Source organism: Kitasatospora sp. NPDC059827 (assembly GCF_042731675.1).
GTDB lineage: Bacteria > Actinomycetota > Actinomycetes > Streptomycetales > Streptomycetaceae > Kitasatospora.
This window is the reverse complement of the sequence record NZ_JBHWIV010000012.1, coordinates 68,629-123,240: the sequence shown is the minus strand read 5'-3', so window position 1 is coordinate 123,240 and position 54,612 is coordinate 68,629. Positions and strand designations below refer to the sequence as shown.

At 73.1% G+C, this 54,612-nt stretch carries 58 protein-coding genes (1 of these 58 only partly in view); 28 read left to right on the top strand and 30 right to left on the bottom strand.

Annotated elements, in window-relative coordinates; translation table 11 throughout:
• Both ACFV8H_RS10780 and ACFV8H_RS10775 read right to left on the bottom strand, forming a co-directional pair.
• Window positions 1-43, bottom strand: partial view of a DUF4287 domain-containing protein gene (locus ACFV8H_RS10780; protein WP_380398368.1) — the 5' portion only. It extends 170 nt beyond the left edge of the window; the window shows 43 of its 213 coding nt (coding positions 1-43); it begins with the start codon at window positions 41-43; its stop codon lies beyond the left edge, outside the window.
• 68 nt (window positions 44-111) lie between these two features.
• Window positions 112-777 (bottom strand): DUF998 domain-containing protein, encoded by a 666-nt coding sequence (locus ACFV8H_RS10775; RefSeq protein WP_380398366.1) that lies wholly within the window; start codon window positions 775-777, stop codon window positions 112-114.
• Window positions 778-923: 146 nt separating this feature from the next.
• Between ACFV8H_RS10775 and ACFV8H_RS10770 the strand changes: the two genes are divergently transcribed.
• Together ACFV8H_RS10770 and ACFV8H_RS10765 are read left to right on the top strand one after the other, a co-directional pair.
• Entirely contained in the window at window positions 924-1,547 is a 624-nt protein-coding gene (locus ACFV8H_RS10770) for a TetR/AcrR family transcriptional regulator (RefSeq protein ID WP_380398364.1), read from the top strand.
• Between the two features lie 125 nt (window positions 1,548-1,672).
• Window positions 1,673-2,122 (top strand): RNA polymerase sigma factor, encoded by a 450-nt coding sequence (locus ACFV8H_RS10765; RefSeq protein WP_380398362.1) that lies wholly within the window; start codon window positions 1,673-1,675, stop codon window positions 2,120-2,122.
• A gap of 71 nt (window positions 2,123-2,193) precedes the next feature.
• Here ACFV8H_RS10765 and ACFV8H_RS10760 read toward each other — a convergent pair whose 3' ends face one another.
• From ACFV8H_RS10760 to ACFV8H_RS10750, 3 genes are all read right to left on the bottom strand, one after another.
• On the bottom strand, window positions 2,194-2,604 hold the full coding sequence (locus ACFV8H_RS10760) for a hypothetical protein (protein ID WP_380398360.1): 411 nt from the start codon (window positions 2,602-2,604) through the stop codon (window positions 2,194-2,196).
• A 352-nt stretch (window positions 2,605-2,956) separates the two neighbouring features.
• Window positions 2,957-3,229, bottom strand: a complete 273-nt coding sequence (locus ACFV8H_RS10755; protein WP_380398358.1) for a hypothetical protein — start codon at window positions 3,227-3,229, stop codon at window positions 2,957-2,959.
• Window positions 3,226-3,597, bottom strand: a complete 372-nt coding sequence (locus ACFV8H_RS10750; protein WP_380398356.1) for an ATP-binding protein — start codon at window positions 3,595-3,597, stop codon at window positions 3,226-3,228. Before ACFV8H_RS10750 ends, ACFV8H_RS10755 begins: the two co-directional genes overlap by 4 nt.
• A 266-nt stretch (window positions 3,598-3,863) precedes the next feature.
• Between ACFV8H_RS10750 and ACFV8H_RS10745 the strand changes: the two genes are divergently transcribed.
• The 5 genes from ACFV8H_RS10745 to ACFV8H_RS10725 all read left to right on the top strand — a co-directional run bounded on the left by ACFV8H_RS10745 (window position 3,864) and on the right by ACFV8H_RS10725 (window position 7,283).
• Window positions 3,864-4,676 carry a DUF5753 domain-containing protein gene (locus ACFV8H_RS10745; RefSeq protein WP_380398354.1) on the top strand — a complete coding sequence of 271 codons (813 nt, stop codon included), beginning with the start codon at window positions 3,864-3,866 and terminating at the stop codon, window positions 4,674-4,676.
• Window positions 4,677-4,679: 3 nt separating this feature from the next.
• A complete protein-coding gene (locus ACFV8H_RS10740; RefSeq protein WP_380398352.1) occupies window positions 4,680-4,865 on the top strand; it encodes a DUF397 domain-containing protein in 186 nt (61 codons plus the stop codon).
• A gap of 489 nt (window positions 4,866-5,354) precedes the next feature.
• Window positions 5,355-5,780, top strand: a complete 426-nt coding sequence (locus ACFV8H_RS10735) for a DUF6210 family protein (protein ID WP_380398350.1) — start codon at window positions 5,355-5,357, stop codon at window positions 5,778-5,780.
• Between the two features lie 119 nt (window positions 5,781-5,899).
• Window positions 5,900-6,310, top strand: coding sequence for a VOC family protein (locus ACFV8H_RS10730; protein WP_380398348.1), 411 nt, complete (start codon window positions 5,900-5,902; stop codon window positions 6,308-6,310).
• A 97-nt stretch (window positions 6,311-6,407) separates the two neighbouring features.
• Entirely contained in the window at window positions 6,408-7,283 is an 876-nt protein-coding gene (locus ACFV8H_RS10725; RefSeq protein ID WP_380398347.1) for a hypothetical protein, read from the top strand.
• Between the two features lie 13 nt (window positions 7,284-7,296).
• On the opposite strand, the gene ACFV8H_RS10720 is transcribed toward ACFV8H_RS10725, so the two are convergent.
• Window positions 7,297-8,040, bottom strand: a complete 744-nt coding sequence (locus tag ACFV8H_RS10720; RefSeq protein WP_380398345.1) for a DUF6193 family natural product biosynthesis protein — start codon at window positions 8,038-8,040, stop codon at window positions 7,297-7,299.
• Window positions 8,041-8,247: 207 nt separating this feature from the next.
• Between ACFV8H_RS10720 and ACFV8H_RS10715 the strand changes: the two genes are divergently transcribed.
• Window positions 8,248-8,646, top strand: coding sequence for a hypothetical protein (locus ACFV8H_RS10715; RefSeq protein ID WP_380398343.1), 399 nt, complete (start codon window positions 8,248-8,250; stop codon window positions 8,644-8,646).
• A gap of 71 nt (window positions 8,647-8,717) precedes the next feature.
• Here the strand turns inward: ACFV8H_RS10715 and ACFV8H_RS10710 are convergent, their stop codons facing one another.
• From ACFV8H_RS10710 to ACFV8H_RS10650, 13 genes are all read right to left on the bottom strand, one after another.
• Window positions 8,718-9,158: a hypothetical protein gene (locus ACFV8H_RS10710; RefSeq protein ID WP_380398341.1), complete on the bottom strand. Its 441-nt coding sequence runs from the start codon at window positions 9,156-9,158 to the stop codon at window positions 8,718-8,720.
• A gap of 37 nt (window positions 9,159-9,195) precedes the next feature.
• A complete protein-coding gene (locus ACFV8H_RS10705; protein WP_380398339.1) occupies window positions 9,196-9,810 on the bottom strand; it encodes a hypothetical protein in 615 nt (204 codons plus the stop codon).
• Between the two features lie 105 nt (window positions 9,811-9,915).
• Window positions 9,916-10,527, bottom strand: coding sequence for a hypothetical protein (locus tag ACFV8H_RS10700; RefSeq protein WP_380398337.1), 612 nt, complete (start codon window positions 10,525-10,527; stop codon window positions 9,916-9,918).
• Window positions 10,528-10,677: 150 nt separating this feature from the next.
• Window positions 10,678-11,445 (bottom strand): ABC transporter permease, encoded by a 768-nt coding sequence (locus ACFV8H_RS10695; RefSeq protein WP_375883164.1) that lies wholly within the window; start codon window positions 11,443-11,445, stop codon window positions 10,678-10,680.
• Window positions 11,442-12,413 (bottom strand): ABC transporter ATP-binding protein, encoded by a 972-nt coding sequence (locus ACFV8H_RS10690; protein ID WP_380398335.1) that lies wholly within the window; start codon window positions 12,411-12,413, stop codon window positions 11,442-11,444. The genes ACFV8H_RS10695 and ACFV8H_RS10690 overlap by 4 nt, the downstream gene beginning before the upstream one ends.
• Window positions 12,413-13,252 carry a DUF4097 domain-containing protein gene (locus ACFV8H_RS10685; protein WP_380398333.1) on the bottom strand — a complete coding sequence of 280 codons (840 nt, stop codon included), beginning with the start codon at window positions 13,250-13,252 and terminating at the stop codon, window positions 12,413-12,415. The genes ACFV8H_RS10690 and ACFV8H_RS10685 overlap by 1 nt, the downstream gene beginning before the upstream one ends.
• A gap of 122 nt (window positions 13,253-13,374) precedes the next feature.
• On the bottom strand, window positions 13,375-14,007 hold the full coding sequence (locus ACFV8H_RS10680; protein WP_380398331.1) for a toxin-antitoxin system HicB family antitoxin: 633 nt from the start codon (window positions 14,005-14,007) through the stop codon (window positions 13,375-13,377).
• 199 nt (window positions 14,008-14,206) lie between these two features.
• A complete protein-coding gene (locus tag ACFV8H_RS10675) occupies window positions 14,207-15,271 on the bottom strand; it encodes an adenosine deaminase (RefSeq protein WP_380398427.1) in 1,065 nt (354 codons plus the stop codon).
• A gap of 94 nt (window positions 15,272-15,365) precedes the next feature.
• Window positions 15,366-16,661: a DUF445 domain-containing protein gene (locus ACFV8H_RS10670; RefSeq protein ID WP_380398329.1), complete on the bottom strand. Its 1,296-nt coding sequence runs from the start codon at window positions 16,659-16,661 to the stop codon at window positions 15,366-15,368.
• Window positions 16,662-16,918: 257 nt separating this feature from the next.
• Window positions 16,919-17,968: a glycosyltransferase family 2 protein gene (locus ACFV8H_RS10665; protein ID WP_380398327.1), complete on the bottom strand. Its 1,050-nt coding sequence runs from the start codon at window positions 17,966-17,968 to the stop codon at window positions 16,919-16,921.
• A 219-nt stretch (window positions 17,969-18,187) separates the two neighbouring features.
• Window positions 18,188-19,147, bottom strand: a complete 960-nt coding sequence (locus tag ACFV8H_RS10660; RefSeq protein ID WP_380398325.1) for an ATP-binding cassette domain-containing protein — start codon at window positions 19,145-19,147, stop codon at window positions 18,188-18,190.
• A 24-nt stretch (window positions 19,148-19,171) separates the two neighbouring features.
• Window positions 19,172-19,999 (bottom strand): ABC transporter permease, encoded by an 828-nt coding sequence (locus ACFV8H_RS10655; RefSeq protein WP_380398323.1) that lies wholly within the window; start codon window positions 19,997-19,999, stop codon window positions 19,172-19,174.
• The gene (locus ACFV8H_RS10650) at window positions 19,992-20,843 is read right to left on the bottom strand and encodes an ABC transporter permease (RefSeq protein ID WP_380398321.1); all 852 of its coding nucleotides are present in this window, start codon (window positions 20,841-20,843) and stop codon (window positions 19,992-19,994) included. The genes ACFV8H_RS10655 and ACFV8H_RS10650 overlap by 8 nt, the downstream gene beginning before the upstream one ends.
• Window positions 20,844-21,124: 281 nt before the next feature.
• Here ACFV8H_RS10650 and ACFV8H_RS10645 point away from each other — a divergent pair, with 281 nt between their 5' ends.
• Window positions 21,125-23,437 (top strand): transglycosylase domain-containing protein, encoded by a 2,313-nt coding sequence (locus tag ACFV8H_RS10645; RefSeq protein ID WP_380398319.1) that lies wholly within the window; start codon window positions 21,125-21,127, stop codon window positions 23,435-23,437.
• Between the two features lie 54 nt (window positions 23,438-23,491).
• On the opposite strand, the gene ACFV8H_RS10640 is transcribed toward ACFV8H_RS10645, so the two are convergent.
• On the bottom strand, window positions 23,492-24,661 hold the full coding sequence (locus ACFV8H_RS10640; RefSeq protein ID WP_380398318.1) for a winged helix DNA-binding domain-containing protein: 1,170 nt from the start codon (window positions 24,659-24,661) through the stop codon (window positions 23,492-23,494).
• Between the two features lie 9 nt (window positions 24,662-24,670).
• On the bottom strand, window positions 24,671-25,573 hold the full coding sequence (locus ACFV8H_RS10635) for a LysR family transcriptional regulator (protein ID WP_380398425.1): 903 nt from the start codon (window positions 25,571-25,573) through the stop codon (window positions 24,671-24,673).
• Between the two features lie 137 nt (window positions 25,574-25,710).
• On the opposite strand from ACFV8H_RS10635, the gene ACFV8H_RS10630 reads away from it, so the two are divergent.
• Window positions 25,711-26,430: an SDR family oxidoreductase gene (locus tag ACFV8H_RS10630; RefSeq protein ID WP_380398316.1), complete on the top strand. Its 720-nt coding sequence runs from the start codon at window positions 25,711-25,713 to the stop codon at window positions 26,428-26,430.
• Between the two features lie 60 nt (window positions 26,431-26,490).
• Here the strand turns inward: ACFV8H_RS10630 and ACFV8H_RS10625 are convergent, their stop codons facing one another.
• Window positions 26,491-26,793: a GroES family chaperonin gene (locus ACFV8H_RS10625; protein ID WP_375883460.1), complete on the bottom strand. Its 303-nt coding sequence runs from the start codon at window positions 26,791-26,793 to the stop codon at window positions 26,491-26,493.
• A 919-nt stretch (window positions 26,794-27,712) separates the two neighbouring features.
• A complete protein-coding gene (locus tag ACFV8H_RS10620; RefSeq protein WP_380398314.1) occupies window positions 27,713-29,227 on the bottom strand; it encodes a hypothetical protein in 1,515 nt (504 codons plus the stop codon).
• 327 nt (window positions 29,228-29,554) lie between these two features.
• On the opposite strand from ACFV8H_RS10620, the gene ACFV8H_RS10615 reads away from it, so the two are divergent.
• From ACFV8H_RS10615 to pth, 4 genes are all read left to right on the top strand, one after another.
• Complete coding sequence (locus ACFV8H_RS10615) at window positions 29,555-30,094, top strand: hypothetical protein (protein ID WP_380398312.1); 540 nt, start codon at window positions 29,555-29,557, stop codon at window positions 30,092-30,094.
• A gap of 100 nt (window positions 30,095-30,194) precedes the next feature.
• Window positions 30,195-30,857 carry a DUF3105 domain-containing protein gene (locus ACFV8H_RS10610; RefSeq protein WP_375890169.1) on the top strand — a complete coding sequence of 221 codons (663 nt, stop codon included), beginning with the start codon at window positions 30,195-30,197 and terminating at the stop codon, window positions 30,855-30,857.
• Window positions 30,858-30,979: 122 nt separating this feature from the next.
• The gene (locus ACFV8H_RS10605) at window positions 30,980-31,612 is read left to right on the top strand and encodes a DUF305 domain-containing protein (RefSeq protein WP_380398423.1); all 633 of its coding nucleotides are present in this window, start codon (window positions 30,980-30,982) and stop codon (window positions 31,610-31,612) included.
• A 174-nt stretch (window positions 31,613-31,786) separates the two neighbouring features.
• Window positions 31,787-32,371 carry an aminoacyl-tRNA hydrolase gene (gene pth / locus ACFV8H_RS10600; protein WP_380398310.1) on the top strand — a complete coding sequence of 195 codons (585 nt, stop codon included), beginning with the start codon at window positions 31,787-31,789 and terminating at the stop codon, window positions 32,369-32,371.
• Here the strand turns inward: pth and ACFV8H_RS10595 are convergent.
• Window positions 32,358-33,956, bottom strand: coding sequence for an MFS transporter (locus ACFV8H_RS10595; RefSeq protein WP_380398308.1), 1,599 nt, complete (start codon window positions 33,954-33,956; stop codon window positions 32,358-32,360). The two genes, pth and ACFV8H_RS10595, sit on opposite strands and share 14 nt — an antisense overlap.
• A gap of 144 nt (window positions 33,957-34,100) precedes the next feature.
• On the opposite strand from ACFV8H_RS10595, the gene ACFV8H_RS10590 reads away from it, so the two are divergent.
• Entirely contained in the window at window positions 34,101-34,619 is a 519-nt protein-coding gene (locus ACFV8H_RS10590; RefSeq protein ID WP_380398306.1) for a MarR family winged helix-turn-helix transcriptional regulator, read from the top strand.
• 44 nt (window positions 34,620-34,663) lie between these two features.
• Window positions 34,664-35,173: a GNAT family N-acetyltransferase gene (locus ACFV8H_RS10585; RefSeq protein ID WP_380398304.1), complete on the top strand. Its 510-nt coding sequence runs from the start codon at window positions 34,664-34,666 to the stop codon at window positions 35,171-35,173.
• A 66-nt stretch (window positions 35,174-35,239) separates the two neighbouring features.
• On the opposite strand, the gene ACFV8H_RS10580 is transcribed toward ACFV8H_RS10585, so the two are convergent.
• The 4 genes from ACFV8H_RS10580 to ACFV8H_RS10565 all read right to left on the bottom strand — a co-directional run bounded on the left by ACFV8H_RS10580 (window position 35,240) and on the right by ACFV8H_RS10565 (window position 40,158).
• A complete protein-coding gene (locus ACFV8H_RS10580; protein WP_380398302.1) occupies window positions 35,240-35,749 on the bottom strand; it encodes a methylated-DNA--[protein]-cysteine S-methyltransferase in 510 nt (169 codons plus the stop codon).
• A complete protein-coding gene (locus ACFV8H_RS10575; protein WP_380398300.1) occupies window positions 35,746-37,377 on the bottom strand; it encodes a DNA-3-methyladenine glycosylase 2 family protein in 1,632 nt (543 codons plus the stop codon). The genes ACFV8H_RS10580 and ACFV8H_RS10575 overlap by 4 nt, the downstream gene beginning before the upstream one ends.
• Window positions 37,378-37,649: 272 nt before the next feature.
• Window positions 37,650-38,771, bottom strand: a complete 1,122-nt coding sequence (rsgA, locus tag ACFV8H_RS10570; protein WP_380398298.1) for a ribosome small subunit-dependent GTPase A — start codon at window positions 38,769-38,771, stop codon at window positions 37,650-37,652.
• 355 nt (window positions 38,772-39,126) lie between these two features.
• Window positions 39,127-40,158: a cytochrome c oxidase assembly protein gene (locus ACFV8H_RS10565; protein WP_380398296.1), complete on the bottom strand. Its 1,032-nt coding sequence runs from the start codon at window positions 40,156-40,158 to the stop codon at window positions 39,127-39,129.
• Between the two features lie 263 nt (window positions 40,159-40,421).
• On the opposite strand from ACFV8H_RS10565, the gene ACFV8H_RS10560 reads away from it, so the two are divergent.
• Window positions 40,422-42,269 (top strand): FtsW/RodA/SpoVE family cell cycle protein, encoded by a 1,848-nt coding sequence (locus tag ACFV8H_RS10560; RefSeq protein WP_380398294.1) that lies wholly within the window; start codon window positions 40,422-40,424, stop codon window positions 42,267-42,269.
• Between the two features lie 276 nt (window positions 42,270-42,545).
• On the opposite strand, the gene ACFV8H_RS10555 is transcribed toward ACFV8H_RS10560, so the two are convergent.
• A complete protein-coding gene (locus tag ACFV8H_RS10555; RefSeq protein ID WP_380398292.1) occupies window positions 42,546-43,904 on the bottom strand; it encodes a YihY/virulence factor BrkB family protein in 1,359 nt (452 codons plus the stop codon).
• A 259-nt stretch (window positions 43,905-44,163) separates the two neighbouring features.
• Here ACFV8H_RS10555 and ACFV8H_RS10550 point away from each other — a divergent pair, with 259 nt between their 5' ends.
• The 11 genes from ACFV8H_RS10550 to ACFV8H_RS10500 all read left to right on the top strand — a co-directional run bounded on the left by ACFV8H_RS10550 (window position 44,164) and on the right by ACFV8H_RS10500 (window position 54,011).
• A complete protein-coding gene (locus ACFV8H_RS10550; protein ID WP_310593185.1) occupies window positions 44,164-44,247 on the top strand; it encodes a putative leader peptide in 84 nt (27 codons plus the stop codon).
• Window positions 44,248-44,446: 199 nt separating this feature from the next.
• A complete protein-coding gene (locus ACFV8H_RS10545; RefSeq protein ID WP_380398290.1) occupies window positions 44,447-46,171 on the top strand; it encodes a nitrite/sulfite reductase in 1,725 nt (574 codons plus the stop codon).
• Window positions 46,168-46,350 (top strand): hypothetical protein, encoded by a 183-nt coding sequence (locus ACFV8H_RS10540; protein WP_380398288.1) that lies wholly within the window; start codon window positions 46,168-46,170, stop codon window positions 46,348-46,350. The genes ACFV8H_RS10545 and ACFV8H_RS10540 overlap by 4 nt, the downstream gene beginning before the upstream one ends.
• Window positions 46,328-47,032, top strand: coding sequence for a phosphoadenylyl-sulfate reductase (locus ACFV8H_RS10535; RefSeq protein WP_380398286.1), 705 nt, complete (start codon window positions 46,328-46,330; stop codon window positions 47,030-47,032). Before ACFV8H_RS10540 ends, ACFV8H_RS10535 begins: the two co-directional genes overlap by 23 nt.
• Window positions 47,033-47,083: 51 nt before the next feature.
• The gene (cysC, locus tag ACFV8H_RS10530) at window positions 47,084-47,680 is read left to right on the top strand and encodes an adenylyl-sulfate kinase (RefSeq protein ID WP_380398284.1); all 597 of its coding nucleotides are present in this window, start codon (window positions 47,084-47,086) and stop codon (window positions 47,678-47,680) included.
• Complete coding sequence (gene cysD / locus ACFV8H_RS10525; RefSeq protein WP_380398282.1) at window positions 47,677-48,633, top strand: sulfate adenylyltransferase subunit CysD; 957 nt, start codon at window positions 47,677-47,679, stop codon at window positions 48,631-48,633. The genes cysC and cysD overlap by 4 nt, the downstream gene beginning before the upstream one ends.
• Window positions 48,633-49,970 (top strand): sulfate adenylyltransferase subunit 1, encoded by a 1,338-nt coding sequence (locus tag ACFV8H_RS10520; RefSeq protein ID WP_380398280.1) that lies wholly within the window; start codon window positions 48,633-48,635, stop codon window positions 49,968-49,970. The genes cysD and ACFV8H_RS10520 overlap by 1 nt, the downstream gene beginning before the upstream one ends.
• Window positions 49,971-50,210: 240 nt before the next feature.
• Window positions 50,211-51,380, top strand: coding sequence for an aliphatic sulfonate ABC transporter substrate-binding protein (locus tag ACFV8H_RS10515; protein ID WP_380398278.1), 1,170 nt, complete (start codon window positions 50,211-50,213; stop codon window positions 51,378-51,380).
• Between the two features lie 165 nt (window positions 51,381-51,545).
• Window positions 51,546-52,349 (top strand): ABC transporter ATP-binding protein, encoded by an 804-nt coding sequence (locus tag ACFV8H_RS10510; RefSeq protein WP_380398276.1) that lies wholly within the window; start codon window positions 51,546-51,548, stop codon window positions 52,347-52,349.
• Entirely contained in the window at window positions 52,336-53,253 is a 918-nt protein-coding gene (locus ACFV8H_RS10505; RefSeq protein WP_375890136.1) for an ABC transporter permease, read from the top strand. The genes ACFV8H_RS10510 and ACFV8H_RS10505 overlap by 14 nt, the downstream gene beginning before the upstream one ends.
• An 11-nt stretch (window positions 53,254-53,264) precedes the next feature.
• Window positions 53,265-54,011 carry a sirohydrochlorin chelatase gene (locus ACFV8H_RS10500; protein ID WP_380398274.1) on the top strand — a complete coding sequence of 249 codons (747 nt, stop codon included), beginning with the start codon at window positions 53,265-53,267 and terminating at the stop codon, window positions 54,009-54,011.
• Window positions 54,012-54,024: 13 nt separating this feature from the next.
• Here the strand turns inward: ACFV8H_RS10500 and ACFV8H_RS10495 are convergent, their stop codons facing one another.
• Window positions 54,025-54,411: a hypothetical protein gene (locus ACFV8H_RS10495; RefSeq protein ID WP_380398272.1), complete on the bottom strand. Its 387-nt coding sequence runs from the start codon at window positions 54,409-54,411 to the stop codon at window positions 54,025-54,027.
• Window positions 54,412-54,612 lie beyond the last annotated feature (201 nt).

Below are 54,612 nucleotides of genomic sequence, written 5' to 3'. Positions count from 1 at the left end.
TCGCGGGGAAGTAGCTGGCGGGGCCTTTGACGGGGGTGGTCATCGCGGGGGTGTCCTGTTCTCTACTCGACTGGCAGGTAGCTCTTCTGAGGTGACGTCACTGCTCACACGCTAGCGGTCGGCACCGACAAGGGCGCCGGCCCGCAGGATCGCCGCGGTGAGGGCGAGGAGGCCGAGACCGGCGCCGAGGGTGAAGGCGATGACGGTGGCGCCGGAGCCCGCGAAACCGGCCAGGACACCGACCGGGACGATGCGGAGGGCGAGGGCCCAGCCGCGCTCGCCGCGCGCGGCGAAGTGCCGGGCCAGGGCGAGGAAGGCGAGGCAGAGCGCCAGGTAGCCGAGGGTACCGCTGAGCAGGTGGACGGTGCCGTGGCCGCTCAGCTCACCGGGGCCGTCCGGCGTTCCGGCCGGGAAGCCCGCGCCGGGGTCGGCCTTGAAGACCCCGGCGAGGAGGAAGGAGGCCCCGAAGGCGGCGATCAGCCTCGGGGCCCAAGTGCCGCCGGGGGTACCGCCGATGGTGCGGCGGAGGCCGACCGCACCGGCGGCCAGCAGCAGGCCGGTGAGCAGGAAGCTCGCGACCTGGATCCAGCCGAGGTCGCCGAGGCCGAGCTGGCTGATGGCGTTGCGGGAGAAGTCGAAGCCCTGGCGGGTGAGGCCCTGGGCCACTCCGAGGCCGAGGAACAGCGGCCCGGCCAGGGCACCGCCGACCAGCAGGGCACGTTGGCCGGTGAACGTGGTGGCAGAGGTGGAAGCAGTGTCGATCGCCTGCTGAGCCATGGAAATCCCCCCAAGGACGTAAGGCTGCCAGAACTGGACTGTCCAGTACTGCGGAACTGGACGGTACGGTACTGGAGCAGGAACTGGACTGTCCAGTACTGTTCCGCCCAGAACGAGAAGCCCACGAGAAAGAAGGGAGACAGGAGTTGGAAGCGAACGAGCCCGGCAACCGGTCGGCCCGCAAGCACCAGGCGATCATGGAAGCCGCGACCACGGTCTTCATGGCCAAGGGCTACGCAGGCACGAGCATGGACGACATCGCCAAGCTCGCGGCCGTGTCGAAGCAGACGGTGTACAAGCACTTCGCCGACAAGGAGAAGCTGTTCGCCGAGATCGTGCTCGCCACGACCGACCGGATCGAGGCGATGATCGACCTGGTGTCCGACATCCCGGCCGACCCGGCCGACCTGGAGGAGAACCTGGGCACCCTCGCCCGGCAGTTCCTCACCACCCTGACCCGGCCGCAGGTGCTCCAGCTGCGCCGGCTGATCATCGCCAACGCCGACAACTTCCCGGAACTGGGCGCCACCTGGTACGAGCAGGGCTTCGAGCGGGTGCTCGCCACCCTCGCCGACACCTTCCGGCGACTCGCCGACCAAGGCGCGCTCAAGGTGGACGACGCACTGCTCGCGGCGAACCACTTCTCGGGACTGCTGCTCTGGATCCCGGTGAACAAGGCGATGTTCCACGGCAGTCCGCAGCACACGGACGCCGAGCTTGAGCGCTACGCCGAAGCCGGCGTCCGGGCGTTCCTCGCCGCCTACCGCTGAACCGCGCCGGACCGGGCCGGACCGGGAGCGCAGTGATCCAGTTCACAGGGAGGGGATGCATAGCGGGCGGGGGCCAGTGCCTTTCCCCAGGTACAGGCGTTCGGAGATCGGAAGGGCGGTGCTGGATGAGGCATTCGCGAGCGGATGGTTTCGATGAGTTCGTCGCGGCCCGCTGGTCCGCGCTGTTCCACCTCGCGCGCCTGCTCACCGGCGGAGACCGACACCGGGCCGAGGACCTGCTCCAGGAGGGACTGATCAAGCTGTGGTCCGCCTGGCCGAAGGTCGCCGCCCAGGCCCCCGAGGCGTACCTGCGTCAGGTCCCGCCGTCGCACCCGGGGGCCCTCATGGCCGGCGGCTCCCTGCTGCTGATCGCGGGGTCGGCGTGGGACTGCCCGCCGCCTTCGCCCAGGACCACGGCCCCGGCGTCCACCCCGACCGCAACCCCCACGCCCGCCCCGACGGGGACCCCGACGTACTCCCCGACCGCCACCCCGACGGCCATCCCGACGGCCATCCCGACGGCCATCCCGACGGCCATCCCGACGGCCACCCCAACCTACCTCCAGGGCCGCTAGGGAAGGGTCGGCCCGGAGCCACGGGTGCCCCGCCCTCCGCAGTGGAGGGCGGGGCACCTCGGGCCCAGGCCCTAGAAGTTCGGCTTGAGGAAGCTACCGAAGGTGTAGGAACCGACGTTCAGCCAGCGCGTCGCGTCCAGCACGGCGGGGGCCGCAGAGCTGTTCTTGAGCTGGATCTTCGAGTCCAGGAAGTAGTAGTCCATGCCCTGGGTCAGGCAGTCGGTCCAGACGTAGGTTCCGGCGGCGAGCTTGACGGTGCTGCTCACCATCGGGGCCATGTCGACGAAACCCCAACCGTAGGAGCCCGCCGCCAGGTTGAGGGTCCGGGACGTACAGATCGAACCCAGGTGGCCGGTGTCGTTGACGACCACGGTCTTCGTGTCGTACAGCGTGGCGCCGGTCGCGGAAGCGGACGTCGCGGTGCCGAGGACGCCCGCGGCGGCCACGGCCACGGCCGCGGCGGCAATCTTCTTGGTGAACATGAGAAGTCTCCCCGTGTCGATGAAGGTGCTGTCGAACTCGCATTGTTCGCACTGGAGTTCGCGCGGTCGCAGACTCTTTCAACGACATGATGGAACGTCAAGTCCCATGTGCAGCAAGGATGTCGATGCGCCACTTTGGTCGCAGGAGTGTTTACGGATCTTGCGCGCGAGGGCGGTACGGGTGGGGGTGTGCGTAGGAAGTCGACCGGGCCGACTTCCTACGTACGGGCCGGAATCGGCTACTGAGAGCGGGCACCACCGGACGGGGGTCGAACGTCGGTCGGTTTGCGCCAAAAGCGGGTGGAGCGGGTTTCGCAGAGCGCGCCGACGAGAGCGGCCAGGAGGTTGATGATCAGGAGCCCGAGCATCGGTGGGGGCCGCCGTCACGGCTGCGCTTGTACTCGCGGAGGAGCGCGAGGAGGTTGATCAGGGTGCTCGCCGGAACGTTGCCGAAGTTCACGAGCCGGCGACCGGCCAGGTTGGTCTCGCCCGGGTGGACGGAGGGCCAGAGGATGCCGAACTCGCGGCCCTCGGTGCGGAGTTCGATGAGGAGTTCGGTGAGTTGGGGGCCGGTGAGGTGGAGCAGGGCCGGGTCGGCGGGGTGGATCGGGTGGTGGGCGCTCACGCGACACCGTCCAGCTCGAACCAGGTCGTCTTGCCGAGCTTCCGGGGGTCGACACCCCAGCGGTGGGTGAGGCCCTCGACCAACCGGAGGCCCCGGCCGGACTCGGAGTAGGGGTCGAAGGGGCGCTGCTCGGGGAGGGCGGAGGAGCGGTCGGAGACCCCGACCCGGAGGGTGTTGCCGCGAAGGAGGATGACGACCACCGGGGCGGGGGTGTTCGCGTGGCGCCAGGAGTTGACGATCAGTTCGACCATGGCGAGCTGGGCGTCGGAGATGAGGGCCGGGGGCCAGTCCAGGCTGGTCAGGGCCTCGTGGAGGGCGTCGCGGGAGACCGCGAGGGAGGGGAAGGGGGAGTTGAGGAGGTTGCGCACAGGGATCTCCCAGAGGGGAACGGGTGAGATCGACGGATGCGTCGCCGTGAACGAGCCCACTGGACATGGGTGTTCTTCGGAGCCCGAGCGGCGTTACTGACGATCCGTTCGGTAATCGGTGCATCACAGACTGTAGGGCATCAGCACTCACATGTGCCACCAGATCCGGAAACATGGCCCACCTGTAGTCGCTGGACTGATCACGAGTCGGCGTAGATGCTTGGGCCATGCCACCACGGACCACCCCAACAGCCCGGCAGGAACGGTTGGGCATCGAGCTGCGGAAGATGCGCGACAGCGCCAGCCAAACAACCGCTCAGGCCGCCGCCGTCTTCGGCCTGGACCGGACGAAGATCACTCAGGTCGAGAAGGGGCACTACCCCATCACGGCTGAGCGAGTTCGGACGCTCGCCGACGCGTTCGGCGAGACCGACACCGCATACATCGATGCCCTTGCAGCCATGGCCGAGGACCGACGCAAGGGCTGGTGGGACGAATACCGGGGCTTCGTGCCGCAGGGCTTTCTCGACATCTGCGAATTCGAGCACCACGCAGAGGGCATGTACTCCTACCAGATCTGCCATCCGCCAGGGCCCATGCAATCGGAGCAGTACAGTCGCGCGATCTTCCAGGACAACCAGGTCCGGCTGACTCCGCGGGTAGTGGAAACGCGCGTCGAGCAGCGTATGCGGCGTTCCGAGATGCTGATGGCGAAAGGCACCCATCCCTACACGGCGATCGTCCACGAGGCGGCTCTCCGCATGCAGTTCGGCGGTCGCGATGTGGCACGGGAACAGCTGGACTGGATGCTGGAGTTGTCTCAGCTGCCACATGTCACGCTTCGAGTGATCAGCTTTGCCGCTGGAGGCTTCAAAGGGCCCGGTCAGGCCATCAACTACGCGAACGGGCCCGTTCCCCGGCTCGACACCGTGAGCTACGACTCCATGGAGGGTCCGATCTTCCTCCACCTGACCGAGCACTTGGAGGAGTACCGCTCGGTCGTCGAGCAGATGACTGACAGGTCTCTCTCGGTCGAAGGCTCCCGCGATCTGATCGCGAAGATCAAGAAGGAGATATAACCGATGGAGAACCGCTCCTGGATTCGGCCCAGTGCATGCTCCAACGCGAGCAACTGCCCAGAAGTAGCCGTCACCCCCGACGCCGTCTACGTCCGCAGCAGCCTGCTCCCCGACGCCATCGCCCAGCTCACTCCGACCGAGTGGCGCGACCTCGTCGCCGCCATCCGCGACGGGGAGTTCGACGCCTGACCCCCGACCCAACCGGACCGCCCGGGCCCGTTTTGGATCATGCACTCTGAGCTGCTAACGTTCTTCTCGTCGCAAGGAACACAGTTCCTCGCCAGGCGTCAGTGGTACTACCAGAGTACGTCCTACTTTCAGTAGGAAGAGTCCGTGCAATCCGGGCCTGGCGCTCCACAGTCGGACGGCCCGGCACCTCTCACAGGTGCCGGGCCGTTCGCGTTCCCCGCCAACAATCACCAGCCGCTGCCCGATTCGGATCATGGGCGTTGAGCTGCTAATGTTCATCTCGTCGCGAGGGACATGAAACCTCGTCAGGCGTCAGTGGTACTACCAGAGTACGTCCTACTTTCAGTAGGAAGAGTCCGTGCAATCCGGGCCTGGCGCTCCACAGTCGAACGGCCCGGCACCTCTCACAGGTGCCGGGCCGTTCGCGTTCCGGCAAGAACCACCTCCTGCCCTGGACCATCCCCCGACCCGTCCAGCAGACTGCCCACCATGGCCGCACACCGATTCGTGTTCCTCGACCCGGACGGCACAGCAGGCCGCTGGCTGTACGTGGTCGTCACCGCCCCCACCGGCGTCCACTACCAACAGCAGTACGGCGGCACCTCCTGCCACCAAGGCGAACTACAGGGCTTCCTCGTCCCGGTGACCGGCCCCGACGGCCTCGCCGCACTCCGCGAACTGTTCGAGCGGGACTTCCGCGGCGCCGGAACCCAGCACCACACCTGGTCCGACGGCGAACTCGACCGACTCCGGGACGCCCTGCGCGGCATCACCTACTGGGCCTGCGACGGGGACACCGAGGAACCGCACGAACTGCGGCTCGACGAGGACCGGTTGGCCGAGACCGACGAGGCCTGGGTGCCCGTGCTCACCCCGGACGGCCCCGGCGTCCTGGTCTGGCCCAACTCGGACTGAGGACGGGCCGGACCTGGGCCCGCCGGACTAGGACCGGCGCCCGATGGCACCCGCCCCCGGGATCCCTAGGCTCGCTACTGTCCCCGCCCCCTCCCCCCACCCGCCCAGGAGCCAGAACCGTGCCGGCCGACGCCACCGCCCACATCCGCATCGCCCGCCCCTCCCGCGACCTCGCCGCCGCCGAGCACTTCTGGGCCGCCGGCCTCGGCCTGGACGTCCTGTACCGGCACACCACCGACGGCACCCCCGGCGAGCACTCGCTCCTCATGGTCGGCTGGCCCGGCGCCGCCTGGCACCTGGAACTCGTCCACGACCCCGCCGCCCCCGTCGAACCGCGGCCGACCGCCGACGACCTGCTGGTCGTCTACCTCGGCCGACCGGTCGACGAGGAACTGATCGAGCGGCTCGAACAGCACGGCGGCAAGCGCGTCCCCGCGCACAACCCGTACTGGGACGCCTGGGGCGTCACCGTCCAGGACCCGGACGGCTACCTCCTGGTGCTCTCCACCCGCTCCTGGTCCAACGCGTAGCCACCGCACCGGCCCCACCCGGCGAGCCCACCCACCACGCGGGCTCGGAGCCCGACCGGGATTCGGGAGTGTCGTACCGGAACGGCACAATCGGCGCATGCCCGAAACCTTCACCGACCTGGGAGCCTTCACCGACCTGGGAACCGTCACCGCACCGTCCGGCCTGCTGGTGCTCGGCATGGCCGGCTGGATCGACTTCTGGCCGGAGACCGGCGCGCCCCTCGGCGAACGTGCCCGCGCGGCGACCGCCACCGCGCCCGGCGCCCACCTCCGGGACGGGGAGTGCGAGGCCTTCGCCGTCCGGGCCGCCGCCGACCGGCCGCTGCGGGTCCGGGCCACCACCTCGCCGTCACCGTTCGACGAGGAACCGAGCATCGCCACCCTGGAGATCGAACTCGGCCTCCCCTGGCCCGCCGACGCCGACCCGGCCGGTCCGATCCCGCTCGGCGACCTGCCCGTCGACCGCTGCGGCACGGTGATCGGCGACGCCACCGCCCTGGAGGCGTGGACCGGACTGCACGGCGACTCCACCAACGGCCTCGCCGACGTCACCTACTGGGGCCGCCACGAGGACGACGCCCACGCCCACTTCGGCGGCGAACGGATCTTCTGGCACGGCGTCGACGGCCCGCACGGCTGGCTCGACCTCCCGCTCGCCGAGGCCACCGCCCGCACCGCTGAACTCACCACCTGGCGCGGCGGCCTCCCCGGCACCGGCGTCGCCGTCGGCCTCGACCCGCACACCGACCACTACCGCGCCGAGCGGGCCGGCTGGGACCACCCGCTGCGCGTCGGTGCGGTCGAGGTCGGCGGCTGCGCCGTACTCGGCATCGGCTGGGACCAGGGCGACCACGCCGTCCGGCACCACGGCGAACGCGGCTGGGGCCAGGTCTACCCGGTCACCCTCGAAGCCGCCCCGGACGGCGGCACGGTGCTGCGCTGGACCATCCCGCCGTACGAGGAAGAAGACTGACGAGCGGCGACCGTCAGGCGTCCTCGTCGCTGCCGAGCACGGCCGGCCCGAGGTCGGCCGGCAGGTGGGCGACGGCCAGTGCGACGGCCTCCGCCGCCGTCCCGGCCTCGGCGACCACGCCGCCGTGCGGGAACCGCCGCACCCGGTACGAGCGGCCGTCGTCCGCGGGAACGATCGCGATCACCGGGTCGGACGGGAAGCCGGTCCGGCCCGCGAGGAGCAGCCTCCCGTGGCTGACGGCCGGGGACAACTGCCGGAGCCTCGGCTCCGCGTCGGCCGCTGCGACCAGCAGGCCGAACTCCGTGGACTCCGCTTCCCGCAGGGCCCGTTCCCGGACCCAGTGCCACTGCAGCCCGACCACGGCGGCAGCCCCGTGCTCATGGGCCTCGGCGAGCTCCGAGGAGGAGAGGAACGGGAACCGCTCGCGCAGCTCCGCGAGGCTCCGGCCGCTCCCCCAGGCCACGGCGGCCCGGACGACGTCCCGGAGGTCGGCCGTCCAACCCGTGATCAGCTCGGCGCCCAGGCTCCGGCCGGAGACGCCGAAGCTACGCCTCCCGGCGGACAGGTGGACCTGCAGCGGCCGGCGCACGGGCCCCGAGGGCACCGCGCCCGCCGGGGCCGCGATGCCCGCCGAGGCCGCGGCACCCCAAGTCCCCGGCACCAGGGTGATGTCCACGGCCAGTTCGGCGGCGACGGACTCCAGTGCGGCGGCGAGGCTCCCGGCGGCGGCCACGTCCGGGTAGCGGTCAGGATTCACCCTCCCAGTCTGACGATACGAGTTCCCCGAAGCCAGAAAACGTCCTGATCCGATCACTTCCGAACGAACCGTACGGAATCGGGTTTTCCGCTCTCAGAAGCCGGGGTAGTGCGGAGACGTTCGCACTCCGACGATCCCCCGGGACCGAAGCGGAGGCGAATCCTCGGAGTTCTCGGAATTCTCGGAATTCTCCCGGAAGGAATCCACATGAACAGGCTCGTCCGCAACGCCCTCGTCACCGTCGTCGCCACCGGCGCTCTCACCGCCGCCGTCGCACCCGTCGCCATGGCCGCCGACCAGACCCGGACGGCCGGCACCGCGCAGGCCCGGCTCGCCAACCCGAAGACGGTCAAGGCCGCCGCCTACAACCAGGCCCGCAGCACCCTCGCCCAGGCGGGCAGCCAGACGGCCGCCAAGTCCCACCCGGCCCACGGCACCAAGGACGTCCCGGTCTCCTACGGCACCAGCCTGCTCGCCGCCGCCCGCGACGAGTTCCGCGCCGCCGACAAGAACCTCCCGGCCGGCCAGAAGAAGTCCGACATGTCGATCCCGCACTACAACGCCATCCACAGCGCGGCCGACACCATGGGCATCACCGTCTGGTGACGGACCCGGCCAGCCCCCCGGCCAGTCCCCCGGCAGCTCCTCGGCAACTCCTCGGCGCGGGCCCGGATCCCCTACGGACGACGGAGATCCGGGCCCGGGCCGAGGAACGCCCGGCGCAGCGGCGCAGCGGTAAGGAACACGAACAGCCCGAACAGCGTCATCGCCGGCAGCCCGACCACGCCCTGGAGGTAGGCGAGCGGACGGCGCAGGACGTCGTCCCAGTTCGCCCACCAGTTGGCCGTCAGGTCGGCCGCCATGACCCCCACCCCGAGCCACACCCCCGCCGGCCGCGCCCGGGCCACCAGCACGGCGGCCAAGGGGTCGAGCACCAGCAGCGCGTGGAACAGCACCTGGCTCGGCACCGGCCACCACGCGTAGGCGTGCAGCCCCCCGCTCCCGACCTGGTACACGTGCACCGCCGCCCCCTCGGCGAACCCCACCGCCCACACCGCCGCCACCCACCACACCCAGCGCGGCCGTACTCCCCGTCCCCCACGGATCCCCTGCGTCACCACGCCAGCCTAGGCGGGCGGTTGATCGGCCTCGGGTTCAGGACCCGGCTCCGACCGGCCCCGGCTTGGGAAGCACCCGGGGCTCGCCCAGGCTGCCGTCGGGGAGGACCTCGAAGACGGTGAGGGAGGTGCGGCCGGTGACGGTGATCCGGTCCGGCCCGGACCAGTCGACGCGGATGAACTCGCCGTCCCGGGTGTCCCAGGTGCCGATGCTCCAGTGGCGGGTGGACCAGCCGGTGCCGGCCTCCAACTCCACCTGGTAGACCGGGTCGATGGAGAAGCCGGAGACGTTGGTGACGCTCAGGATCCGGTCCGGGCGGCTCGGGCTGACGAAGCGGTCCTCCCGGCCTCCGTCACCGCTGAACACGTAGGACAGGAACAGCACCGGCACCCCGGCGAGGACGAGCGGGGCCAGCAGGGCAGCGCAGCCGATCTGCGAGAACCAGGTGCGGAACTCCAGCTCGATCACCAGCGAGACCACGATCAGCACCACCGCCGACCCGATCAGCAGGACCGGCCGGTTGAGCCAGTGCTCGACCACCACCAGCCCGCCCGAACGGGAGGCGTGCCAGCCCGGCAGGTACACCAGCAACGCCGCGAGTGCCAGGCCTCTGAGCACCCACGCGACCTGCTTGCGGCGCCTCGCCGTCATCCGTCCCCCCGGGCGGTCTTTTGCCGAGCTTTGCGCGGACTTTACTACAGGGGGCCGTTGTTGATCAGGGGGTGCCGCCGGCAGATCGCCGTCAGCAGGTCACCGTCAGCGGGGCGTCGCCGTCGGGCGGCCCGGGTCGCCGTCGGGGCCGAGGGTGAAGACCAGGAGCTCGCGGGCCGTGGTCACCGTGATCCGATCGGCAGTGGACCACTCGACGGCCCGGAGGCGGTCGCGTCCGCCGTCCCAGCTGCCGATGGTCCAGTGGCGGGCGGACCAGCCGGTGCCGGTGAGCAGTTCGGCCCGGTAGGAGGTCGAGTCGATCGAGGAGGAGTCGCCGGTGACGGTCAACACCCGTTCCGGGTGGTCGGGGTGGACCTTGCGCTCGACGGACCGCGCGCCGCCGTCGAGCAGCCGGGAGCTCGCCGCGCCGACCGCCGACGCGGCGACGAGCGGTGCCAGGACGACCGCGACGGCGATCTGGACGACCCCGGCGCGAGCCCCGCTGCGGGCCCCGCTGCTGGACCCGGCACCGAGCACCGCGGAGACCACGAGCAGCACCACGGCCGCACCGAGCAGCGGCACCGGACGGTCGAGCAGGCGCTCGACCTCCACCAGGCCCCCCGAGCGGGAGGCGTACAGGCCCGCCGCGTAGGCCAGGAGCGCGGCCAGGGCGCCGGACCGGAGCCCCCGGACCGTCCACCTGCGACGTACGGTCATCTCCCGCCCCCCTGCGCCGGTTTGCCGAACTTTGGCGCGGACTTTACTACAGGGGCCCGGTGGTGGAGCGGGGCCGGGAACGCCACGGCGGCCCGGGTGGCGGGTCTCCCCGCCTCCCGGGCCGTCCGACGGCTACCGGCCGTACCCCCGTCACCGCCGGTAGAAGACGCTCCGCGACCAGAAGTAGCCGAGCAGCGTCAGCCCGGTGCACCAGGCGAGGGCGATCCAGCCGCTGTTGCCGATGCCGGTGCCCATCAGCAGACCGCGCAGGGTCTCGATGATCGGCGTGAAGGGCTGGTACTCGGCGAACCACCGCAGCACGGTCGGCATCGAGTCCGGCGGCACGATCGCACTGCCGATGAAGGGCAGGAAGGTCAGCGGCAGCGGCGTGTTGCTCGCGCTCTCCGGCGTCTTGGAGACCAGTCCGATCCCCGCCGATATCCAGGTCAGTGTCAGGGTCACGAACAGCAGCAGGCCCGCTGCCGCCAGCCACTCCAGCGGCCCGGCGCTCGACCGGAACCCCATGGCGAAGGCCGCGCCGGTCACCACCACGAGCGCGACCACCGTCTGGATCACGCTCCCGACCACGTGCCCGGTCAGGAACGCCGAGCGCGAGATCGCCATCGTCCGGAACCGGTTGACGATCCCCTCGGTCATGTCGACGCAGACGCCGACCGCCGTGGCGACCGCCCCCGACGTCGCCGTCATCAGGACGATCCCCGGCGTCACGTAGTCGATGTAGCTCCCGCCCCCGATGCCGGCCCCCAACGCGCCTCCGAAGGCGTAGTTGAAGAGCAGCAGCATCATCACCGGCATCACCACGACGGAGAAGGTCATCGCCGGGTACCGCTGCGCGCGCTTGAGGTTGCGCCTCAGCATGGTCAGCGAGTCGCTGACCACGTACGTCGCCGTGCTCATCGTGCACCCTCTCCGGTGAGTTGCAGGAAGACGTCGTCCAGGTCGGCCGTCTCCACGACCAGCGACTCGGCCGGCACGGAGGCGTTGTCGAGCACGTCCAGCACCGCCCGCACGGTGAGCACGGAGTTGTCCCCCGGGATGTCCAGCCGCAGGGCCTCGGCGTCGGCGGTGGCGTAGTCGAACAGCGCCGCGGCGGCGGCGAGTCGGTCGGTGTCCGAGAACTGGAGCCGGATCCGCCCGCCGGGGACGATCCGCTTCAACTCCTCGGCCGTGCCCTCGGCGACGATCCGGCCGTCGTCCAGGACGGCGATCCGGTCGGCGAGTTGGTCGGCCTCGTCCAGGTACTGGGTGGTGAGGAAGATCGTCACCCCGTGGTCGGCGACCAGGCCCCGGATGATCTCCCACATGGTGCGCCGGCTGCGCGGATCCAGCCCGGTGGTGGGCTCGTCCAGGAAGATCACCTCGGGGTCGCCGACCAGGGTCATCGCCAGGTCGAGCTTGCGCCGCATGCCGCCGGAGAAGGTGGCGACCGGTCGGCGCGCGGCTTCGTCGAGCTCGAAGCGCCGCAGCAGTCCCTCGGCCCGCCTCCGCCCCTCCCGACGGCGGAGGTGGTTGAGGTCGGCCATCAGCATCAGGTTCTCCTCGGCGGTGAGGAGGTTGTCCACCGCCGAGAACTGGCCGGTGACCCCGATCGCCTTCCGCACCCCGTCGGCCTGGCGGGCCACGTCGTGCCCGGCCACCCGGACCGTGCCGCCGTCGGCGGGGATCAGGGTGGAGAGGATCTCCACGGTGGTGGTCTTGCCCGCGCCGTTCGGCCCGAGCAGGGCGAAGACGCTGCCCGCCGGGATGGACAGGTCGACGCCCCTGAGCACCGCCTTGTCCCCGTAGTTCTTGGTCAGCCCGGTCACCGAGATCGCCGTGGTGCTCGCGACCGGGGCCGTCGCCGGGTTCGCCGTCGTCGCCGCCATCAGGCCCTCCGGATGAGGATGCTGCCGATCTGGGTGGTGCCGCGGACCTCGACCGTCTCCCGGGCCTCGCCCGGACCTGTGGCCGTGTCGAGGGCGTTGCGGACGGCACCGAACTTGCTGTGCACGTCGAGCCAGGCCGCCGTGCCCTCCGCGATGCCGACCTCGATGTCCCCGACGCCGACCTGGAGGCCGACCTTGCCGCGGACGACCTGGCCGACCCGGATGTGGCCGTTCGCGGTCTTGGCCTCGACGTCCCCCTCGGCGAGGCCGATGTGGATCCGGCCGTTGGAGGCGTTCGCCGCCAGCTCGCCGCGCACCTCGTCGATCTCGGTGTCGCCGTGGCTGTTCTTGACCGTCAGCCGGCCCCCGACGGTGCCGACCTCGATCCGGCCCGAGCCCGTCACCTCGGCGTCCCCGGTGACGGTGCCGACCCGGATGTCGCCGATGTCGGTCTTGAGCCGCGCGCCGGCGGCCCGGTCGAGCTGGATCCGGCCCATGGAGGTCTTGATCCGGCAGTCGCCGAGCGGGCCCTCGGTGACGAAGTCCGCCATCGGGGAGTCGGCGTGCACCTCGGAGCCGGCGGGCAGCTCGACGGTGAGGTCGATCGAGCCCTTCTTGCTGGAGAACACGGTGCGCTGCTTGGGGCCCTTGACGGTGAGCCGGCCGCCGGAGAAGTCGACCTGGGTCAGCTCGGCGGCCTTGACGTCCGCGTCCCTGGCGGTGCTGGTGGGCCGGACCTCGACGACGGTGTCGTTGCGCTTGCTCGCGCGGATCCACACCGAGCCGATCTCGAACTCAAGGGAGACGGAGATCTGTCCGTCGGTCTCGTACGTGGGCATGGCTGTGCCGTCCTCTTGACTCGTGTGAGTGTTCCCGCTGGTCGGAGCGGGGGTGACGTTGCAGGGGCGGTGGCGCTGGCGGGGCTGACAGGACTGGCAGGACTGGCGGTGCTGCGGGGGCGCTAGCGGACCCAGCCGGTGAAGCCCTGGCCGCCGACGCCGCGGACGGCGCGGGAACCGAGCTCGGCGGCCGGGCGGGCGGCCCGGGCGCCGCCGTCGACCGCGCCGGCGACGGCCCGGACCAGCCAGGCGTTGAGCGAGAGGCCCTCCTGCCCGGCGGCCTCCTCCGCCCTGGCCTTGAGGTGGGCGGGCAGGCGCAGGTTGATCCGGGCGGTGCCGCTGTCGTCCGACTCCGGCGTCGCGGACGGGGGCACCGGCAGCGCGGGCGGCACTATCGGTGGCACCACGGGCGGCGCCACCGGTGGTACCACGGGCGGCAGCCCGCCCGACGCCGCGGGCGACAGCACGCTCGGCATCGCGGGCGGCGCGTCGCCGTGGAAGCCGACGGAGCCGGGCGGCGCCGTCACCACGAACTCGGGGTCGAGGCCGCGCAGCCGTACGTCCACCGAGCCCGGGGCGAGGTCACGGGTGACTTCGCCCATGGCGGCGGAGAGGGCGTTGAGCAGGGTGAGCCGCACGGCCGACTCCAGCGGGAGCGTCAGCCGGTCGGCCAGCGCCCGCGCTTCGTCCCCACCGGTGGCGGCGGCCACCGCGAGCTCGTTCCGGAGGTTTTCGACGTACGGCGTGAGGTCCATGGCTAGAGCATGGCACAGCAGTGGTGCCATGTCGAGGCGTTTTTGGCACCACTTTGGCGCCACGTCCGGCACCACGTCCGGTGCCACACTCGGCACCACGCCCGATGCCACGCTCGGCACCATGCCCGGCGCCGCACCTGCGGCACCACGCGAACCGCCCCGCCGACGACGTCGACGGGGCGGTTGACCTGCGGGAAGGTCAGCGCTGCTGCTGCCAGCCCGCCAGGTAGGAGTCGATCTCGCCGGCCAGCCGCGCCTTGCCCGCCTGCTCCAGGAAGGAGGCCTCGACCGCGTTGCGGGCCAGCGCCGCCACCCCGGTCTCGTCCAGCCCCAGCAGCCGCGCCGCCACCGCGTACTCGGTGTTGAGGTCGGTGCCGAACATCGGCGGGTCGTCGCTGTTGACGGTGACCAGCAGCCCGGCGTCCACCATCCGCTTGATCGGGTGGTCCTCGATCCGCTCCACCGCCCGGGTGGCGATGTTGGAGGTCGGGCAGACCTCCAGCGGGATGCGGTGCTCGCCCAGGTGGTCGACCAGCGCCGGGTCCTTCACCGCCTGGGTGCCGTGCCCGATGCGCTCGGCGCCGAGCTCGCGGATGGCGTCCCAGACCGTCTCCGGCCCGGTGGTCTCACCGGCGTGCGGGACGGAGCGCAGCCCGGCCGCCCGGGCCCGGTCGAAGTACGGCTTGAACTGGGGCCGCGGCACGCCGATCTCCGGGCCGCCCAGGCCGAAGCTGACCAGGCCCTCGGGGGCCAGGTCGGTGGCCAGCCGGGCGGTGATCTCGGCGGCCTCCAGGCCTGCCTCGCCCGGGATGTCGAAGCACCAGCGCAGCACCACGCCGAGGTCCTTCTCGGCGCGCAGCCGGGCGTCCTCGATCGCCTCCATGAAGGCCACGTCGGGGATGCCGCGCTTGACCGAGGAGTACGGCGTGAGGGTCAGCTCGGCGTAGCGGATGTTCTGCCGGGCCATGTCCTCGGCCACGCCGTAGGTGAGCGCCCGGACGTCCTCGGCGTCGCGGACGAGGTCCACCACGCTCAGGTAGACGTCGATGAAGTGCGCGAAGTCGGTGAAGGTGAAGTACTCGGCGAGCGCCGCCGGGTCCGTCGGCACCTTGGACTGCCCGGCGTAGCGGGAGGCCAGGTCCGCGACGATCCGCGGCGAGGCCGAGCCGACGTGGTGGACGTGCAGTTCCGCCTTGGGCATCCCGGCGATGAACGCCTCGATGCTCCGGTCGCCCGGCCCGGTCCTGCCGGGGTTGGGGCCGATCCGACTTCCGTCCGGCTGGACCACGGTGGTTCCCTCTTCTCTGCTTCTACGCGCGTACCGATTGGTGCTGGCAAGGATAGGCCCGGGCCCGGGATCACCCGCCGAGGGCCACCGCCACGGTGTGGATCAGCAGCCCGGCCAGGGCGCCCACCACGGTGCCGTTGATCCGGATGAACTGGAGGTCCCGCCCGACGTTGGCCTCGATCTTGCGCGAGGCCTCGTCGGCGTCCCAGCCCGCCACCGTCTCGGAGATCAGCGAGGTGATCTCGGTCCGGTAGGTGTCGACCAGGTACTGGGCGGCGTCCTGCAGCCAGCCGTCGACCTTGGCCTGGAGCTTGGCGTCGGTGGCCAGGCGCTCGCCGAAGCGGCGCACGCCGTCTCGGATGCGCCGGCGCAGTTCGCTGTCCTCGTCCTCGGCCGCACCCATCACCAGGGTGCGCACGGCCGCCCAGGTGGAGTTGATCAGGTCCTGCACCTCGGGGCGGGCGAGCAGCTCGCCCTTGGCGCGCTCGACCCGGGCGATGGTCTCCGGGTCGTTCTGCAGCTCGGTGGCGAAGTCGGCGAGGAAGTTGTCGATCGCGCCGCGGGCCGGGTGCTCGGGGTCGTCCCGGATGTCGGTGACGAAGCGCAGCAGCTCCTTGTAGACCCGCTCGCCGACCTGGTGGTCGAGGAACTTCGGGGTCCAGCCCGGGGTCTTCTGGGTGACCTTGCGGACCACGTCCTCGTGGTTGTCGGTCAGCCAGCCGTGCGCCCGGACGGCGACCAGGTCCACCACGCCGTGGTGGCCGCCGTCCGCGACCACCTTGCCCAGCATCCGGCCCATCGGCTCGGCCACCGAGGTCGCGGCGGCCCGCCTGGTCACCGCCTCGGCGACCACCGCCCGCACGTCGTCGTCGCGCAGCACCGCGAGCAGCCCGCGCAGCGCCGCCGAGGCCTCCTTGGTGACCCGCTCGGCGCTCCCCGGTGCGGCCAGCCACTCCCCCAGCCGGCGGCCGACGCCGAGCGCGGCCAGCCGGCCGCGCACCACGTGGGCGGCCAGGAAGTTGTCGCCGACGAAGTCGCCGAGCGAGCGCCCGAAGGCGTCCTTCTTGGTCGGGATGATCGCGGTGTGCGGGATCGGCAGGCCGAAGGGGCGGCGGAACAGCGCCGTCACGGCGAACCAGTCGGCCAGCGCGCCGACCATGCCCGCCTCGGCGGCGGCCGCCACGTACCCGGCCCAGGGGCCGGCCCCGGCCGCCTTCGCCCAGGTCGCCAGGGCGAAGACCAGGGTCGCGAAGGCCAGCAGGCCGGTCGCGATGGTCTTCATCCGGCGGACGCCGTGTCTCTTCTGCTCGTCGGCCGCGGTGAACCGGACCCCGGGGCCGGTCCCGCTGAAGGCTTCGTCACTCACCCCGCCAGTCTGCCCGCTGACCGGCGCGGACGGGGGCGTGCCCCGCGATCACACGCCCCCGGAACCGATGAGCGCCCGGGCCGGGCCACCTCCGCACCGCCGCACGCCCCGCCCAGCACGCCCCCGAACCCGCTCACGCCCCGCCCCGCCCCGCACGATCCGCCGCACCCGCACCCCCGGCAGCTTCCCCGGCCCCAGCTCCCGGTACTCCGGGTGGTCCGCCTGCAACACCGCCGCCACCACCGGCGCGTCGGCGCTCACCCCCGCCCCCCGTTCACCGAGTTGGCGAGCCGACGCCACACCGGGTGGCGCCGCAGCCCGCGCCGCAGGTGCTCCGGGACGACGCCGCGCCACAGCTGCTGGGCGAGGTTGAGCGGCGGGACGTCCACCGGCAGCGGCTCCTCGCCCAGCAGGAACAGCCCGTCGGGCAGGCCGAGCCGGGCGTCCCGGAACGCCGGGTACCCCGCGTAGCGCCGCCGGCCGACCGCCACCACCGGCGGGTCGCCGTGCGCGGCCTCGTAACGGATCTGGTCGCGCAGCGCCTCCGGCCGGACGGCGGCGGCGAGTTCGAGCCGCAGCCGGGCGGTGACCGGCAGCCGGTCGTACACCGCGCGGGCGCCGAAGCACTCGATCATCCGGCCGACCTCGGCGCACACCCGCCGTTGCAGCCCGTCGTCGAGCAGCAGGAAGCCGGCCTGGAGCAGCCGGGGCACGTCCCAGGCGAAGCTGCGCACCCGGATGGCGTCCAACTCCTCTCCGGGATCGGCGAGTTCGGCGGCCACCTGCTGGAGGGCGGTGATCCCGCGCAGCCGGTCGAGCACCGAGGCCCGCCCGGTGACGTTGCCCCGGTCCTCGCGCAGCACCAGGACGTAGTGGTCGTAGTCGGCGAGGACGGAGAGCCGGACGGCCCGCAGGCAGGCCTCCAGGGTGAACGGCTGGTCCGGGAGGACCAGGTCCGAGCCCCAGGCGTCGGCGGCCGCGACCAGCCGCTCCAGCGCCTCCTCGCCGAGCCGGTCGTCGGCGCCGAGGAAGAGCACGTACCGCCCCCGGGCCAGGTCCACACCGCGGTCGGCGGGGCCCGCCGGGCCACCCGGGTCGGGCTGGTGGACCACCCGGAACACCCCGGGGTGCCGGGCCGCGTACTCGTCCAACAGCACCTCGCCGCCGTCCGTGGAGCCGTCGTCGACGACCACCACCTCCAGCCGCCCCGGCTCCAGGGACTGCCCGACCAGCGAGTCCAGGCACGCGGCGAGGTACGGCATGGCGTCGTGGACCGCGACCACCACGGTCACGTCGGGTACGGGCATCGGGCGGCGGGCCTCCGGGGCGGCGGCGGTTCGCCGGCGCGCTGACCGACGGCGATGCACGGTCCAACTCGGCCGCCCGCCGGGGAGTCACGTGCCCTCCCCGGACGGGTGACGCGCACCGAACGCCCGCCCGAACCGTCAACCCCCGAACGGCAGCCGCCCCCGGACGGGTGACACGCGCCGACCGACCGCCGCCCCCGACCGACCGACGCCCCGCCCTCAGCCGATCGCCACCTCCGCGTACATCCGCGCGATCACGTCCTCGATGGCCGGCTCACGCACCGAGAGGTCCACCAGCGGGTACCGCGCCGCGACCGCCGCCACGATCGGCGCCGCGCTCTCCTGCGCCGGGAAGGCCAGCCACTGGCGCGGCCCCTCGATCTTCACCACCCGCGCCCCGGCCACCTCGATCGCCGGCCGGGCCTCGGCCAGGTCGACCACCAGGGTCCGCTCGCTGCGCCCGGCGGCGTGCAGCCCGTCCAGCCCGCCGTCGTGGACGACCCGGCCGTGGTCGATCACCATCACCCGGCCGCAGAGCTGCTCGATGTCGGTGAGGTCGTGGGTGGTGAGCAGCACGGTGGTGCCGCGGTCCCGGTTGACCTCGCGCAGGAACTCCCGCACCCGGCCCTTGCTGACCACGTCCAGGCCGATGGTCGGCTCGTCCAGGTAGAGCACCCGGGGGTCGTGCAGCAGGGCCGCCGCGAGGTCGCCGCGCATCCGCTGGCCGAGCGAGAGCTGCCGTACGGGGGTGTCCAACAGGCCGCCCAGGTCGAGGAGTTCGACGCAGCGGCCGAGGTTCTCGCGGTACCGCGGGTCGGGGATCCGGTAGATCCGGCGGGCGAGTTCGAAGGAGTCGCGCAGCGGGAGGTCCCACCACAGGGTGGTGCGCTGCCCGAAGACGACGCCGATCCGGCGGGCCAGCGTGACCCGTTCGCGGGCCGGGTCGACCCCGGCGACGCGCAGCCGGCCGGAGCTGGGGACGAGGATGCCGGTGAGCATCTTGATGGTGGTCGACTTCCCGGCGCCGTTGGGCCCGATGTAGCCGACGCACTCGCCGGCCTCGACGGTGAAGCTGAGGCCGTCCACCGCGCGCACCTCGCGCTTGACCCGGCTGAACCGGCCGGTGCGGGCCCGCACGGTGAAGGTGCGGTGGACGTCCTGGAGTTCGATCAGTGCCACGGGGGGTCCTTTCGGTACGGGGGGTCAGCTGCCGGTGCCGCGGTAGGCGCGCAGTCCGGCCCGCCAGGCCAGCCCGGCGGCGGCGACGCAGAGCGCGGCGGCGACCGGGGAGGCGTACTGGAAGGCGGTGGGCAGCCCGAGCGGGTCGGGCCGGTCGAGGATGCGCAGGGTGGGCAGCCAGTTGACGAAGGCCAGCGGGACGCCGAAGACCGCCCCGGCCACCAGTTCCTTGGCGAAGACCGTCGGCGGGTAGTGCAGCAGGGTCGCGCCGCCGTAGGTGAAGGAGTTCTGGATCTCCTTGGACTCGCCCCACCAGAACTGGACGGTGGCGCCGCCGACGTAGATCGCGCCGAAGATGACGCTGCCGCACACCAGCAGGACGGGCACGAGCAGCACCCGGTCCCAGGTCCAGTGCACGTCCAGGGCGGTCAGGGACCAGCCGAGCACGATCACGGCCTGGAGCGGGCGGCCGAGCCGGCGCAGGGTGAACCGCTCGGCGCACAGCTGGGAGAGCGCGGGTGCGGGGCGGACCAGCATGGTGTCCAGCGAACCGTTCATGATCCGTACGCCGAGGCCGTCGGCCGAGCCGACCAACAGGTTGGCGATGCCGAGCGAGAAGGTCGCGGTGGCGTAGAGGAAGGCGATCTCCGGCAGGTGCCAGCCGCCGAGCTGGTCGGTGTGCCGGAACATGATCACCAGCACGACGAAGTCGAGCGAGTGGGTGACCAGGCTGGCCAGCAGGTTGAGCAGGAAGGAGGCCCGGTAGGCCATCATCGAGCGCATCCACATCCGGGCGCAGAGCCACCAGGAGCGGACCGCCCAGGACGTCCGGGCGAGGAACGGCTCAGCCACCCTGCACCACCACCCGGCGGGTCGCCAGCCACTGCGCGCCCCGGCCCGCGGCCAGCAGCGCGGCCGCCCAGCCGAGCTGGAAGCCGAGCGCCCGGAGCAGCCCGGTGCCGCCCGCCCGCTCCAGGAAGACGTCGGTCGGCACCTTGACCAGGGCCGCCCAGGGCAGCACCCGGGCCAGGTCGCCGAGCCAGCCGGGGAAGAGCACGATCGGCAGCAGCATCCCGGAGAAGAACATCGAGACCACCAGGCTCACCGCGCGCACCCCCTCCGAGTCGTGCAGCCAGAAGCCGGTGATCGAGACCAGGAACCGCACGCCGAAGCTGACCAGCAGCGCGAGCAGCACCGAGAGCAGGAAGAACACCCAGGTCAGCGGCCGCTCGGGCATCCGGGTGCGGAACACCAGGGCGCCGAACAGCATCGGCACGGTGCCGCGGACCAGCGCCTGGAACCCCGCCCGGCCGAGGTCGGTGGCCAGCCACCAGCCCTGGAAGTCGACCGGACGGTAGAGGTCGACGGCGATGTCCCCGCTGCGGAAGCGGTCCTGGATCTCGTCCTGGAAGCCCCCGCCCCAGACCGCGACGGTGACCAGCAGGCCCTGGCTGACCCAGATGTAGGTGACGGCCTGGCCCTGGTCGTAGCCGCCGAGGTTGGGGCGGGCCTGCCAGAGGGCGAGGAAGGAGGAGGCCAGGATGACCCCGAAGACGGTGTTGGTGAAGGTCCCGGCCAGGGTGGCGGCCCGGTAGGTGGAGTAGCGGCGGAAGGCGCCGCGGGCGACGGCGGTGTACAGCCCGAGGGCGGTGCCGGTATCGGGAGGCCTCGCCTCCGCGGTGGAAGCTCCGTGCATATTGTCTCCTTATCGACATTTGCAGGCGCAGACGGGCGCCGCGCGACGTCGGCGCACACCCCAGTGGCCCCGACCGACCGCCCCCGGGGGTACCGGGCCGGACGTGCGGAGCTGACGAAGTGGACGCGCTATGCGATTTGCACCTTTCACCGTACCGCCGGCCCCCACGGCCCGCACCCGGATTTCCGACGCACCCCGGGGCGCGCGGACCGCCACGCGCAACCACGCAGTTCAGACCCCCGCCGCCGCTGAACCCGCGTCAAATAGCAGATAATCCCGCCATGACGTTGAGCACCCGCCGCCAGGCCAAACGGGCCGCCCGCCGCGAAGCCCGCCGCGCCCTCCCCCTCTGGCGCCGGCTCCTGCCCACCTGGCGGATCACCCTCGGCACCCTCACCGCACTGCTGCTGCTCGCCGTCGGCGCCTTCGCCGTGCTCTACGTCATCGTCCCGGTGCCCGACCCCAACGCCCACGCCACCGCCCAGAACAACATCTACCTCTACGCCGACGGCACCACCGAGATCGCCCGCACCGGAGCCGTCAACCGCACCGACGTCACCATCGAGCAGATCCCCCTGCCGACCCAGCAGGCCGTCGTCTCCGCCGAGGACCGCACCTTCTACCAGAACCGCGGCATCGACCTGAGGGGCATGGCCCGGGCCGGCTGGAACACCCTGCTCGGCAAGGGCATGCAGGGCGGCTCCACCATCACCCAGCAGTACGTCAAGAACTACTACCTGACCCAGGACCAGACCTTCGAACGCAAGGGCCGCGAACTCTTCATCGCCCTCAAGGTCGACCAGCAGCGCAGCAAGAACGAGATCCTCGCCGGCTACCTCAACAGCAGCTACTTCGGCCGCGGCGCCTACGGCATCCAGAGCGCCGCCCACGCCTACTACGGCGTCGACGTCTCCCAACTCACCCTCGGCCAGGGCGCCTACCTCGCCTCCCTGCTCCAGGCCCCCAGCCTCTACGACGTCAGGACCGCCACCCCCGCCAACCGCGAGAAGGCCCTCGCCCGCTGGAACTACGCCCTCGACGGCATGGTCCAACTCGGCTTCCTCACCAGCGCCGACCGCACCGCCACCACCTTCCCCGAACCCATCGACCCCCAGCCCGCCACCGGCCTCGCCGGCCAGGCCGGCTACCTGGTCGGCGTCGCCGACGACTACCTCATCTCCTCCGGCACCATCGACGCCGCCACCCTCAAGGCCGGCGGCTGGCGGATCACCACCACCTTCGACAAGCCCCGCCAGGACGCCTTCGTCAAGGCCGTCCAGTCCGAACTCACCAGCGAACTCGACCCCAAGGCCCGCCCCGCCACCGACACCGACGTCCGGGTCGCCGGCGCCTCCGTCGAACCCGCCACCGGCCGCGTCATCGCCGTCTACGGCGGCCCCGACTACGCCAAACAGCCCTTCAACGACGCCCTGCGCCAGGACAACCAGATCGGCTCCACCTTCAAACCGGTCGACCTCGCCGCCGGCCTGATCGCCCAGCACTCCGTCGACGGCCGCCCGATCACCACCGAGACCCGCTACGACGGCACCAGCGAACGCCCCGTCACCGGCGGCCCCACCCCGTACGCCCCGCCCAACGAGGACGACGTCGACTACGGCAACATCACCCTGCGCTACGCCATGGTCAAGTCCGTCAACTCCGTCTACGCCCAGGAGGGCGTCGACGCCGGACTCGGCCGCGTCCGGGACACCGCCGTCAAACTCGGCATCCCCGACAGCGTCCGCGGCATGGACCCGGCCAACACCTCGATGACCCTCGGCACCGCCACCCCCAGCGCCCTCGACCTGGCCGGCGCCTACGCCACCCTCGCCAACCACGGCCAGGCGCACACCCCCTGGTCCGTCCAGAAACTCGAACGGGTCAACCCCGGCGGCGCGATCGACGTCCCCAAGATGCCCGACCACAAGGCCACCGACGCCGTCGGCCGCACCGTCGCCGACTCCGTCACCGACGTCCTGCGCGACGTCGTCAGCCCCCGCGGCACCGGCGCCGCCGCCCTCGACCTGGGCCGCCCCGCCGCCGGAAAGACCGGCACCACCGACGCCAACCTCTCCGCCTGGTTCGCCGGCTACACCCCCGAACTCACCACCACCGTCGGCCTGTTCCGCGAGAACCCGAAGACCCACGCCAAGGAGCCGCTGGCCGGCACCGCGGGCCTCACCCGGGTCAACGGCGGCGCCTTCCCCACCCGGATCTGGACCGACTACATGACCGCCGCCCTGAACGGCACCCCCACCCAGCAGTTCGACCTGCAGACCGGCCGCGGCGACCAGGGCCCCGACACCTGGACCCCCACCGCCGCCCCCAGCACCAGCACCTCCCCCACCAGCACCCCCAGCACCGCCACCACCGGCGCCCCCGCACCCACCGCCCCCAGCCACGCCCCCAGCGCCCCCGCCGCCACCGAGCAGCCCGGCCCCGACGCCCCCAGCCCGCAGAACCCCCAGCCCACCCCCAGCCAGGAACAGCCCACCCCCAGCACCCGGCCCACCCCGACCCGGCCCGCCCGCCCCAGCAACCCGCCCACCGCCACCACCGGGCCCACCGGAACGGCCACCGCCCCGGCCCAGTGAGCGACCGGGTGACGCCGCACCCCGCCCCCGCCAGGGCCCGTCTCCGACCTCCCGCTACGCCACCAACTCCCGCTCCAGCGGCGTACGGAAGCGCGGCGTCACCCGCACCTCCCCCAGCCACCCCGCCAACCGCCCCGCCTCCGCCGCGACCGCCCGATCCGCCTCCGCCCCCACGTCCCGGAACAGCCGCCACACCACCTCACCGTCCGCCCGCTGCGCCCAGCCGCCGACCACCTCACCGCACCACCACACCGTCGGCCCCGCGTTCCCCGCCCGGTCGAACAGCGCCGGCACGTCCTCCGGCCGCAGGTACCAGTCCCGCCCGCGCCACCCCATCACCGCCGGATCCAGCGCCGGCAACAGCGCCGCCCACGGCTCCGGGGCCGCCACCGGCCCCTCGTCCCCCGGCAGCACCACGGCCGCCGCGCCGCCCGCCAGCGCCACCGCCCGCGCGTCCACGTCCGCCAGCGCCCGCCGGACGTCCCCCAGCGTCCAGCCCGTCCACCACTTCACGTCCTCGACCGTGGCCGGACCGTACGCCGCCAGCCAGCGCCGCACCACCTCCGCCTTCGCCTCCCGCACCGGCACGTCCGGCCACTGCGGCACCGGCGCCCACGGATAGCTGCTGCTCAACCAGGACCCGCGCGGACGGCACCGGCGCACGTGCCCGTCCGAGGCCAGCAGCCGCAGCAGCCGACTGCCCACGCTCTGCTTCGCCTCGTACGCCTTGCCCGCCGACATCAGCATCGTCTCCCGCAACTGCGGGACGTCGTCGCCGAGTTCCTTGGTCGTCGCCTCGCCGCGCACGGCCAGCGCGGCCAGCACCGCACGCTCCGCCTCCGCCAGCCGGGCCTCGTCCCAGCCCTCGGCGTGGTCACGCAGGTGCTTGAGCAGCGTCGCCCGCTCCTTCGCCGCGATCGCCCGCGCCGCCCCCGAACTCACGTACGGGGCCAGGCCCTCCGTCACCGCGAAGATCGTCCGCCGCATCGACAGCAGCTTCACCAGCGAGACGTCCTCGTACAGCGCCCGGTCCACCTCCGCCGCCGAGGGCTCCGCCAGCCGCGCGCACGCGGACAGGTACACCGTCGCCGCGTCCGTGGCGTGCAGCCCGACCACCGCGTCCGCCACGTCCTCCACCCGCGCCGCCCGCACCGACGGCGCCAACAACTGCCGCCGCCCCAACCGGGCCCGCCGCTCCACCTCACCGATCACCGGGACGCTCATGCCCGGACCCTAGCGGCTACCACCGACAGAACCGAGGTGCTCCGCCGCGGACCCGGCCAACTCCGCGAACTCCGCGAGCAGCGGCGACGTCCGCCCCGCCGCCCAGGCCACGCAGACCCGGTGCGGCGCGAGGTCCGACACCGGCACGTGCACCACGTCCGCACGGGTGTAGAAGGCGGCCATAGACAACGGCAGCACCACCATCCCCTCCCCCGCCGCCACGTACTCCAGCTTCTCCTCCACCGTGTCCACCCGCGGCCGCGACCGCTCCGGCCGCCGCCCGGACACCCCCGGCAGATCCCGCCACTCCGGCACGAAGTCCGGATCCTGCAACAGCAGCTCGCCACCCAACTCGGCCATCACGACCGACACTTCACCCGCCAACCGGTGCCCCGCCGGCAACACCGCCACCCGCGGCTCGGCGAACAGCGGACGCAGCACCAGACCCTGCCGGTCCACCGGCAACCGCACGCAGGAGACGTCCACCCGGCCGTCCAGCACCATCCGCGCCTGATCGGCCCAGGAGGTCCGCACCACCTCCACCGCCAGCCCCGGATGCCGCCCGCGCAGCCCCCGCACCGCCGCCGTCACCGCCACCCCCGGCATGAACCCCACCACGAACCGCGCCGGACCCTCCCCCGACCCCTCCCCCGACCGCCCCACCCGGCGCCGCAACGCCTCCGCCGCCGCCAGCAACGGCGGCGCGTCCTCCAACAACTGCCGCCCCGCGTCCGTCAGTTCGGTCGACCGCCGGTCACGCCGGAACAACTGCGCACCGAACTCCGCCTCCAACGACCGGATCTGCCGCGACAGCACCGGCTGCGCGATGTGCAACTCCGCCGCCGCCCGACCGAAGTGCAACTCCCGTGCCACCGCGACGAAATACCGCAGCTTCCGCAGATCGACGTCCACCGCCACCGCCACCCCGCTCACCACTCCCCGCTGATACCCCGAGGGTATGACAGCCGACCGAACAGGTCTTGGACGCCACCACCCCACCCGGAGCACCATCGACACAAGCCCCCGGCCACACCACGAAAGGCGCCACCATGCCCCTCAAGGAACAGCACGTCGTCGTCCTCGGCGGCACCTCCGGCATCGGCCTCGCCACCGCCGCCCTCGCCGCCGAACGCGGCGCCCGCGTCACCGTCGTCTCCAGCCGACCGGACAGCGCCCACCGCGCCCTCGCCACCCTGCCCACCGGCACCGCCGCCGAGACCGCCGACCTCACCGACACCCACCAGGTCAGCGCCCTCTTCGACCGCCTCGGCCCGCTCGACCACCTGGTCTACACCGCAGGCGACCCGCTCGCCCTGATGACCGTCGACACCATGGACCTCGACGCCGCCCGCGCCCTCTTCACCCTGCGCTACTTCGGCGCCCTCGACGCCGTCCGCGCCGCCACCCCGCAGCTGCGCCCCGGCGGCTCGATCACCCTCACCTCCGGCACCGCCGGCCTGCGTCCGGTACCGGGCTGGAGCGTCCCCGCGAGCGTCTGCGGCGCGGTCGAAGCCCTCGTCCGGGCGCTGGCCGTGGAACTCGCCCCGATCCGGGTCAACGCCGTCCGGGCCGGGATGATCCGCACCCCGCTCTGGTCCGGCCTCCCCGAGGCCGACCGCGAGCAGCTGTACGCGCAGACCGCCGCCGCCCTCCCCCTCGGCCGGATCGGCGACCCCGAGGACACCGCCGAGGCCTACGCGTACCTGATGGAACAGCGCTTCGCCACCGGCACCGTCCTCACCGTCGACGGCGGCGGGCTGCTCGCGTAGGGCACCCGGCCAGCAGGGCAGCCCGGTCACAGGCCCAGCCCGGTCAACAGGACAGCCCGATCAGAGGTACAGCCCGGTCGAGCCCTCGGTGTCCCCGAAGCGGGTCGCCGCCACCGCGTGCAGGTCCCGCTCGCGCAGCAGCACGTAGGTGGCGCCGCGGACCTCCACCTCCAGCTTGTCCTCCGGGTCGTACAGCACGCGGTCGCCGGGCTCCACCGCGCGCACGCTCTGACCCACCGCCACCGCCTCCGCCCAGGTGCAGCGCTTGGACAGCTCCGCGGTCGCCGGGATCAGGATGCCGCCGGTCGAGCGGCGCTCGCCCTCGCTGCCCTCGATGCGCACCAGCACGCGGTCGTGCAGCATCCGGATCGGCAGCTTCTCGCCCAGCCGGTCGTGCCGCACCTCGTCGTGCCCGTGGTCGGAATGGGTCGGTTCGTCGTTCGTACTCACGGTCCCGAAGGTACCGCCCCCGGGCGCGGCGCGTGACGCTGGCCCGGCATGCAGAAGGGGCGGGGCGGCCCGCGGCGGCCCGCCCCCCCCCCGGCCCCGTCTGGGGGCGGGCCCCACGCCCGGCGCAGCACCCCCGGCCCGCCGGGGGTGCTGCGCCGCGCGTGACGTGCCCCTCGGGGGAAATATGTAGACCGATCTACTGGGCAGCCATCCCGGAGAATATGTAGATCGATCTACAGATTCATTGGGCTTCTCGACCCCGCCGCCACCCTGCCCGCACCAAAAGTCGGCTCAGCCGACTTCCCATGCAGCGCGCGCAGAAGTAGACCGACCGGTCTATAGATTTTTCCCCAGCGCTTTCGCCGCTCCCGCCCCAGAAGTCGGCCCAGCCGACTTCTGGTGTCCGGAGGGCCGGGGCCGGGGTCGGGGCCAGGGCCGGGGAGAACTGAGCTGCGGCCCGCCGGCAGGGGGTTCGCCCCTCGGCCCCTCGGCCCTCGCCCGACCTGATGCGAGAGGGCCACGGCACCCGGTACGCCGGGGGACGAACACAGATCCGGTTGAGCCAGAAGTCGGCCGGGCCGACTTCTGGTACGCGGGGCCTGCTCTCTCAGCCCGACCCGCCTGCCCGAGAGGGCCACGTCCCCGATGAGCACCGAGCGCTCGCACGGGCAGTGTGCGCTGGAAGTCGGGCGGATCGACTTCTGGTACGCGGGGCTTGCTGCCCCGCCCGGCCGGCTCCGGGTCGGGAAGGGGGCGGCCCGATGGGCGGCGGGCGCCGTGGGGGGCTGCGCTGGAAGTCGGGCGGGCCGACTTCTGGTGCGATGGGGCTTGGTCATTCGGTCCAGATGGCGGCGGCGGTGCGGTCGTCGGCGTAGCCCTTGGCGCGGACTTGGACCTGGCGGAGGAAGTCGACGGTGCCCGGGGGGTGGGGGTGGGCCCAGTGGGAGGAGAGGAAGTGGGCAACGGCCGGTTCGTCGGCGATCGGGCGGGACAGGCCCGGGGTGCAGAGGAGCAGGATGTCGCCCGGGGTGGCGGGGACGAGCCGGAAGCGGAACGGGCGCGGGTCCGGCACGGGGGCCTCCGCGACGGGCGGCTGGCCGTCCGGGTGGTGGAGCAGCCGGGCCGCGTAGGCGTCGATCCAGTGGCCCGAGCGCAGCAGATACAGCCCGCCGGGCCCGACGCCGAAGGCGGCGCGGTAGCCGGCCGCCGGGTCGAGCGACATCAGCAGGCAGTGCAGCGAGGCCGGGGACGGGCTGTCGTCCCCCTCCGCCTGGGGGGCGAGGGACCGCAGCGGGGCGGCCGCGCCGGTGGCCAGGCGCTGGAGGCCGTAGCGCAGCCGGTCGCGGGCACCGTCGCGCAGGTCGGCGGCGAGACCGGTCCGGCTGCGTCCGATGGCGGCAGCGAGCTGGCGGCAGGCCTCGCCCGTCCCCGCGGCGACGGCCTGTGGGGTGAGTGACTCGTCCTCGGCGCCGCCGGTGCGCTCGTAGCCGGCGAGGACGGCGAGCAGCAGCCCGTCGGGGCCGTCGCCGAACCTGGTGACCAGCAGGCTGTCCCGGCGCGGCTCGCCGCGGTAGCGGGCGGAGTCGCCGCGGACGGAGACCGCGCGCAGCACGGTTGCCCCGTACTGGGCGCCTTCGAGCGCGGTGTCCGGCACGACGGTGTCGAGGGTGTCGGGGTCGGCCTCCGGTACGGCGGTCGGCTCGGGGCCGTAGGTCGGGGGGCGTTCGCCGACGTGGGGGACGGTGGGAGGGGTCTCGGCGAGCGGGGTGCGGATGGCGAGGCGCGGGTCGGGGACCGAGGCGGGGACGGGGACGGGGGCCACGGGTTCGGGCTCGGGCTCGGGGATTGCGGCGGGGGGAGGGGTAGGGGCGGGGGCGAGCTCGGGGACGGGCTTTTCCAGGGAGACCGGGGTGGGCGGGGTGGGCGGCTGCTCGGGCTCGGGCTCCGCTGCGGGGGGCTCGTCGGCCGCCGCGGGGGGCTCGGGGGACTGCTGGGTCTCGGTCGAGCTGCGCTGGCGCCCGATGCCGCCGGCGCCCTCGATGACGCCGAGCGCGTCGTCGAACCAGTCGTCGATGCTGTCCCGTTCGGCCGCGGGCTCGTCCACGGGCTCGTCCAGGGGCTCGTCCGCAAGCTCCTCCACAGCTTCCGCCGCGGGCTCCGACACCGGCGGAACGGTGCGCTGCGGCCCGATGAGTCCGGCCGCCGTGTCGAACCAGTCGTCGACGCTGCCGTCGCCCGGGTCGGCGTGGGGGGTGTCGGGGAGGGTGCCCGCCGGACCGTCGTAGACGGTGTCCCACCAGCCGTCGTCGGGCCGGGGCGGCTGTGCGGGTGCACCCTGCTTGCTCATCTGGCGGCTCCTGGTCGGTCCGTGGTCGCGCCGCCCCCGGCGGGGCCGGACTGGCGTCATTGTCTCCAAGTGCAACGACCGTGTCCGGGTTTCGGCGACAACCGGTCACCGATCGGATCATCCCGGCCACCGCGCTCACCTGCCGGTTCACGGCCGTCCGGGCAGCTAGGTGGGACGGGTGTCACCGATTCGTTCGCTCCCGTTCCGTCCCTGCTTGCCGGATGTGCCCCGAGCAGGGCGTTTCCTGGACATTGGGGGGTGTTGGCGGTCGAAAATGAGGTCCGAGGAGGGGCATCGCTTCACCCGTTCGGCTGATTAAATGTGCGCATGACCGCGTCGGCCCCGAGCTCGCCCCGACCGGGGAGGGCCGCACCGGCGGGCCGCCCGGCGGGTGTGCTGTTGGTCCTGTTGCTGGTCGCGCTGTTGTCCGCGCTGCCGTGTTCGGGCCTGGCGAAGGCGGACGCTCCCGTCCGCCCCGGCCCGGCCCCGGTGAGCTCCGTGTCCCTGGTGAGCGCCGTGTCGCTGGTGAGCGCGGCGGACGCCGTCACGCCGGCGCCGCACGCCCACGACGCCCACGACGCCCACGACGCCGTCCGGGCGTCCGACCGCCACTGGTTCGGGGAATCGCAGGAGCACTGGATCCTGTGCACCGCCGACGGCCAGCCGCCGCGCAACAACGGCTGCTCCAGCCACCCGTTCTGCCCGCAGGACGCCCAGTTGCCCAACCCGCCGCCGCATCCGCAGCCCGCCGTACTGCCGTTGGCCGTGCCGACGCCCGAGGCGCTGCCCCGGGCGGTGCCCGCGGGTCTGCTGGACGGTCCGCGCCCCGCGCCGGATCTGCACGAACTCCAGGTCCACCGGTCCTGAGCGGAACCCACCGCCGACGCTCCCGTCGGCGGGTCCGCCCCTCCCCCACTACAGCCGACCGCCGCCACAGCCGTGCGCGGCGGGGACAAGGACGACCATCATGGGTTCCGCCTCCAAGCAGTCCAACAAGCCCGGTGCCAAGGGCAACGTCGATCGCCGCGCCCGGATCGCCGAGCTGCGCGCCGCCGAGCAGCGCCGCGACCGCCGCAACAAGGTGATCGCCTCGGTGGCCGCCGGTGTGCTGGTGGTCGGTGCGATCGGCACCGCCACCTGGTTCGTCATGGACCAGAACCAGAAGAAGAAGGACCGCGTGGCCGCCGCCAACGCGGACATCCCGGGCGTGAAGACCTTCGGCGACCTGAGCCGCAACCACGTCAAGGAGAAGGTCAACTACCCGATGACCCCGCCGGTCGGCGGCGACCACAACGCGGTCTGGCTGGACTGCATGGGCCACGTCTACGACCAGCCGGTCGAGAACGAGCGCGCCGTGCACTCGCTGGAGCACGGCGCGGTCTGGGTGACGTACAACGGCAAGGCCACGCCGGACGACATCAAGACCCTGTCCGACAAGGTCAAGAACACCCCGTACTCGCTGATGAGCCCGTACCCGGACGAGCAGGGCACCATCACCCTGAACGCCTGGAGCACTCAGCTGATCGTGGACAGCGCCAGCGACCCGCGGGTCAGCCAGTTCTTCACCAAGTACGTCCAGGGCAAGCAGACCCAGGAGCCCGGCGCCTCCTGCACGATGGGGCAGATGTGACCGCCGAGGGGGCCCGCCCCGAGGACGTCCCGGCGGCGGAGGCCGAACCGGCCGGGGTCGCGGACGCGGCCGGGGCCGGGGCCGGGGCGACGGAGCCGGCCGGTCGGCCGGGCCGTCGGCGGATGTGGTGGCCGGCCGCGCTGGCCGCCGCGGTGGCGCTGGCGCTCGGGGTGCCGGCCCTGGTGGCGGGTTCGACCACGGCCTCCGGCTCATCCTCGGTGGCCGTCCCGGCGGACGACTCGCCCGAGGCCGGGTTCGCCCGTGACATGGCGACCCACCACCAGCAGGCGGTCGACCTGTCGTTCATCGTCCGGGACCGCACCGGCGACGAACCGACCCGCACCCTGGCCTTCGACATCATCAACACCCAGGCCAACCAGCGTGGGATGATGATGGGTTGGATCGACCAGTGGGGGCTGTCGCAGCACTCGCCGGCCAAGCCGATGGCGTGGATGAGGATGGGCCACGACTACCAGGCCCACGACGGTTCGCTGATGCCCGGCATGGCCACCAACACCCAGATGGCGAAGCTGCGTTCGCTCAGCGGGCGGGACGCCGAGGTGTACTACCTGCAGCTGATGATCGAGCACCACAAGGGCGGCGTCGAGATGGCCCAGGGGTACGTCGACATGGCGAAGAACGACGTCGAGAAGCGGCTCGCCCAGTCGATGGTGGTCGCCCAGACCTCCGAGGTGGAGCTGATGACCGACATGCTCAAGGAGCGCGGCGCCGCCCCCGGCGTCCCCGCGTCCTGACACCCGCTGTTCCCGCTGCTGTCCCTCTGCTCCCTCTGTTCCCGCCGATCCCCCGCTGTTCCCCGTTGTCACGTTCCCTCCGTTCTCCCGGACGGCCGGGGCGCGCGGGCGGTCCCGTACCGGCCCGCACCGCGCCCCGGCCGTCCGCCGTTCCACAGCACCTGGAGTTCCCGCATGACCCCTCAAGCGCCCTGGCTGATCGTCGGGCTGGGCAACCCCGGCCCCTGGTTCCGGACGACCCGGCACAACGCGGGCTTCCTGACCGTGGACCGGCTGGCCGAACGGCACGGCGCCCGGTTCCGGCGGCGCGGGATCGGCGGCACGGTCGCGGAGATCGAACTGGACGGGCGGCGGGTGCTGCTGGCCAAGCCGCAGTGGTTCATCAACCTGTCCGGTCGGCCGGTGTCCGGCCTGATGCGCCGGTACGGGGTGCCGGTGGAGCACCTGGTGATCGTCCAGGACGACCTGGACTTCGCTTACGGCTCCGGCAAGTTGAAGCGCGGCGGCGGGCCGGGCGGGCACAACGGGGTCCGTTCGGTGGGCGACGTGCTCGGCACCCGGGACTTCATCCGGCTGCGCTTCGGCATCGGCCGCCCGCCGAAGGGACAGAGCGTCGGCGACTACGTGCTCAAGAAGTTCACGGACGAGGAACTGGCCGCGATGCCAGGGGTGTTGGAGCGCTGCGCGAACGCCCTGGAGACGCTGGTGCGGCTCGGCCTGAACCGGGCCCAGGACGCCCTGAACATCAGCGCGCCCTGAGGCCCTCCGGGCCGCCGGGGCCCGCCCGGTCGGGGCCCCTCCGCTCGGGGCCTGTCCGCTCGGGGCCTGTCCGGTCGGGGCCGTGCGGGTCGAAGCCCGCTCGGTCCGGGCCGTCCCGGCGCGCGGTCGGGCGGGTCAGGGCGACGGCCGCCACCGCGACCGCCGCGAGGGCGACCAGCACCGTCCGCCCACCGGACGCCGCGCCCGCCAGGTGGACACCGAGGACCGACAGCGCCATGCCCAGCGCCGTACCGAGGCTGCGCGCCATGTTCACCATGCCGCCGCCGACGGCCGAGCACTCCGCCGGGACCGCCCGCATCACCAGGGCGTTGTTGGCCGGCAGCAGCAGCCCCAGCCCGTAGCCGGCCACCAGCAGCGGGGCCGCCACCGCCGCGCCCGAGGCGGGCAGCACGGCGAACAGCAGCAGTCCGGCGGCGGCGAGGCCGGCCCCGGAGCGGCACCGGGCGACGTCCGACCAGTCCCGGGGCAGCAACCCGCCGCCGACCGTCGCGGCGACCGCGAACGCGGCGGGCAGCAGGGTGACCACCAGGCCGGCGGCCGCCGTCGAGACGCCCGCGCCGGTGAGCAGCACCGGGCCCAGCACGAGCGGGCAGAACAGCAGCAGGTAGCCGATCAGCGCGACCACCAGCCCGGACCGCACACCCGGGGTGTTGACCAGCCCGGGTGCCAGGACCGGCCGGGCCGCCCGCCGCTCCTGACGCACCAGCGCCAGGGTGAGCACCGCGGCGGCCACCAGCAGGACGCCGACGGCCCAGCCGGGCAGCGGCAGGCCGGAGGCGGTGGAGAGGGCGAGCAGCAGCGAGGTGGTCGCGCCGGTGAGCAGCAGCATGCCGGGCAGGTCGAAGCGGGGCTCGGAGGGCGTGCGGCGTGCAGCACCTCGGGGCGCGGGCACGGTAGTGGGAACGGCAGTGGGGACGGTGGTCGGCCCGTCGGCCCCGGACCGGGTGCGGGGCAGCAGGTACCAGCCGGCCACGATGCCGAACAGCGCGATCGGCACGTTGACCCAGAACACCCACTGCCAGGAGGCGTGTTCCACCAGCAGACCGCCGAGGCTCGGCCCCAGCGCCAGCCCGAGCCCCTGGGCGGCGGCCTGGATGCCGAGCGCGCGCCGCATCGCGTGCTCGGGGACACCACGGGCGACCAGGGCGACGCTGTTGGCCTGCATCATCGCGGCGCCGACGGCCTGTACGGCGCGGCAGCCGACCAGGATCCACAGGCTGCCGGCGAGTCCGGCGCCGAGGGAGGAGAGGCCGAAGACGGCGAAGCCGCCGATGTACACGGTCTTGCGTCCGACCAGGTCGGACAGCCAGCCGACCGGCGCCAGCAGGGCGACCAGGACGAGCAGGTAGGCGAGGGCGACCCATTCGACGGCGGCGAACCCCGCGCCGAAGTGGCGGCCGAGGGCGGGGAAGACCAGGGCGATGACGCTGGCGTCGAGCTGGCCGAGGAAGGCCCCGAGACAGACCGTGCCGACGGCCAGCCAGTGGGCGTGGCGCCAGCCGGCTATGCCGCGGGGCCGGGGCCGCTCGGTGAGCAGGCGCGCGGTGAAGGCGGTGGCGTTCATGCCACGAATATATCGGATGCAGATATGTTCTTTCTACGAGTTGCTCGCCCTGCGATACGAAACGTCTCGCAGGGCGCCCACCCCGCGTCCGAGGACCGGACAGCGCCCCGGGAACGCCCCGTACCAGGCGATACGCTGTCCGCCATGCCGTCGTCACCACACGTTCCCGACCCCGCCACCGAAAGCCCCGACCCGGCGGTCGAGCACGCCCGGCGGCTGACCGACACCGTCACCCGGCTGCGCCGCGCCCTGCGCAGCAGCATCCGCACCGACTACCCCTGGGAGTCCCTGCCGATGGCGCAGGTCGAACTCCTCCAGACGCTCGCCGCCGCCCCGCTCCGGGTCGGCGAACTCGCCGCCCGCCAGCGGCTCGCCCCCAACACCGTCAGCGGACTGGTCGGCAAGCTCCTGGAAGCCGGCTTCGTCGACCGCCAGGCCGACCCCGGCGACCGGCGCACCGCCCGCATCGCCCTCACCCCCGCCGGACGGCTCCAGCTCGACGACTGGCAGCACGCCCACGAACGCCGCATCGCCACCGCCCTCGGCACCCTCGACCCGGCCGACCGCGCGACCGTCGTCCACGCCCTGCCCGCGCTGGACCGGCTCGCCCGCGCCCTCGCCCAGCCCGGGGCGGTCGGCCCCGAGGGGCCCGCGGGCGGGTGAAAACCGCTGGTGGACAGGGTCCGGCGGGCGCTACCGTCCCCGGCATGACCACCACCGAGGTACAGCTCGAACCCTGGACGGACACCGACCTCGCGCTGCTGCGCCGGGTGAACACCCCGGAGATGAAGAAGCACGTCGGCGGGCCGGAGACGGAGGAGCAGCTGCTCGTCCGGCACGGGCGCTACCTGGACTTCGTCCCGTCCGGACTGGGCTGCATGTACCGGATCGTGCTGCTGCCCGGGGGCGAGGCCGTCGGCACGGTCGGCTACGGCACCCGCAGCTGGGACGGCGAGACCGTGCACGAGATGGGGTGGAACGTGCTGCCCGAGCACCAGGGGCGCGGCATCGCCGTGACCGCCACCCGGGCCGCCGTCGCCGCCGCCCGGCGCGAGGCCGCGCACCGCTTCCTGCACGCCTTCCCCTCGGTGGACAACCCCGCCTCCAACGCGGTCTGCGCGAAGGCCGGGTTCACGCTGCTCGGCGAGACGGAGTTCGAGTTCCCGCCCGGGCGGTTCATGCGCAGCAACAACTGGCGGGTGGACCTGCGGGGTTGAGGCCCTGCTGGGTTGAGGCTTCCGGGGTTGAGGCCTGCGAGGTTGAGGCCTCCGGGCACGGGTGCCTCAGAAGAGGGTGCCGCTCTCCAGCTCCAGCAGCCAGCGCTTGCGGTCCACGCCCGCGGCGAAGCCGGTGAGCGCGCCGCCGGCGCCGAGCACCCGGTGGCAGGGGCGCACGATCAACAGCGGGTTGGCACCCACCGCGCCGCCGACCGCCCGGACCGTCCGCGGCGACTGCCCGGCCAGTTCGGCGAGTTGGCCGTAGGTCACGGTCGTGCCGTACGGGATCTCGTCCAGCGCGGCCCAGATCCGGCGGCGGAACTCGGTGCCCTCGGGGGCGAGCGGGAAGTCGAAGGTGGTGCGGTCGCCCTTGAAGTAGGCGGTCAGCTGGGCGACCGGCTCGGCCAGGGCCTCGGGGTCGTACTCCCAGTCGTCGGCGGGCTCGGCCAGCGCGTACTTCTGCCCGGGCGCGGTGACCGTGGCCAGGGCCGCGGGGCCGCCGTCCTCGGGCAGCACGCCGCTGAGCAGCAGCGGGCCGAACGGGCTCTCCATGGTGGTGTAGACGGTGGTGCTCATGCCGGGTCGTTCTCCGTTCCGGTGTTCGTGCTGGTGCTGGTGCTGGTGCTGGTGCTGGTGCTGGTGCTGAGGATGGTGCTGGTGCTGTCGGTGCTCGCGGGGCCGGCCCACAGGCGGTGGACGGCGTAGGAGCGCCACGGGGCCCAGGCCTCGGCGGCGTGGGCGGCGGCTTTGGCGTCGCCCAGGGCGCCGAGTCGGAGGAGGCCGTGCTTGACGCCGATGTCGGTCGGGAGGAAGACGTCGGGGTCGGCGAGGGCGCGCATCCGCAGGTAGCCGACCGTCCAGGGGCCGATCCCGGGCAGCGCCAGCAGCCGGGCGGCGGCCTCCTCCCGGTCGACGCCGCCGTCCAGGCGCACCACGCCCTCCGCCAGCGCGGCGCACAGACCGGTGAGCGCCCGGCGGCGGGCCGCGGGCATCGCGAAGTCCTCCGGGTCGGCGGTGGCCAGCACCGCCGCCGAGGGGAAGAGCAGCCGCAGTCCGCCGCTCGGCTCGGGCAGCGCGGCGCCGTACTTCTCCGCGAGCCGGCCCGCCAGGGTACGGGCGGCGCCGACGGTGATCTGCTGGCCGAGCACGGCACGGACGGCGAGCTCGTGCGGTTCCACGTGGCCGGGCGAGCGCAGGCCGGGGCGCTCGCGGACCAGCGGGCCGAGCACCGGATCGGCGCCGAGCTGCTCGTCCACGGTGTCCGGGTCGGCGTCCAGGTCGAACAGGCCGCGCAGGCGCTGGACGGCGGTCGGCAGGTCGCGCAGGTCGGCGAGCAGCAGGCGGCAGTCGAGCCAGCCGCGGGTGCGCGGGTCCTGCGGTGCCAGGCCGTCGACCTCGGCGATGCCGTGCCCGTACGGGAGCGCGAGGGTGCGCCGGTAGGTGCGCACTCCGGGGCGCGCGCCGGGTACCACCTCCTCCACGCCGGGGACGGCGCGCAGCTCCAGGAAGTCGATCAGGTGGTCGCTGTCCAGCGCGCCGCGGTAGGCCAGGCGCAGGGTGAGCCCGCCGGCCGGGGTCGCCGTGCGGCGGCCGGACACCACCTCGGCGCGCAGGCCACTGGGGGTGCGGTCGTAGACCTCGCGCACGGTGTCGTTGAACTGGCGGACGGAGGCGAAGCCGGCCGCGAACGCGATGTCGGTGACGGGGAGTTCGGTGGTCTGCAGGAGCAGCCGGGCGGTCTGGGCGCGGCGGGCCCGGGCCAGCGCGATCGGGCCGGCGCCGAGCTCGGCGGTGAGCTGGCGCTGGAGCTGCCGGGCGCTGTAGCCGAGGCGGTCGGCCAGGCCCGCGACGCCCTCGCGGTCCACCACGCCGTCGCCGATCAGGCGCATCGCGCGGCCGACCAGGTCGGCGCGGTGGTTCCACTCCGGGGAGCCCGGCACCGAGTCCGGGCGGCAGCGGCGGCAGGCGCGGAAGCCTGCGCCCTGGGCGGCCGCGGCGCTGGGGTAGAAGCGGCAGTTGGCACGTTTGGGGGTCACGGCGGGGCAGCTCGGCCGGCAGTAGATGCCGGTGGAGGTGACCGCTGTGAAGAAGACGCCGTCGAAGCGGGCGTCGCGGCTGTCCACGGCTCGGTACCGAATGTCGTCGTCGATCACGTTGTCCAGTTTGCGGGATCGGACGAGGGGTGACTGGCGGAAATCGGACATTGCCGTTGGGGGCTTCCCCCCTCCCCCCTCCCCCACCCTCCCGCCTCCACCACCCACCACCCACCCACCACCGGGCCCGGCTCCGTGCCGGACCCCGCCCGGCCCCGCCGGACCCCGCCCGGCCCCGCACGGCCCCGCCCGGCCCCGCCTCGGCCCGCCCCCGCACTGGCCGGCCGCCGGCCGACCGGTCAGTGCGGGGCGTCACGCCCGGACTCACCGGGCGGACGCTGGGCCATGGAGCTGCTGAACCGTTGCGCCGAGGGCGGGTCCGGTCAGCGCTTCACCGGACCGCCTGCCGCACGCATCGACTTGGTGATCGCCTTCCACTTGTTCAGCCGGGCCTTGGCGACCCGGGCGTCGGTGCGCGAGGCGATCCACTCGTTCTCGCGCTGGAGCTTGAGGTAGCTGTCCATCCGGCGCTGCGGCAGGGTGCCGTCCTCCAGCGCCGCGCGGACCGCGCAGCCGGGCTCGGTGTGATGGCTGCAGTCGTGGAAGCGGCAACCCTCGGCCAGCTCGGCTATGTCGGCGAAGGCCAGGTCCACCCCCTCGCCACCGTAGAGGCCGACCTCGCGCAGCCCGGGGGTGTCGATGAGCACACCCCCGCCGGGCAGCGGTATCAGCTCGCGGGTGGTCGTGGTGTGGCGCCCCTTCTGGTCGACCTCGCGGGCTTCCTGGACGGTCATCACGTCGGCGCCGACCAGCGCGTTGGTGAGCGTGGACTTGCCCACGCCGGACTGGCCGATCAGCACCGTGGTGCCGGGGGCGCAGGCACGGAGCACGTCGATGCCCTCGCCGCTCTCCGCGCTGACCACCAGCACGGTGACGCCCGGTGCGACGGATTCGACGTCGGCCCGGATGAACTCGGCGTCGTCGACCAGGTCGGCCTTGGTGAGGACGACCAGCGGCTCGGCGCCGGACTCCCAGGCCAGGGCCAGGAAGCGCTCGATCCGCCCGAGGTCGGGATCGGCCGCGAGCGAGGCGGCGATCAGTACGGTGTCGACGTTGGCCGCCAGCACCTGGCCGTCGGAGCGCTTGCCGGCCACCTTGCGGATGATCGCGGTGGAGCGCGGCAGCAGCGCGGAGACGGCGGCCATCGGCTGGGCGTGCAGGTCGACGGCGGCCCAGTCGCCCGTGCAGGGGCAGTTGATCATGTCGGCGTCGCCCACCGGCCGGGTGTCGAGCCGGACGGTGCGCAGCTCGCCCGTCTCCGGGTCGGCCAGGACGGCGTCGCACTGGCCGCGGTCGACCCGGGTGATGCGGGCGGGGAGCAAGCCCGCCTCGGCGAGTGGAACGAAGAGCTCGTCGAGCTCGGACGTCCAGCCGTAGCGGGCCAGCGGGGAACTCTCGGTGGGGAAGGAGGAGGAGAACAGCGAAGTGGAGGCAGCGTTGAACAACGCAGTGGCCCTTCGGGAGGAGATGGTCCCGGCGGGCTACGGCTGGCGCGGAAGGCTCAGCCGGCGGCCGGGAAGAGGAGGTGAACGCGCGTGCTGCCCAGGGCAGCTATCGAGGCGACAACGACCACGGGGTTCACCTCCTGCTCTCTACTCCTCGGGCGGCCCAATGGCCCCCGAACCGATGTGTCACACGCTAGCGGGGCGGGCGGTTGGGGCCAACCTATTTTTGACCTGCGGAAATGCGATGGGGAGGGGGTGCAGCGGGCCAACATTGGCCCGGCCGACCGGCCCGACCGGCAGTGCCGGGGAGCGCGGAACGGGGAGGACGCACGACGGACGACGCACGGACCCGCCGCTACCCCCCGTAGCGGTGCTTGAGGTTCGGGTCGTCCAGCCACCACGGCCGCATCCCGCCCTCGTCCTCCTCCGGCCGCCCCGCCGCCCGGTCCTGCGCGGCCTGCGCCTCGAAGCGGGCGTCCAGCTCGGCGTCCACGGCCTTGATCTCCTCGCGCCCCTGCACCACCATCCGCCGCACCAGCGCGGCCAGGAACGGCAGGCCGACGAGGTCGCCCAGCACCCAGAAGGCGTTGCCGCCCCAGGTCTGGTCCTGCGCCAGGCTCGGCCCCCAGGGCCGCCCGAGCGCCACGTAGTAGTGCTCGGCGACGAGGTGCCCGCCGTAGATCAGCACGATCCCGAGCCCCGCGTCGAAGATCACCTCGGCGAAGGTGATGAACAGCCCGACCAGGTGCGGGTACTCGTGCCCGACCGGGTCGAGCTGCAGCCGCGGCCAGAAGTAGGCGAGGCCCAGCAGCACCAGCGCCAGGTGCAGCACCAGGTTGCCGACGCCGCTGGAGACCGACCACTCGTACCAGGGCGTGAAGTAGAGGAGCCACGGCGGCGCCATCAGCAGCGCGGTGGAGACTGCGGGGAACATCAGCACCTTGGAGGGCCGGCTGCGCAGCGCCCGCAGGATCCGCTCCCGCCGGTGCTCCGGCGAGGACCGGACCAGCAGCGAGACGGGGGCGCCGAGCGCGAGCAGCAGCGGGACGACCATGAGCAGCAGCACGACCTGCACGGCCCGGTCGGTGAACAGGACGCGCTCGTACACCCCGAGGCCGGAGCAGGTGCACCAGATCCACAGCAGCAGCCCGCCGAGGAAGGCCGCGGTGCGGGTGGGCTGCCAGCGGGCGCCGTCGCCGCGGTTCGCGGTGCGCACCGCGGCCAGGTACCAGCCGCCGAGCAGCAGCGACAGGGCGAGCACCACCGGTTCGAAGGTCCAGGAGGTGGCCAGGTCGGACCACTGCCACGCGGGCGGTCCGCTGTACGCGAGCACCCGGGCCCCGTCGGCCAACACGCCGCCCAACGCGCCGTCCACCGCGCCGTTCATCCGTCCGCCCACCTCATCCCTACCGCCGCGGGGGCCGCGGCGCCCGGCCATGATGGCCTTCCCGACGCCGTCCGCCGCAGCCGGGGCCCACCTCTATACCCGGACCTGAACAAAGCTTTGCCAAAGCCGAACAAAGCTTTGCCCAGGCAAAGTTCTGCCCATGGCGACCCCGGAGGCGCAACCGGCGCGAGCCCGCTCCCGTCTGGCAGGATGCACCGTCGGCGATACCGGCCACGTGGGTGACAGCAAGGGGACGACAAGAGGTGCAAAGCACTGCACGCGGCGAGGGCCGGCGGCTGGCCGCGCGCCACCGCAACATCGAGCTGGGCCTGCTGGCGCTCGCGGTGGCCGTCTGCCTGGCCGGACACATCGACGCCTCGCTGGCGATGACCGACAAGCTGCCGCCCGGGCTCCTCGTCCACGGTCTGTCCCTCGGCGCGCTGGTCGCGGTGGCGCACCTGGCGGTGCGCCGGTTCGCGCCGTACGCGGACCCGCTGATCCTGCCGCTGGGCGTGTTCCTGACCGGCTTCGGGCTGGTGCTGCTGGACCGGCTGGACTTCAGCTACAAGGCCGCGCACGCCGCCAAGGGCGACTACCAGAAGCTCCCGGCCGCGCCGGGCCAGCTGATGTGGACGTTCATCGCGGTGGCGGCGGCGCTCGCGCTGATCGTCTTCGTCAAGCACCACCGCTTCTTCCAGCGCTACGTCTACGTGCTGATGGCGGGCGCGCTGATCCTGCTGACCGCGCCGATCTTCTCGCCGACCGACAGCTTCGGCGCCAAGCGCTGGATCAAGCTCCCCGGGCTGCCCTCCTTCGAGCCGGACGAGTTCGTGAAGGTCGCGATCACGATCTTCTTCGCGGGCTACCTGATGGCCTCCCGGGACGCCCTGGCACTGGCCGGGCGGAAGGTCTGGGGGATGACCCTCCCGCGCGGGCGGCACGCCGGTCCGGTGCTGGCGATCTGGGCGGTCAGCCTGATGGTGCTGATCTTCGAACGCGACCTGGGCACCTCGCTGATCTTCTTCGGCGTCTTCGTCGTGATGCTGTACGTGGCGACCGAGCGCACCAGCTGGGTGGTTCTCGGCCTGCTGATGGCGGTCGGCGGCGCGGCCGTGGTCGGCACCGTGGAGCCGCACGTGCACGGACGCGTCGAGGCCTGGCTGCACCCGCTCGACTACTTCCCCCCGGTCAACAACCAGGCGATCTCCGCACAGCCCGCCGAGGCGCTGTTCAGCCTCGGCACCGGACACATGACCGGGACCGGCCTGGGCTCCGGCCGGCCGTGGCTGATCGGCTTCGCCGGGCGCAGCGACTTCATCTTCACCACCATCGGCGAGGAACTGGGCCTGGCCGGGGTGACCGCGATCCTGCTGGTGTACGTGCTGCTGATCCAGCGCGGGCTGCGCACCGCGGTCGGCCTGACCGACCCGTTCGGCAAGCTGCTGGCCACCGGCCTGTCGGCGGCCCTCGCGCTGCAGGTGTTCGTGGTGGTCGGCGGCGTGAGCGGGCTGGTCCCGCTGACCGGCAAGGCGTTGCCCTTCCTGGCGGCCGGCGGTTCCTCCCTGCTGGCGAACTGGCTGATGGTCGCCCTGCTGATCAAGCTGAGCGACTCCTCGGGGCGCACCGCCATGGACCCGGCCCCGACCAGCCCGGAGCCGCTCCCGGCGCAGGCCGTCCCGGCCGATCGGGCGGCGGCCGGCACCCCGGCCTCCGCCACCCCGGGCCGGACCCTGGGGGCGGGCGAACCGCTGGCCGCGGGCCTGGACCCGCTGCCGGGCACCGGCCCCGACCCGGCGGGCCCGTCGTCGGCGTCGTCGGCGTCGTCCGCACCGCCCGGCCCCGGCCACTCGGACCCGGGCGCCCCCACCGAGCTGCGCCCCTCCTTCGGCCACGCGCCCGGCGCGCCCCGGCCCGACGGACCGCAGCACGGCGGAACGCTGCCCGGCGCCCCCCAGTACGGCGGTCCGCAGTTCGGCGGCCCACAACACGGCGGCCCGCAGCACGGCGGAGCGCAGGCGTCGTACGGCTACCCGCCGATCAACGAGCAGTCCACCCACGGCTACGGCCACCCGCAGCAGCCCCCGTACCCGCAGAACCCGACGATCGGCTGACCCCACCGGCACCCACCGGCACCCACCGGCACCCGCCGGCACACCCAGCCGACCAGCCGTCAAGGTCCCGTCAAGGTGCCGCAGGCCCCCGCCGATCGACCCGGACCGCCCTCGGCACGATTCGTACACAAGTCGAACACCGACCGGCCGACCGCCGACAATGCAACCGACAACGCGACCGGCAACGCAAAGGGCCTCCCCCGCACCCGCGAGGGAGGCCCTGCCCGTACGAAGCCGCCACCGCGACCACCCGCGACCGCCGCCACTACCGGGCCGCTACCGCTGCTCCCACGGCGGCCGAGGCGGCCTGGGCGGGTACCCCGGCACCTGCTGCCCGGGCCCCGACCCCGCACCCGGCCCCGCACCGGCCCCCGGCCCCGCCCCCGGCCGCTCCGGCGGCGGCCCGGCCGGCCGGTCGCTGTCCGGCGGCGGCGGGGAGGGCCGGTGGTGCGGCCCGGGCCGGGCGGTGAGCCGCGCGCGCACGTTGTCGGCGGCCAGCACGTCGGCCCACCGCTCGGGGTACTCGGCGGGCACGTCGACGTCGTCGCCGTCCTCCTCGCCCCACTCCTCCTCGACGCCCTCGGCCAGGCCGAGTTCGCGGGCGCGCCGGGCCCGTTCGACGGCCCGGCGGGCGGCGACCTCGCGGACCACCGCGGCGGCCGCCTCCTCGTGGGCGCGCTCGTTCTCGGCGCGGGCGTCGGCGGTCTCCAGGGTGGGCCAGCGGCGGTCTATGGCGGCGTTCATGGCGGCGCCGATGAGTACGGCGAGGGCCACCACGAAGATCCACAGCAGGACGGCCACCGGCGCGGCCAGCGAGCCGTACACCGAGGGGCCCTCGACCGAGCTGACCAGGTAGAGCCGCAGGCCGACGCTGCAGAAGACGAGGACCACCAGGGCGACCAGCGCGCCGGGGATGTCCTCGCGCCAGGGCGTGGAGACCGGCACGGCCAGGTGGTAGAGGGTGGTGAGGGAGACGATCAGCAGCAGGATGGCGACCGGCCAGTAGGCGGCGCCGACGAGCCCGGCGGCGCCGGGGACGGCGTTCTCGACCAGTCCGGGCCCGGCCATCAGCAGCGGCAGCACCAGTGAGCCGATCACCAGGGCGCCGAGGTAGAGGCCGAGCGACAGCAGCCGGGTCTTGACGATGCCGCGCTTGCCGTCCAGCCCGTACATGACGGTGATGGTGTCGATGAAGATGTAGAGGGCCCTGGAGCCGGACCACAGCGACAGCAGGAAGCCGATCGAGATCAGGTCGGGCCGGGCCTGGTCGAAGACCTGGCTGAGCAGCGGTTTGACGACCTCGTTGACGGAGGAGTCGGACAGGACCGTTCCGGAGGCCGAGACGATGTCGTGCTTGAGCCGCTCGATGGTGCCCGCGCCGAGGAACCCGTCGAGGTAGCCGAGGGTGGCGGCGAGGCCGAGCAGCAGCGGCGGGATGGACAGCAGGGTGAAGAAGGCCGCCTCGGCGGCGAGGCCGGTGACCCGGTACTCGACGCAGGTGTTGGTGGTGTCCTTGACCAAGTCCCACGCCGTGCGGCGCCACAGGCCCTGTTTGGCCGCGCGCCGGGAGCCCTTGCCCCGGCGCCGGGAGGGCCGTTCGGGGTTCGGTCTGCTCGTATCGCCTGCTGCTTGCACAGGGCTAACGGTATCGGGCCGGGTCGCTCCGGTTGATCTCCCCCGGGGTGCGGGCGCGTGCGCCCCGGCCGTGCGGGCCGCCGTCCGGGCACGTGCGCACCGCCGCGTCAGCCGCCGTACGGGAGCGCGGTCCGACCGCCCGTCAGGAGGCCCGGCCGGGAGCGGCGGGAACGCCCGGGCGTCCCAGATGTCGAAACTCCGGAGTCCAGTATTCGGATGTTAGTGGACCGCGAGTCCCGCGCCGTGCGAATCTCTTGCCATGCCTAGCGCCGGAACCACCCTAGTAGGTCGACTCCACGTCGATCTCCTTCGCGTGTCCAGCGCCATCTGTCCGGTGACCTGAGCTCCCACCCCGCCGCACCACCGCACCCGGCGCCGTCCACCCCGCCATCCCCGCACGAGCGGATGCGCAGGCGCCCGCCCGGCCCGGTCAGCTGCTCTCCCGGCCCTGAGAAACCCGCAGGTCACAGCAGCGATCGCACGGCCGAGCACGCCCCGCGACCCACCCGGCGCCAGCGCCACCTGCCCAGAAGGACTTCACCATGGCCACCTCTCCCGAGACTGCCGAGCCCACGGCCGACCGCCCGGTCGCGCCCCGCCCCGCCGCGGCTCGCAAGGTGACCCGCCACCGCGGCGAGGGCCAGTGGGGCATGGGGCACTTCACCCCGCTGAACGCCAACGAGCAGTTCAAGAAGGACGACGACGGTCTCAATGTGCGGACACGTATTGAGACGATCTACGCGCACCGGGGCTTCGACTCGATCGACCCCGCCGACCTGCGCGGCCGGATGCGCTGGTGGGGGCTCTACACCCAGCGCAAGGAGGGCATCGACGGCGGCAAGACCGCGATCCTGGACCCGCACGAGCTGGACGCCGAGTACTTCATGCTCCGGGTGCGCATCGACGGCGGTCGGCTGACTGTCGCCCAGCTGCGCGCGGTCGCCGAGGTCTCCGAGCAGTACGCCCGGGGCACCGCCGACCTGACCGACCGGCAGAACATCCAGTACCACTGGATCCGGATCGAGGACGTCCCGGCGATCTGGCAGAAGCTGGAGGCCGTCGGCCTGTCCACCACCGAGGCCTGCGGCGACACCCCGCGCGTCATCCTCGGCTCGCCGGTGGCCGGCATCGCCGAGGACGAGATCATCGACGGCACCTCGGCCATCGAGGAGATCCAGCGCCGCTTCATCGGCAACAAGGACTTCTCCAACCTGCCGCGCAAGTTCAAGAGCGCGGTCTCCGGCTCCCCGCAGCTGGACGTCGCCCACGAGATCAACGACGTCGCCTTCGTCGGCGTGGTCCACCCCGAGCACGGGCCCGGCTTCGACCTGTGGGTCGGCGGCGGCCTGTCCACCAACCCCAAGCTCGGCGTGCGCCTGGGCGCCTGGGTCCCGCTGGACGAGGTCGCCGACGTCTACGGCGGTGTGATCGGCATCTTCCGCGACTACGGCTACCGGCGCCTGCGCAACCGCGCCCGGCTCAAGTTCCTGGTCGCCGACTGGGGCGTGGAGAAGTTCCGTCAGGTCCTGGAGGACGAGTACCTGGAGTACCGCCTGGTCGACGGGCCCGCGCCCGCCGAGCCCGCCGCCCGCTGGCGCGACCACGTCGGCGTGCACCGGCAGCAGGACGGCCGCTACTACATCGGCTTCGCCCCGCGCGTCGGCCGGGTCGACGGCAAGCTGCTCGGCCGGATCGCCGACCTCGCCGCCGCCCACGGCAGCGACCGGCTGCGCACCACCGCCGAGCAGAAGATGCTGGTCCTCGACATCGCCGAGGAGCACGTCGACTCGGTGGTGGCCGGCCTGGAGGAGCTCGACCTGCGGGTCACCCCCTCGCCGTTCCGCCGCGGCACCATGGCCTGCACCGGCATCGAGTACTGCAAGCTCGCCATCGTCGAGACCAAGGAGCGCGGGCGCACCCTGATCGACGAACTGGAGCAGCGCCTGCCGGAGTTCGCCGAGCCGCTGACCATCAACATCAACGGCTGCCCGAACGCCTGCGCCCGGATCCAGGTCGCCGACATCGGCCTCAAGGGCCAGCTGGTCACCGACGAGCACGGCGACCAGGTCGAGGGCTACCAGGTCCACCTGGGCGGCGCGCTCGGCCTGGAGGCCGGCTTCGGCCGCAAGGTCCGCGGCCTCAAGGTCACCAGCGCCGGCCTGCCCGACTACGTCGAGCGCGTGCTGACCCGCTACCAGGCCGACCGCACCGAGGGCGAGCGCTTCGCCCAGTGGACGGCCCGCGCCACCGAGGAGCAGCTGTCGTGAGTGAGAGAGCCGCGCCGTTCTTCTGCCCGTACTGCGGGGACGAGGACCTGCGCCCGTCCGAGGCCGGCCACGGCGCCTGGGAGTGCCACGGCTGCCGCCGCGCCTTCCAGTTGAAGTTCCTCGGCCTGCTGTCACCGACCAACGGGGGTGCGTCGCATGACCAACCGCGCCACGACTGACCACGAGGAGCTCGCCGTCCGGGCCGGCCGCGAGCTGGAGGAGGCCACCCCGCAGGAGGTGCTGCGCTGGGCCGCCGACACCTTCCGCGAGCGGTTCTGCGTCACCTCCTCGATGGAGGACGCGGTGGTCGCCCACCTCGCGTCCTCGGTGTTCCCCGGGGTGGACGTGGTGTTCCTGGACACCGGCTACCACTTCCCGGAGACCATCGGGACCAGGGACGCGGTCGCCGCGACCATGCCGGTCAACGTCATCACGCTCACCCCGCTGCGGACGGTCGCCGAGCAGGACGCCGAGCACGGGCCGCGGCTGCACGACCGCGACCCGGACCTGTGCTGCGCGCTGCGCAAGGTCGAGCCGCTCAACCGCGGCCTGGCCGGCTACGACGCGTGGGCCACCGGGCTGCGCCGCGACGAGTCCCCGACCCGGGCGAACACGCCGGTGGTCTCCTGGGACCCGAAGCGCCGCAAGGTCAAGATCGCCCCGATCGCCCGCTGGACGCAGCAGGACGTGGACGCCTACGTCGCCGCGAACGGCGTGCTGCTCAACCCGCTGCTGTGGGAGGGCTACCCGTCCATCGGCTGCTCGCCGCTGTCCTGCACCCGCAAGCCGGGCGAGGGCGAGGACGCCCGGGCCGGCCGCTGGTCCGGCTCCGGCAAGACCGAGTGCGGCATCCACCTCTGAGCCCCCGAGCCCTCCCTGACTGCTCGTCAACTACCGTGTAAGGAACGAACCGTGACAGCTCACACCCCGGCCGCCGACGGAGCCGCAGAGGCGGCCCCCGCGGCCGCCCCCTGCGAGCGCGGCGCCACCGTGTGGCTGACCGGGCTGCCGAGCGCGGGCAAGACCACCCTGGCCTTCGCGCTGGCCGGGCGGCTGCGCGCCGAGGGCCACAAGGTCGAGGTGCTGGACGGCGACGAGATCCGCGAGTTCCTCTCCAAGGGCCTCGGCTTCTCCCGCGAGGACCGGCACACCAATGTCACCCGGATCGGCTTCGTCGCCGAGAAGCTCGCCGCCAACGGCGTCAAGGTGCTCGCCCCGGTGATCGCCCCGTTCGCCGACTCCCGCACCGCGGTGCGCGAGCGGCACGCCGCGGCCGGCACCGAGTTCCTGGAGATCCACGTCGCCACCCCGGTCGAGCTGTGCGCCGAACGGGACGTCAAGGGCCTGTACGCCAAGCAGGCCACCGGGGAGATCTCCGGCCTGACCGGCGTCGACGACCCGTACGAGGCCCCGGCCGCACCGGAGTTGCGCCTGCAGACGCAGGGCCGCGAGGTCGCCGAGTCCGCCGCCGAGCTGCACGCCTTCCTGACCGAGAGGGGTCTCGCATGACCACCGCGACCGACAGCCCGGTCCGCACCCAGGACGCCGGCCAGGATTCAGGGGGGCCCTTCGCGCTGTCCCACCTGGACGCGCTGGAGGCCGAGTCGGTGCACATCTTCCGCGAGGTCGCGGGGGAGTTCGAGCGCCCGGTGATCCTGTTCTCCGGCGGCAAGGACTCCATCCTGATGCTGCACCTGGCGCTCAAGGCCTTCGCACCGGCCGCCGTGCCCTTCTCCCTCCTGCACGTCGACACCGGCCACAACTTCCCCGAGGTCCTCGCCTACCGCGACCGGACCGTCGCCGAGCACAACCTGCGCCTGCACGTCGCCCATGTCCAGGACTTCATCGACGACGGCCGGCTGCGCGAGCGCCCGGACGGCACCCGCAACCCGCTGCAGACCGTGCCGCTGCTCGACGCCATCGAGAGCAACCGTTTCGACGCGGTGTTCGGCGGCGGCCGCCGCGACGAGGAGAAGGCCCGCGCCAAGGAGCGCGTCTTCTCCCTGCGCGACGAGTTCGGCGCCTGGGACCCGCGCCGCCAGCGCCCCGAGCTGTGGTCGCTCTACAACGGCCGGCACGCCGTCGGCGAGCACGTCCGCGTCTTCCCGCTGTCCAACTGGACCGAGCTGGACGTCTGGCAGTACATCGAGCGCGAGGGCATCGAACTGCCCGAGATCTACTACGCCCACGAGCGGGACGTCTTCTCCCGCAGCGGCATGTGGCTCACCGCCGGCGAGTGGGGCGGCCCCAAGGACAGCGAGCCCGTCGAGCGGCGCCTGGTGCGCTACCGCACCGTCGGCGACATGTCCTGCACCGGCGCCGTCGACTCCGACGCCACCACCATCGAGGCCGTGATCGCCGAGATCGCCGCCAGCCGCCTCACCGAGCGCGGCGCCACCCGCGCCGACGACAAGCTGTCCGAGGCCGCGATGGAAGACCGCAAGCGCGAGGGGTACTTCTAATGAGCACCACCAGCACGACCGTCGGGACCAGCGCCACCTCCCTGCTGCGCTTCGCCACCGCCGGCTCCGTCGACGACGGCAAGTCCACCCTGGTCGGCCGCCTGCTGCACGACTCCAAGTCGGTGCTCGCCGACCAGCTGGAGGCCGTCGAACACGCCTCCCGCAGCCGCGGCCAGGAGGCACCCGACCTCGCGCTGCTCACCGACGGCCTGCGGGCCGAACGCGAGCAGGGCATCACCATCGACGTCGCCTACCGCTACTTCGCCACCCCCCGGCGCCGGTTCATCCTCGCCGACACCCCCGGGCACGTGCAGTACACCCGCAACATGGTGACCGGCGCCTCCACCGCCGAACTCGCCGTCGTCCTGGTCGACGCCCGCAACGGCGTCGTCGAGCAGACCCGCCGGCACGCCGCCGTCGCCGCCCTGCTGCGGGTGCCGCACGTGGTGCTGGCCGTCAACAAGATGGACCTGGTCGACTACGCCGAGCCGGTGTTCGCCGCGATCGCCGCCGAGTTCACCGCCTACGCCGCCTCGCTCGGGGTCAAGGACGTGCTGGCCGTCCCGATCTCCGCCCTCGCCGGGGACAACGTCGTCGAGCCGTCCGCGCACATGGACTGGTACGGCGGCCCGACCCTGCTGGAGCACCTGGAGACCGTCCCGGTCGGCAGCGACCCCAGCGCGGAGCCCGCCCGCTTCCCCGTCCAGTACGTGATCCGCCCGCAGACCGAGGAGCACCCCGACTACCGCGGCTACGCGGGCCAGCTGGCCTCCGGCGTGCTGCGCGTCGGCGACCCCGTCACCGTGCTGCCCTCCGGCCACACCACCACCGTCGCCGCCATCGACGCGCTCGGCCGCCCCGCCGACCTGGCCTGGGCCCCGCAGTCGGTCACCGTCCGCCTCACCGACGACCTCGACGTCTCCCGCGGCGACCTCATCACCGCCGGGGCCTCCCCCGCCCCCACCAAGGACATCGAGGCCACCGTCAGCCACCTCAACGAGCGGCCGCTGCGCGCCGGGGACAAGGTGCTGCTCAAGCACACCACCCGCACCGTGCGCGCCCTCGTCAAGGAGATCACCTACCGGATCGACATCGACAGCCTCGAACAGCGCTCCGGCGCCGAGGGGTTGAACGTCAACGACATCGGCCACGTGAAGCTGCGCACCGCCGAGCCGCTGGCCCTCGACGACTACACCGACAACCGCCGCACCGGCTCGTTCCTGCTGATCGACCCGGCCGACGGCACCACCCTCACCGCCGGCATGGCGGGCGAGGCCTTCGCCACCGTACGCACCGACGGCGCGCCCGGCGCGCCCGAAGAGGAGGACTGGGTCTGATGCCCAGCGAGGCGTTCTCGGGCATGGACAAGGAAGGCGGCCGCATCGGCAGCGGCGTCCTCGGCAGCGGCCAGGGCGGCTTGACCCGATGTGCGGGCCGACGGGGCTGAGAACGCCCCGTCACCGGGCCGCTCCCCACGGCCGCCCGGCTTGCCCGGCACACCCCCTGCCGCAAGCGCCACCTTCCCACCGTCCGCCCGGGACCGCTTCCTGACGGTCCGTCCGCGAACAGGACCCACCATGGCACCGCACCAGGCACCCTCGCACCGCACCCCCTCCGATCGGCCCGCCCGCCCCAACGCCGGCCGGATCAGACGCACGGCCGCGGCCGCCGCCGCCGGCCTGACCGCCGTCGCCCTGCTGTCGGCCTGCAGCTACGGCTCCAAGGCCGACACCAAGGCCGACACCGCGGCCACCGTGGGGAGCTCGGCGTCCGGCCCCAAGCTCACCGCGGACACGGTGAAGATCGGCTACTTCGCCAACCTGACCCACGGCACCCCGCTGGTCGGACTCCAGGAAGGCATATTCCAGAAGGAGTTGGGCGCCACCCAGGTGAAGACCCAGGTCTTCAACGCGGGCCCGGCGGAGATCGAGGCGCTCAACGCCGGATCGATCGACATCGGCTGGATCGGCCCCTCCCCGGCGATCAACGGCTACACCAAGTCCGACGGCAAGTCCTTGAAGATCATCGGCGGTTCGGCCTCCGGCGGGGTCAAGCTGGTGGTCAACCCCGAGAAGATCGGCTCGCTGGACGACCTCAAGGGCAAGAAGATCGCCACCCCGCAGCTGGGCAACACCCAGGACGTGGCGCTGCTCAACTACCTGGCCGGCAAGGGCTACAAGGTCGACGCGGCGTCCGGCGCGGGCGACGTCTCGGTGGTGCGCACCGACAACAAGGTCACCCCCGACGCCTACCGGCAGGGCTCCATCGACGGCGCCTGGGTGCCCGAGCCCACCGCCTCCAAGCTGGTCACCCTCGGCGCGAAGGTCCTGCTCAACGAGAAGGACGTCTGGCCGGACAAGAAGTTCGTGATCACCAACATCATCGTCTCGCAGAAGTTCCTCAAGGAGCACCCGGACGTGGTGGAGGCCGTGCTGCGCGGCTCGGTGAACACCAACGCCTTCATCAAGGCCAACCCCGACAAGGCCAAGGCCGACGCCAACGAGGCGATCAAGAAGGAGGCCGGCAACGCGCTGGAGCCGGCCGTCCTCGACCCGGCCTGGTCCGACATCGACTTCCTGGACGACCCGCTGGCGAACACCCTCCAGGCCGAGGCCGACCACGCCGTCACCGCCGGGCTCCTCAAGAAGCCCAACCTGAACGGCATCTACGACCTCACCCTGCTGAACAAGGTCCTCGCGGCCAAGGGCCAGGCGCCCGTGGCGGACGCCGAACTCGGCGCCAAGTAGCCCGGCGCCCCGCAGCTCCGCGGTCCGGCCCCCGCCCGCCCGGTCGATCCCCGATCGATGCCCACCGGGCCGGGCGGGGCCGGACCCGGCCTCCCGCTCCGCAGCCCCCGCCAGCCCCGCCAGCCTCGCCAGACCCGCCAGACCACTCACGCAGGAGGTGCCCGGATGACCCCGGCACTGACCACCTCGGCGGACGCCCCCGGCGCCGACGCCACCGGCGGCACGCCCGCCGTCCGGATCTCGCACGTGCACAAGTCCTTCGGCCGCCCGGGCTCCGCCACCCACGTGCTGGACGACATCACCCTCGACGTCGCGCCCGGCGAGTTCGTCACCCTGCTCGGCGCCTCGGGCTGCGGCAAGTCCACCCTGCTCAACCTGGTCGCCGGCCTCGACGCGCCCACCCGCGGCAGCATCGAGGTGTCCGGCGGCCGCCCCGCCCTGATGTTCCAGGAACACGCCCTGTTCCCCTGGCTCACCGCCGGGAAGAACATCGAACTGGCCCTCAAGCTGGCCGGCGTCCCCCGCCCCGAACGCCGGGCCGAGGCCGAGCGCCTGCTCGAACTCGTCCGCCTGAACGGCGCGTACGGCAAGCGGGTGCACGAGCTGTCCGGCGGCATGCGCCAGCGCGTCGCGATGGCCCGCGCCCTCGCCCAGGGCAGCAAGGTGCTGCTGATGGACGAGCCGTTCGCGGCCCTCGACGCCATCACCCGGGACGTCCTGCACGACGAGATCACCCGGATCTGGGCCGAGCGGCAGCTGTCCGTCCTGTTCGTCACCCACAACGTGCGCGAGGCCGTCCGGCTGGCCCAGCGCGTCGTACTGCTCTCCTCCCGCCCCGGCCGGGTCGCCCGGGAGTGGCGGATCGACCTGCCGCAGCCGCGCCGCATCGAGTCCTCCGGCGTCGCCGACCTGTCCATCGAGATCACCGAAGAACTGCGTGGGGAGATCCGTCGCCATGGCCAGCACTGACACCGCTCCCGTCGTCCTGGACAAGAACCCCGTCTCCGACAGCGTCTCCGACAGCGCCGACGTCGGCGCCGGCCTGGACGCCCTCGACTCCGTCACCGCCCGGCGCAGCTCGCTCGGCGAGGTGCTGCGCGGCAAGGCCCTGCCGCCGCTGATCGGCGTGCTGGTGGTGCTGGCGCTGTGGCAGGGCGCGTACAGCCTGCACCTCACCTCCTCGTACAAGCTGCCCAGCCCCACCGACGTGTGGCACTCCCTCCAGGACCTCTGGTACCAGGGCACGCTGTTCTCGATCATCTGGACCAGCGTCTGGCGCGGCCTGTCGGGCTTCCTGCTCGCCGTCGTCATCGGCACCCCGATCGGCCTGGTCGTCGCCCGGGTCAGGCCGGTGCGCACCGCGATCGGCCCGGTCCTCCAGGGCCTCCAGTCGCTGCCCTCGGTCGCCTGGGTGCCGGCCGCCGTCATCTGGCTCGGCATCAACGACCAGATGATGTACGCGGTGATCCTGCTCGGCGCCGTCCCGTCCATCGCCAACGGGCTGGTGGCCGGCATCGACCAGGTCCCGCCGCTGTTCCTGCGGGCCGGGCGCACCCTCGGCGCCACCGGCCTGACCGGCGCCCGCCACGTGCTCATCCCCGCCGCGCTGCCCGGCTACCTGGCCGGCCTCAAGCAGGGCTGGGCGTTCTCCTGGCGCTCCCTGATGGCCGCCGAGCTCGTCGCCTCCTCCCCCGACCTCGGCCGGGGCCTGGGCCGGTTCCTGGAGGACCAGCGCGAGTTCTCCGACATGTCCGGGGTGCTGCTCGGCATCATCCTGATCCTGTTCGTCGGCATCGCCATCGAACTGCTCGTCTTCACCCCGGTCGAACGCCGGGTGCTGCGCAACCGCGGCCTGCTGGCCTCCGGCAAGTGAGGCGGCCGCCGGTGCCCGCCCTCCTGCTCATCGCCCACGGCAGCCGCGACCCGCGGCACGCCGCGACCGTGGCCGCGCTGGTCCGGGAGGTGCGGGCCCAGCGGCCCGCCCTGGAGGTCGCCACCGCCTACCTGGACCACTGCGCGCCGCGGATCCCCCAACTGGTCGGGCGGTCCGGCCGGTTCGGGCGGGCGGCGGACGCGGTGGCCGTCCCGCTGCTGCTCAACCGGGCCTTCCACGCCAAGCACGACATCCCCGCCGCGCTGCGCGCCACCGGCGCGGGCCTGCCGGTCGCGGACGTGCTGGGCCCCTCCCCGCTGCTGCTCGCCGCCCTGGACCGCCGGCTGGCCGGGGCCGGGCTCGACGTCGGCTCGGCGGCGGTCCGCGCCCGTACGGGTGTGGTGCTGGCCGCGGCCGGCTCCTCCGACCCGGCCGCCGACGCGGCCACCCGCCGGGCCGCCGCCGAGTGGCGCCGCACCCGCGGCTGGGCCGCCGTCGAGGTCGCGTACGCCTCGGCGGCGGGCCCGCGCGTGCCCGACGCCCTCGCCGCCCTGCGCGCGGCCGGCGCCGAGCGGACCGCCGTCGCCCCGTACCTGCTGGCCCCGGGCCTGCTGCCGGACCGCATCGCGGCGGCTGCGGCGGGCGCGGACCTGGTCGCCGACGTCCTCGGCGCCGCCCCGGAGCTGGCCGCACTGCTGCTGGAACGCTACGACCGGGCCCGCCGGGCGGCGGCAACGGTCCCGGCGCTGAGCGCCTGAGCCGGAGTCCGGCTCAGCGCGCCTCCTCCTCCGCCCGGTGCACGTACGCGGCGATCTCGACGGCTTCCCAGTGCCGCGCCCGCTCGAAGTGCCGACCGGTCCGGGCCGCACGCTCCTGCTGGTAACGCGCGACGGCGGCGGTGATCACGCTCAGTGGCACGGTCCCGCCCGGGTCCACGACGGCGGCTTCGACCCATTCCCGGAGGAGGACGCCCGGCTCGGTCTCCCGCTCCTGCGCCCGTCGTCGTACCTCGTCCATCACCGGTTTCGGCAGCCGCAGCCAGGTGGTGATCATCGCCGGCTCCGGGGCCGACGGCTCGGCGCCCATGACCTGACCCCCGGCCAGTTCGCGCGTCCCGTCGTACTCGGCGATCGCTTCGAGCTCCGGCTCGTCGGCCATCCACCACTCCCATCGAGCCACCGGGCCTCTCCCGTCTCCTGGGCCGCAGCGTGCCAGCGGCCCGCACGCCGGGCCAGTCGCACCCACTCGGGCGGGTGACGGCTCGCGGCAGCACCGAGGGCGGGGCGGGGGCGGGGGCGGGGGGGGCGCGGGGGGGGGGGGGGGCGGGGCCCGGGGCGGGGGGTGCGGGTGAGGGCGGGG

Bases quoted from the DNA above. Each gene is read 5' to 3' on its own strand.
- ACFV8H_RS10775 (WP_380398366.1), bottom strand. From the start codon at position 777: ATGGCTCAGCAGGCGATCGACACTGCTTCCACCTCTGCCACCACGTTC.
- ACFV8H_RS10765 (WP_380398362.1), top strand. From the start codon at position 1,673: ATGAGGCATTCGCGAGCGGATGGTTTCGATGAGTTCGTCGCGGCCCGC.
- ACFV8H_RS10760 (WP_380398360.1), bottom strand. From the start codon at position 2,604: ATGTTCACCAAGAAGATTGCCGCCGCGGCCGTGGCCGTGGCCGCCGCG.
- ACFV8H_RS10740 (WP_380398352.1), top strand. From the start codon at position 4,680: ATGGAGAACCGCTCCTGGATTCGGCCCAGTGCATGCTCCAACGCGAGC.
- ACFV8H_RS10735 (WP_380398350.1), top strand. From the start codon at position 5,355: ATGGCCGCACACCGATTCGTGTTCCTCGACCCGGACGGCACAGCAGGC.
- ACFV8H_RS10725 (WP_380398347.1), top strand. From the start codon at position 6,408: ATGCCCGAAACCTTCACCGACCTGGGAGCCTTCACCGACCTGGGAACC.
- ACFV8H_RS10715 (WP_380398343.1), top strand. From the start codon at position 8,248: ATGAACAGGCTCGTCCGCAACGCCCTCGTCACCGTCGTCGCCACCGGC.
- ACFV8H_RS10705 (WP_380398339.1), bottom strand. From the start codon at position 9,810: ATGACGGCGAGGCGCCGCAAGCAGGTCGCGTGGGTGCTCAGAGGCCTG.
- ACFV8H_RS10700 (WP_380398337.1), bottom strand. From the start codon at position 10,527: ATGACCGTACGTCGCAGGTGGACGGTCCGGGGGCTCCGGTCCGGCGCC.
- ACFV8H_RS10695 (WP_375883164.1), bottom strand. From the start codon at position 11,445: ATGAGCACGGCGACGTACGTGGTCAGCGACTCGCTGACCATGCTGAGG.
- ACFV8H_RS10690 (WP_380398335.1), bottom strand. From the start codon at position 12,413: ATGGCGGCGACGACGGCGAACCCGGCGACGGCCCCGGTCGCGAGCACC.
- ACFV8H_RS10685 (WP_380398333.1), bottom strand. From the start codon at position 13,252: ATGCCCACGTACGAGACCGACGGACAGATCTCCGTCTCCCTTGAGTTC.
- ACFV8H_RS10680 (WP_380398331.1), bottom strand. From the start codon at position 14,007: ATGGACCTCACGCCGTACGTCGAAAACCTCCGGAACGAGCTCGCGGTG.
- ACFV8H_RS10665 (WP_380398327.1), bottom strand. From the start codon at position 17,968: ATGCCCGTACCCGACGTGACCGTGGTGGTCGCGGTCCACGACGCCATG.
- ACFV8H_RS10650 (WP_380398321.1), bottom strand. From the start codon at position 20,843: ATGCACGGAGCTTCCACCGCGGAGGCGAGGCCTCCCGATACCGGCACC.
- ACFV8H_RS10645 (WP_380398319.1), top strand. From the start codon at position 21,125: ATGACGTTGAGCACCCGCCGCCAGGCCAAACGGGCCGCCCGCCGCGAA.
- ACFV8H_RS10640 (WP_380398318.1), bottom strand. From the start codon at position 24,661: ATGAGCGTCCCGGTGATCGGTGAGGTGGAGCGGCGGGCCCGGTTGGGG.
- ACFV8H_RS10630 (WP_380398316.1), top strand. From the start codon at position 25,711: ATGCCCCTCAAGGAACAGCACGTCGTCGTCCTCGGCGGCACCTCCGGC.
- ACFV8H_RS10625 (WP_375883460.1), bottom strand. From the start codon at position 26,793: ATGCTGCACGACCGCGTGCTGGTGCGCATCGAGGGCAGCGAGGGCGAG.
- ACFV8H_RS10620 (WP_380398314.1), bottom strand. From the start codon at position 29,227: ATGAGCAAGCAGGGTGCACCCGCACAGCCGCCCCGGCCCGACGACGGC.
- ACFV8H_RS10615 (WP_380398312.1), top strand. From the start codon at position 29,555: ATGACCGCGTCGGCCCCGAGCTCGCCCCGACCGGGGAGGGCCGCACCG.
- ACFV8H_RS10610 (WP_375890169.1), top strand. From the start codon at position 30,195: ATGGGTTCCGCCTCCAAGCAGTCCAACAAGCCCGGTGCCAAGGGCAAC.
- ACFV8H_RS10605 (WP_380398423.1), top strand. From the start codon at position 30,980: ATGTGGTGGCCGGCCGCGCTGGCCGCCGCGGTGGCGCTGGCGCTCGGG.
- pth (WP_380398310.1), top strand. From the start codon at position 31,787: ATGACCCCTCAAGCGCCCTGGCTGATCGTCGGGCTGGGCAACCCCGGC.
- ACFV8H_RS10595 (WP_380398308.1), bottom strand. From the start codon at position 33,956: ATGAACGCCACCGCCTTCACCGCGCGCCTGCTCACCGAGCGGCCCCGG.
- ACFV8H_RS10590 (WP_380398306.1), top strand. From the start codon at position 34,101: ATGCCGTCGTCACCACACGTTCCCGACCCCGCCACCGAAAGCCCCGAC.
- ACFV8H_RS10585 (WP_380398304.1), top strand. From the start codon at position 34,664: ATGACCACCACCGAGGTACAGCTCGAACCCTGGACGGACACCGACCTC.
- ACFV8H_RS10580 (WP_380398302.1), bottom strand. From the start codon at position 35,749: ATGAGCACCACCGTCTACACCACCATGGAGAGCCCGTTCGGCCCGCTG.
- ACFV8H_RS10575 (WP_380398300.1), bottom strand. From the start codon at position 37,377: ATGTCCGATTTCCGCCAGTCACCCCTCGTCCGATCCCGCAAACTGGAC.
- ACFV8H_RS10565 (WP_380398296.1), bottom strand. From the start codon at position 40,158: ATGAACGGCGCGGTGGACGGCGCGTTGGGCGGCGTGTTGGCCGACGGG.
- ACFV8H_RS10550 (WP_310593185.1), top strand. From the start codon at position 44,164: ATGCCTAGCGCCGGAACCACCCTAGTAGGTCGACTCCACGTCGATCTC.
- ACFV8H_RS10545 (WP_380398290.1), top strand. From the start codon at position 44,447: ATGGCCACCTCTCCCGAGACTGCCGAGCCCACGGCCGACCGCCCGGTC.
- ACFV8H_RS10535 (WP_380398286.1), top strand. From the start codon at position 46,328: ATGACCAACCGCGCCACGACTGACCACGAGGAGCTCGCCGTCCGGGCC.
- cysD (WP_380398282.1), top strand. From the start codon at position 47,677: ATGACCACCGCGACCGACAGCCCGGTCCGCACCCAGGACGCCGGCCAG.
- ACFV8H_RS10520 (WP_380398280.1), top strand. From the start codon at position 48,633: ATGAGCACCACCAGCACGACCGTCGGGACCAGCGCCACCTCCCTGCTG.
- ACFV8H_RS10515 (WP_380398278.1), top strand. From the start codon at position 50,211: ATGGCACCGCACCAGGCACCCTCGCACCGCACCCCCTCCGATCGGCCC.
- ACFV8H_RS10510 (WP_380398276.1), top strand. From the start codon at position 51,546: ATGACCCCGGCACTGACCACCTCGGCGGACGCCCCCGGCGCCGACGCC.
- ACFV8H_RS10505 (WP_375890136.1), top strand. From the start codon at position 52,336: ATGGCCAGCACTGACACCGCTCCCGTCGTCCTGGACAAGAACCCCGTC.
- ACFV8H_RS10495 (WP_380398272.1), bottom strand. From the start codon at position 54,411: ATGGCCGACGAGCCGGAGCTCGAAGCGATCGCCGAGTACGACGGGACG.